We start from the raw sequence: 57671 nt of genomic DNA on the forward strand, positions 1-57671 counted from the left end.
GAAAGCACCGGTCTTGAAAACCGGCATACGTTAATAGCGTATCTAGGGTTCAAATCCCTATCTCTCCGCCACTTTTAAAAAAAAACCGCTGTTCTTACAGCGGTTTTTTTGTATCTGCTGTTTTTTAACCGCTGTTATCGAAACTTCTAATTGATTTTTCTCTAGCTCTTTCTCCAAGTTTTTGCGTACCTACTTTGGGTTTAGTTTACGCAGTAATACCTTCAATCGAAGACATTTCCATACGTCTCATTTGGGCTTCAAATAGAGCTTTCTTAAGTCTCAACGTGGGATGCTTAAACGCATTTTGATAGAGTTCCAGTCTAAATACTGCGGATGCACTTGGAGAAAAAATGAAGCTACTTTACTGGTTAGATGAATGGCAAGCTCTTACTCAACAAGAACAAGAGATGGCTTTACCTATCTCTGGCTACGATTTACTTGATGATGTGTTTGTAAAGTATGAACTCGTCGATCTTAACAAGCCATTGTTGTTTACATTTTCTCCTTCCGGTACTGATGTGCAGGTACAAGATTTAACTCCGGATTTTTCTCCTTGGGGCTACGAGCTCGGAATACAACAACAAGTAAACATTATTGCCTTTCAACATTTAGGACAAAGTAATTGGTTCCGTAGTCGGAATTTGATTTTCTTTCTGGAGCAGCTATCTGAGTTGCTTCATCCCTTCAAATGTCGTTTGGGTTATGGGCAAAGTCGAGGTGGCTTTGCAATTGGCGCGTTCGCTAACTTGCTGAAACTAGAACATCTTTTGTTGTTTTATCCTGTTAGCACTAAAAATAAAGCGTTAGTGCCTTGGGATGATCGGCCGAGTACTGAGCTTGCTCAGCAGTTTGCTTGGGAAAGCGGCTACCATGATCGAGATTTGGGCAATGCCAAAGGTTATATTATTTATGACCCATCCAATCGCATTGATCGTCTTCATGCTGAACGTTATCCAGAGCTTACCCATTTAAAAGTCGTCGGTATGGGACACGGCACTCAATCCACACAATTAGATAAATTAGAATTTTTTAATCTGGTGGCGCAGGAGTTTGTTCGCCATCAAACCTTAGATATTGACCAATTTAATAAGCAAATTCACGCTTTGTTTTAAAAGAGGACTGATATCAGAGTCCCCTGTAACCAGGGGGAGATGATCACACACTAAAAACTAGATTTTTAACACAATTGCTAGGCGCAATTTAGATGGAGGATTAATGAAGTTACTGTACTGGTTGGATGAATGGCTGGCTCTTTCTCGTGAAGAACAGCAAACCAGGCTACCGATGTCCGGGGAGGACTTACTTGATGATGTATTTGTTAAGTATGAGTTTGTCGACCGCAATAAACCGTTGTTGTTCACCTTTTCCCCTGCTGGTACGAATCTACAAGTACAGGACTTACACTCAGACTTTGCGCCTTGGGGTTATCGCTTAGCCCAGAAACAAAAAGTAAATATTATTTCATTTCAGCATCTTGGGAAAAGTAACTGGTTTCGTAGCCGTAATTTGATTTTCTTTCTAGAGCAACTGTCGACTTTACTTGAGCCCTTTGAATGTCGTTTAGGCTATGGACTTAGCCGCGGTGGTTTTGCTATTGGTGCCTTTTCTAATCTATTAAAGTTGGATCAAGTATTGATGTTTCACCCGGTCAGCACAAAAAACAAAGTTTTGGTGCCATGGGATGATAGGCCAAGTACTGAACTTGCCCAACAATTTGATTGGGAAGGAAAGTATCATGACCTTGACCTTGGCGATGCAAAAGGCTACATCATTTATGATCCAACTAATGAAATCGACCGCCTTCACGCCAAACGCTACCCAGAGCTCACTCACTTAAGAGTCTTCGGGATGGGACATGGTACCCACGCGACGTATTTGAATAAATTCGGTTTTTATAAGCAAGTGGCCGTAGACTTTATACGTTATCAGAAGATAGATATAGCGCAGTTTCGTCATCAGACCAAAACGCTGCGCTTAAAAGAAGATTACTATCAGTGCCTTAACAAGGCGAATGCGAGCTCACAGCATCGTTTAAACTTACTGAGTACCGCTCATAATGTACTAATTGAAGAAAAGAAAGAACATGTGAAGGAGCATCAAGCGCAAATCGATATTCAGCCACTTGTTGATATTGCACTTAAGCATGAGTATGACAACCCGCAAGATGCAGTACAGCTTTTGGAAGTCGCTCAGCAGTTGGTTCCGAACGATCCCGTTGTGGAGCACAAGTTGCAGCAACTGTCGTAACGTTGAGATGTAATGCGGACGATATTGGTCGAAATAGGTCAGTGGCTTTTGTCGCTGGCCTTTTTAATAGCTTATGGATTGATATTTCGATGAAATCTAATGAAGCAGTACAAAATAAAAAGCCCAAGCAAATGCTTGGGCTCCATAAATGTTAATGCGAGTTTTAAAACTCTTTTGGCGCAAAGCCTGTCATCACATCAAGGCGAAGTTCTTTACCAACTTTTGTTAATGGGTGAACGATTACTAAGCCGCGTACGCGTTTTTTCAGTTTGCCGATGTCCGCTTGTTCTGCTTTGGTGATTTCACGAGAGAAAGGCATATCAAGTAAGCTTTTACGTTCTTTGTTCAGCTCATAGTTTTGCTTGTGCTTTAACTGGTTAAGCTTTTTGGTCAGCTGTTCTACTTCATCCGTGAACTTTGTAATCATTTCGTGATCACCACGAGAACGTGCCGCATCAAGTTTACGTTGGCATGTATCTAAACGGTTGTGCAGCTTTTGAATATCAGTTTTTATGCTCATGGTAATTTGGCTCAAATTTTCAATAGTCGAGAAGTATAGCATAGCTGAGATCACACGCTCTACTATACTTCTCGATTGTCTGGCTTTAGTTAATCAGTTCATTGCCCGATACGTTACCAGAGAAAAAGGCTTCGACGTTATCAAGCGTCACAGAGGCAATATTATTAAGTGCTTCGTGAGTCAAGAATGCTTGGTGGCCAGTAAACAGCACGTTATGACAAGCCGATAAACGGCGGAAAACATCATCTACAATGACATCGTTAGATTTATCTTGGAAGAATAAGTCTTTTTCATTGTCATACACGTCTAGGCCAAGCGCACCAATCTTACCTTGTTTCAACGCTTCTATCGCCGCTAGTGAATCTAGCAACTCGCCTCGACTGGTGTTAATGATCATTACACCATCTTTCATTTGCGCGAAGGCTTTTTCGTTCAATAAGTGATAGTTTTCTTCACTCATTGGGCAATGGAGAGAGATAACATCCGCATTAGCGTAGATTTCTTCAAGTGAACAGTAACGGGCTCCCATTTCTAGCGCTAATGGGTTTTCGTAGGGGTCGTAGCAAAGCAGCTCCATGCCAAGCCCTTTGAAGATACGCATCGTCGCGATACCAATCTTACCCGTACCAATAACACCAACGGTTTTTCCGAAAAAGTTAAAGCCAACAAGACCTTCTAGCGAGAAGTTGGCGTCACGTGTCCTTTGATAGGCCTTGTGAAGACGGCGGTTTAGGCACATCATTAAACCAACCGTGTGCTCTGCCACTGCCTCTGGTGAGTAAGCAGGAACTCGAACCACTTGTAAACCTAGTTCTTTGGCTGCTTGTTGATCAACTTTATCAAATCCCGCGCAGCGCATAGCAATAAGCTTGGTCCCGCCCAGAGAAAGCTGTTTAAGGACTGGAGCTGAAAGATCATCATTAACGAACGCACATACAACATCACTGCCGTGCGCCATCTTGGCTGTTTTTTCGGTTAGTCGGAAGTCGTGATAGTGAAATTCAAAATCGCGGTTATTTTTAATTTTATTAAAAGAGGCTTCGTCGTAGGATTTTGCACTAAAAAAAGCAATGTTAATCATGGTTCCCTCTCAAAAAGTACGGACTTTATAAATAAATATGCTTATAAAGTAATGCAACTTAGCCGCAATGAATAGAGAAATCTTCTTTTTGACTTTGTTGTATCAAATAACGATAAGAAGTACGCCTTTCAGCGAGTGCTATCTTACGGTTCCGCATTAGATACTGTTTGCTTTACGAGCATTAACTGACTAGCATTATCGCTCTTTTCTTGTTCACTTTATTAGCTTAGGCGTTACGACAATGTCAGTAAAATGGTTCTCTATGTTCTTGTGTTGTGTGTTTGCTTCGGGCACTCACGCAGCTGTTGACCTCGTTAAAGTCGACAAGTCTAAGCGTCGAATGTATTTGATGGAACAAGGAGCAGTGCTAAAAGAATACCGAATTGCTTTAGGAGCGAACCCGCAAGGACATAAACAAGAAGAGGGAGACAATCGCACGCCGGAGGGCGAGTACACTCTAGATTATGTTATAGAGGACTCTGCTTTTTATCGTTCTGTGCATATCAGTTACCCTGATGCGATTGATACGTTGGAAGCGAGGCGCCGAGGTGTCTCCCCTGGAGGGAACATCAAAATTCATGGCTTAAAAAACGGTGAGAGTCAGTTGCCGATTTACATCCAAAGTTTTGATTGGACTAATGGGTGTATTGCGATTACCAACGAGGAAATGGACGAATTTATCCAGCTCGTCGAGATGGGGACACCAATTCAGATTGAGTGGTAATAAAAGGTCCCCTTTAATGTTCTGGCTCTTATAGGCTATGGCATAAAGCGCTGTGGATGATCACTAAAAATACCGTCTAACTGAGGCAGGTATTTCAGCTTATTTGGATTGTTCACCGTATAGCACATCACTTTGTAACCGGCTTGTTGGAGTTTGTTTATCTGGCGAGTACGAACCCAGTTAATGTTTAGGTTGCAGCTATAGGCACTAACTTCTTCCAAAAGGCGTTTATCTTTTCTCGTAAAGAATTCACTTAACACACCCAATCGGTAGCCACTGCAGTATTTGTGCATCGCTCTAATGACGTCATGACTAAAGCTCGATAGGAGTACATTCTCTTGCGGCATTGGACTTTTTGCTAACGCATTGGCGAGAGTCTGCGCCACTTCTTCCGCTGGATGGTTGTCTACTTTAACTTCGATATTCAAGTTAAGCTTATTCTCAGTAGCTAAAGTGAGCAGTTCATCTAGTGTCACGATCTTCTCGCCTGAAAAGTCTGTGCTAAACCAACTACCGAAATCTAATGCTTTTAACTCTTCCAGGGTGAGCTCATCAACACGGCCTTGTCCATTGCTGCATCGATTGACGGTATGATCATGGCAAACCACTAAAACATTATCTTTGGTAGGCTGTATATCCACTTCCACCCACTTCAACCCCAGGTCAATGGCTGCCTGAATGCTTATTTTTGTATTCTCAGGGTATGAACCTGCCACGCCACGGTGACCAATTAATAACGTTTCCATTCGCTTTATCTTTTGCTTTGCGGTTGCCAGATTGTACTCGTTTTTTCTATGAAGATATATCTAGGTGCATATTGTTAGGAACCTTTAGTAAAAGTGAACATTAAACTCTAATGGCACGTTGCTGCTTCTTGGACTGAGTCCTGTGGACTTAAAGCCTTAGAGTGTGTAGTTGTTTAATTAGTAAATGAGTAATAAAATGCGAACCATTTTTATTTGAATGGTGAGTGGTAATGTCACGAGTTTTGATAGTCGATGATGACGTTCCTTTGTGTGAGCTGTTAGAAGCGGTTTTGCAAGAGGAGGGCTACATCGTCTCTTCTGTGCATTGCGGTGAAAGTGCGCTGCAATATATGGAAAAAACGCCTGTAGATCTTGTATTGCTTGATGTCATGTTACCAAACCTTAACGGCATGCAAGTTGCTCGTAGGATCTGTCAGCGCTTCGCGACACCTATTCTAATGCTTACCGCTCTCAACGATGAAAACTCGATGCTTGATGGTTACCAAGCGGGGGCCGATCAGTATATCGGAAAGCCCTTTAATGTCGCTGAGCTTCTAATGCGCATCAAAGCGATTCTTCGTCGTGTTGGCTTGGAACGTCAACGTCAGACGATGTGTAGTACCGTTCAAACGATCAGCGACCAGCTTAATAGCTTACCCCTCACAAGTACGGAAGCTGAACTATTGAGCTACTTGGTAAAAAACCAAGGAGTCGTGATTTCAAAAGCAGAGCTTCAAACCGAAGTGTTAAAGAAAGAGCTGAGTCCTTTTGATCGCAACCTTGATATGCACATCAGTAACATACGTCGCAAGTTAGTTGAGGCGGGGCTTTCCAAGCAACATATCAAAACCTTCCGTGGCAAAGGTTACAGTTATTTAGAGGCTGTAAACCGTTAATGAAGCTCCGGTGTCCACCTTTTATTGCAAAACGTAAAGATAGCTTAGCGTTCAAGTTATTTAGTTGCATGACCGCAATTGTCATTAGTATTTTGGTCGTGCAATCCTTAGCGGAACAAGCTCTGGTGAAAGCCATGTTGAAAGTGCCCGATAGTGTGCGAGAAGAAATGCTAGACCTTGCACATCAAGCCAATGTATTGATTGAGCACGGAGACATGGACGAACTTGCTGACTGGGCAAATGCGCAAAACTTTTATTTATTTGTGTTGAATGAACATCAGCAACCAGTTACGCACCGTCTGATGCATCCGCACTTCGAGTTCAAACTTCAATTTAAGAGAAGCATTGATGATCAACTTGAGGGGAAAGTGAATCGCCCCATCATCAATATTCCTTTAGTTCATGGCAATACTTTAGTGATTCAATTGCCACATCGACTGCACCCTGCAAATGACTTCATTCTGTATTTCTCTATTCTCAAAGTCGTGATTGCAGTGGTTATTTTGGCGCTCTTTTCGCTGCTAATGGCACGTAACTTACAGCAACCATTGGATCGATTGAGAGAAGCAAGCAAAAAGCTATCTAATGGCGATTTTAATGTCAGTGTCGTGAAAGAGCTGAAGTCGAGCACGCGTGAGTTTAACGAGTTAGCGCAAGATTTCGATCACATGACGCAACAGATTCATTCTCTCGCTGAAAAGCAGCGACTGCTTATAAGAGATGTCTCTCACGAATTGAGAACGCCGTTAGCGAGGCAGAACTTGGTTCTGCATCTTTTGCGAAAGCGTGTTGGAGAAAGTGAGCAAAGCCTAGTGACAAGGCTAGAAGATGAAGCAAAAGAGCTAAACCATTTGATCAGCGATATATTGGAGTTCAGTCGCTTGGAAAATGCGCGCTTCGACAAAGCCACGAAACGCTGTGATTTAGAAGTTTTGCTCTCCCCGCAAGTAGAACGTTGCAAAATAGATTTGAAGTCAGAACAGACGTTGTCTTTCCGCTCAGAAGCTGTATGTGCTAAAGCCATTTGTGAAGAAACGCTGGTCATTCGTTGTTTGAACAATCTTATTGGTAATGCCATTAAATATTCAGGACCAGCATCTCAGATAGAAGTTTCTCTGGAAAATTATGTCAAAGAAGGGCAGCAGTTCACCATCATGTCAGTATCTGATGATGGGCCTGGTATTCCAGATAACAAGCTGGTCGATATTTTTGATCCGTTTACACGCTTAGATGCTTCTAGAGATAAAAAGCTTGGTGGCTACGGTTTAGGTCTTGCGATTGTCAAAGAATCCATGCGTATTATGGGTGGAGCAGTTACGGCGAAAAACCGTGAGCAAGGTGGTCTGAGGGTTACTTTAGTGTTCAAGCAATAAGTATGATTAAGTCGTAATTTTTGTGATTAACATCACGTTATCATGGCGCATCATCAGAGAGTACTTTACAAAAGTTTGCAAATGCAAAGAATGTAAATTTAATGCAAATGGTAATACTTATCACTTATATTCACCCGCGAAATAATTAAGAGGGAATCGCATTCAACAAGTATGTGACCCGAAAAATAATAATCGGAGTGAAAGGATATGTTTACTAAGAGCCATTTGGCGTTAGTGATCGGTGCAGTGTTAGCAACACCTGCAGTGGCGGAAGTTCAAACAGACGAACATGTAATTGTAGAAGGTCGAGAGTTCGGCTACAAGGCGGATACAAACAGTACAGCAATGCGCATGGAAATGACGCAGCTGGAAACGCCGGGACAAGTAGCGGTTATCGATGAAACGGTAATTGATGAGCAGCGTGCAAGTACACTTGGTGAAGTGCTACGTAACGATGCAAGTGTTAGCGCGGGTGGTACAAGCCGTAACCGCGAACGTTTCTCTCTACGTGGTTTTGAACTTAGCAGTTCAGACGGTTTTCTTCGTGATGGCCGTCAACACTGGTCACACTACCGTCAGCCAATTGAGCTTTTAGAGCGTGTTGAAGTGCTTAAAGGTCCATCAGGTCTGCTATACGGTAAATCTGAGCCGGGTGGCTTGGTAAACATGGTTTCGAAAAAACCAACAACTCAAACACAAGCAAGTTTGAGCCAAGATCTAGGTTCGAATGATCACTCACGCACTGTGCTTGATGTGAGCGGCGCGCTAAATGATGCAGAGACACTGCGAGCGCGCGCAATTTTTGCCAAAGAAAGCTACGGCTCTTGGCGCAGGTACGGTGATGGCACTGAGCCTAAAACAGATCGTACGGTAGCTGGCCTAGTGGTTGAGTACGATATCACAGACAACTTTATGGTATCGGCTCATTACGATCGCACGAAAGACGATGGTAGCGTGGACTCTGGCGCATACATTGTTGATGGCAAAGCGGTTCGCGGTGATAAGTACATTTGGGATGCGCAGTGGTCTGAAATTGATAACGAAGTAGAAAACTACGGTGTCGATATTAATGCGCAAGTCACGGATAACGTGAACGTAAAAGCAGGTTACAACCGCCAAGACTTTAAGCGTTTTGATGTAGAGTCTTACCCTAAGTTTGATCAGTATGAAGAGTTAAATACGATTAAGCATCGAGGCAACGATCGCTCCGATAATTGGGTATTTGATACTGCATATATAGATGTGACGACGGACTTTACTTTGTTCGGTACGGAAAACACGTTGTTAGTGGGCGCTAACTACTTAGATTACAGTTATGATCGCTTTATGGCATTTCATAATGAGGCGAGTATTGCGCCAGGAGAAACGGTGCCTAAGCCTAGCTATCGTAGTTCGAAGAAATCACCAACTGCTGAGTACGATACTTGGGGTATCTACGCGCAAAATATGATGACGATTAATGATTACTGGCAAGTGCTTGCAGGTGTTCGTTATGACGAAAAGCGTGATGATGAACTGACCGAAAACCAGGTTTCTCCAAAATTTGGTGTCATTTTCCACCCATCGACGAATGGCTCGGTTTACGTTCAGTATTCTGAAAGCTTCATGCCTCAAGGTGAAGTCAGCAACGGTAGTCGTACCTACATCAATGAAGGTGAGAAACTCGACGCTGAGCGTGGTATCTCTTATGAAATCGGTACGAAGTGGGAACTGTTTGATCAGCGTTTATTTGTATCTGGTGCTGTGTTTGATATCACGTTAGAGAACATCTCGCTGGATGTTGAAAGCGGCAAAGACGCGGGCGGCAATCTCCTACACAAGAAAACGCAAGGTGGTGAGCAAGTTCACAAAGGCGCTGAGTTAATGGCTCAAGGTTTTGTGACCCCAGAGTTGTCGCTAACCGCTTCTGCAATGTATTTGGATGCAGAGCTTAAGAAGGCAGAAAGATATGAAGGTAACCGCCCTGTAGACGTGCCAGAGTTCTCGGCAAGTCTATGGTCTAGCTACAAGGTTCAAGACAACACTAACTTAAACCTTGGTTTGATTTATGAAGGTGATCGCTACGGTGATGCACAGAACACCTTCAAGAAAGATGGCTACGCTCGCGTTGATATGGGCGTGTCATACAAACATAAGTACGATGAAAACTTGGATATTATTGCTCGATTCAATGTCGAGAATTTATTCGATACCGACTACTTCGCAGGTGGTGGTAGCACGAATGGCGAGCAAAAAGGTGCGAGTGGGGTTGTGGTTGGAGAAAGCCGCAACTACATGGCAACAATCCAGTTCAAGTACTGATAACAATTTGATTATTAAAGGGGAAGGGTAGTCTTCCCCTTTGGTCGTTTTTGGAACACAGAAATATAACTCGTATGAATCTAATGAAATCAAGTATCGCTCTGTTGATATCATCGGTTTTGATTCCCGCTCACGCGGCGAACTTAAACGATGCACAAGCTGTGCAGAGTAAAACAAACCAGTCGTCGGCGGTAAGCCAAAAACGTATTGATGCAAGCGCAGAAAAATCACTTACTCTAGAAGCTGAAATTGAGCAGCTGCAAGAGGAAGTCGGTAACTTGAAGATTTATCGCGATCATCTTGCAAGCCTTGTTGAAAGTCAAAATCAAGAAGTTGATAGCTTGAACGAGCAAATTGAGCAGATTGCTCAAACTCGTCAAGGTGTCGTGCCTTTGATGTATCACATGCTTGAGGGCTTAAAAGTGCTCGTCGCTAACGACAAGCCTATACGCAAAGCGCAACGTGAGGAGCGAATTGCAAAGCTGGATTCCATGATGACGCGTGCAGACGTTGCGGATGCAGAGAAGTTTCGTCGTATTTTAGAAGCGTACCAAATTGAAATGGATTACGGCACCAAGCTTGGCGTTTACCAAGGCAAGATTAACCTAGGTGACAATGAAGCTGTGGAGGCGGACATTCTCTATTTAGGGCGTTTGTCTTTGGTAGCGCGTAGCTTATCTGGTGACACATTTTGGAGCTGGTCACAGCAACAACAAGCATGGCAACAAGTGGGTTCTGAGCAAAAATCAGAGCTAGATAAAGCGTTCGCTATGGCGAATAAACAGATCGCGCCGAGTATGTTAACTCTGCCAGTGTCGTTAACCGCTGCGGAGGGCAAATAAATGATGAAAAAATGGTTATCGGTTGCACTAATCTCGACAGCCGCATTAATGCCTCATACAACTGTTGCTAGTGATGCGTTGTTACAAAAGGCGCAGCAAGAAAATCGTCAACAGCAATCGCACAATGTCACGCGTGAATCAGGTTTTAAGCAAACAGAGCAAGAGCTACAGGCTATAAAGAATAAATTGGCCGCAGAGCGAGCTGCTCTTCAAGCAGAAGCGGATTCATTAAGTGTTACTTTCGGTGAAAACGAAGCGGAACTGGCGCAGCTAGAAGAAAAGCTACGTCTAGAAACCGGGAGCTTAGGTGAGCTATTTGGCGTCGTTCGCCAGAACGCAAAAGAGCTAGAGTCAGAGCTCAAGAGCTCAGTAACGGGTGTAGATGCAAACTCATATCAGAAAGATATCGATGCTATTGTTGCGGCTAAATCACTGCCAACGTTGACCCAACTTCAGGCGATGTGGCGCAGCATGGAAGAACAAATCAAAGCAAGCGGTGAAATGGCAAACGTCTCTTTCACACTGCTAAATGGCGAAGGTCGTGAACAAACGGTTAATGGTGTTCGTCTTGGTTCTATGGCGCTGCTGGATGAGACTGGCTACGTTAAGTGGAATGGTCAACGCGGAGACGCGGTAAACTATCTTCGTCAGCCTGAGAACGGTCCAACAGCGAATACTATTTCCTCTGGTGACATTGATGCACTTGTCATTGATCCATCACGTGGCATTCTTCTTGAACAGCTTGCAAACTCACCGACTTTGGCTGATCGCCTAAATGCGGGTGGCGTTGTCGGTAAAATAATCCTTGGTTTATTGGCTATCGGCCTATTGATTGCGCTCGTACGTGGTGCATCACTGATGATTTCGCGCCAGAAAATCATGAAGCAACTGAAAACCCCAGCGCAGCCAGGAAACAACCCTTTGGGTCGCGTGCTTGCGGTATACCAGAAAGACAAGCATCGCAGCGTAGAAGCGTTAGAACTACGTCTTTTGGAAGCTGTTGTTGATGAGCAAACCCACCTAGAAAAAGGGTTGTCGATGCTTAAGCTTCTTGCTGCTCTAGCTCCTATGCTTGGCCTACTAGGCACGGTAACGGGTATGATCGAAACCTTCCAAGTCATCACTCAATTTGGTAATGGTGATCCGAAAGTAATGGCGGGTGGTATTTCAATGGCACTTGTGACTACCGTACTTGGCCTTGTTTCAGCCATGCCTTTGCTATTAGCGCACAACGTATTGAGCTCTCAAGCAGAAAATATTCGCAGTATCTTAGAAAAACAAGGCATCGGTTTAGTTGCAGAACAAGCTGAGCGTGATATGCCGAGTAACAAAAGTCACTCTAACACCTTAGCGGAGAACGCAGCGTAATGGAGCAGATCCTACTCAGCACATTGGGTTTGATCAGTGAGGATTGGGCCACAACATTGATGAGCTTTATGCAGCAAGGTGGTCAAATCCTATGGTGGCTGGCCGCCGTCGTGGCGGTGTGCTGGCTGTTGGTTATGGAGCGAGTTATTTATCTCACAACGGTTTTCCCTGGGGTAAAAAAACAGCTTTGTGAGCAGTGGCAAGCAAGATCAGAGCACCACTCTTGGTACGCGCATCAAATCCGTGAAGGATGGATTGCAAAAGCGCAAATCGAACTGCGCCAAAACCTATCGACTATTAAGCTACTTGTGGCGGTTTGCCCAATGCTAGGGTTGTTAGGGACGGTGACAGGCATGATTACGGTGTTTGACGTAATGGCATCGCAAGGCAGCAGCAATCCGAAATTGATGGCTTCTGGTATCTCACTTGCTACGCTGCCAACCATGGCAGGTATGGTAGCAGCGCTTGCGGGCATGTTTATTCATGCTCGCCTTAGCAAAGTGTGTGAACGAAAAGCTATCCAGTTAGAACAATCTTTAAGGAGTCAAAAGTGAGACTCGGACGCAGACCTAACCAACAAGATGAAGCTCAAGTCGATTTAACCTCGATGCTTGATATCGTCTTCATCATGTTGATCTTCTTCATTGTGACCAGTTCGTTTGTACGTGAATCCGGTGTAGAAGTGAATCGCCCTCAGGCTTCTAATGTAGTAAGTCAAAAAGACGCGGGCATTTTTATCGCAGTAACGGCAGCGAATGATGTGTACATCGACAAACGAGTGGTTGATATTGAGCGTGTTGAGGCCTCTATTGAGCATCTGTTACTTGATCAGCCTGATGCCTCGTTAGTTATCCAAGCTGACGAGCATGCTTACAATGGCACTGTCGTGAAAGTGATGGACGCTGCAAAGGCAGCAGGTGTGAAAAACATTGCTTTGGCGGCGGAGAAACCTTAATGGGCAGGCTGTTACTTGCACTACCAGCATCACTGTTAATTTCTGTGAGCTTGTTTAGCTTTATGGCGTGGATGGTTGATAAAGGCAACCAGCGTGCACCAGAAGCTTCAGAAGCCGTTCGTTTTGATATGGTGATGGTAGAGAATGAAGCAGACGTGCAGCGTCGTCAACGTTCAGTGCCGGAGCAACCAGAACCACCTCAAGCGCCGGAGCCAATGGATCTGTCTCAAGCTGACACTCAAATGGAACCAATGAGTCAGATGACGCCAGTCAGTGCTTTAGGTTTAAACACAGCCCTTGAAGGCATCGCGATTAGCGCCCCAAACTTGAAGGGAACAATGGGCAACCAGCAAGCACTGCCGTTGTATCGTGTTGATCCTCGCTATCCAAGTAAGGCGCTGAAACGTAGAGTGGAAGGTTATGTCATTATGCGTTTCACGATCGATGCAACTGGACGACCAAAAGATATTGAAGTGATCGAGGCTGAGCCCGAGCGCATGTTTGAAAGGGAAGCAATCCGTGCGCTTAAAAAATGGAAGTATCAGCCAAAAGTTGAGGATGGTGTGTCAATTGAGCAGTTCGGACAAACCGCTAAAGTGGAGTTCAAGTTAGCCAAATGATGAAAAAATTCTTAATCGGTACGGTATTAAGCCTGAGTGCACTCTCAACCATTGCCAGTGAGTTAAGCCAATACACCGCAGCGAGAGTTCAACGAGCACACAACTTGGCTCAGGAGGAGAAACTAAAAGAAGCGATTTCATCTCTTGAAGCTATGGAGCTTTCTCGTGGATATGACCAAGCTTATGTCGCTCGAATGTTGGGTATTTTTTACTGGCAGAACGAGCAAACTCAAGCGGCGATTAAGCAACTTGAGTTGGCAGTCAATAGTGGTTTGCTACAAGATGAGCAAGCATGGCAAACCCGAAAAATGTTGGCTGATATACTGCTGAACGAGCAACGTTTTTCTAAGGCTTTACCTCATTACTATGCCTTGAGCAAAAACATTCCTAAAGGTCAAAAAGCGCATGAACTATGGCTGCGTATTTCCCAATCTCATTATCAACTGAGTCAGTGGCAAAAAGTGCTTTCAGCAATGGCTCGTTATGAGAAGTTTGGTCAGCCAGACAAGCTTGGCGCGTTGTCGATAAAGCTTTCTGCTGAGCTAGAACTGAAAAAGTGGAAGCCGGCAATCTCGACCATCAAACGCTTAATCGTGATTGAACCTGAACGAATTGAATGGTGGCGTCAGCTTGTTGCTCTATACCTACGGGTTGATGACAACAAACGTGCCCTAGACTCTTTGGCGTTGGCAAAACTGAAAGGGTTACAACTTAGCCAAGATGACTTAAAGCTGCTGGCACAATTGTACGCGAAACGAGGTATTCCTGAGAGAGCTGCGTTGGTGATGAACGAGCTAGAGGATGTAAACTCGAATAGTAAGCTAAAAGCCCAGCAAGCAACGTATTGGCAAATGGCAAAAGAGTGGGAAGAGTCTATTGATAGCTGGCGTATTGCAGCTCAGCTAGATAGGCAGTATTACTGGAACTATTCTCAACTGTTGGTGCAAGAAGGCCATTATAAAGATGCCATTGCCGCGCTCGATAAGGTCAGAGGTCGTAAAGCGGATGTTGCACTTATCAAAACTCGCGCTTACTACAAACTTAAGCGGTTTGACGATGCGCTCGCTAATGCCAAAAGAGCGAATGAGATTAAGCCATCGAATCAGGCAAAAAGTTGGGTTAAGTATCTATCTCAGCTACGCAAAGTAGAATCGACGCAGGACTCATAGCGAACATTTTTATTAAATACCCGAGCTCAGTCTCGGGTATTTTTTTTGTCTAAAGTCATAAAGGCTATTTACTGCATGAGTTTTTCATAAAAGGCTAACGCATCAAATGGTCGGGAGAAAAAGGGGCTTTTCTCTATATATTCTTGATGTACTTTGCTCAGTGTTTCAAACTTTTCTATAGATGTAGGTTCGATATGAAAAGTAAGGCTTTCAGTCGATTCTACAAGCTTTAATGTTGAGGTTCTTGAAGCGTTATTTTTTGCTATTAATAAGTAATATGCTAGTTCTTGTTTCTCTTTTAAGACACAAGCTTCAAAAGCTTTTTCGCTTAAAAACGGCAGAACAGGAGTTAATGCTTCTATATGGTTCTTTGAATACTCTAGGGTTTTTTTGTCAGGCGTATTCTGTTTTGCCATAGACTCACACTGCTTTATCTTAGCACCATAATTATCAATAGATTGGCTTACATTTTTAAATAAACTGTCTTCAAATTTTGCATTTGCTAAAGCGACACTTGAGAAAAATGATAAGAGTATTATTACAGCGTTCTTGTTCATATTTTACATCCATCTGAGATCGCTTTCCAAAATCTATATTGCTTGCTATCGTGTACATGATCAAGTGCTTGGAAAGTGGCGATTTTTTCGATTTCTCTCAGCTTGATCTGATCTAAGGCACTATATGATTTGAAGTAATACTCCCAATTAGCTTGTGATATACTCCAAGCAGTTTGGCTTGCATCAGAAGAAATTCCTCTTCCTAATCCAATGCTAACATTTTTAGCGGTTTCCCATCCTGGTTTGGCGGGAATAGCAGTAATTGCTTTAGATAGGCCACTACTCGCTGTCCCCTTCAGGGAGTTTCCTCCAAAAATACTCCAAAGGTTACCCAAGCTAATAAATACTTTGGCCGATCTCTCTAATTCATGTAATTCATTTATTCTATCGATAGCTTTCAAACTCTTTTCATCAAATACAATACCGATGATCGCAGGACATTTATTCATGTTTTACACCGAAAGTAATTAGGTTAAAAAGAACATAGTAACCTACGTTTATATGAGATCTATGTCATTTTTGCGAATTGAGGAAGTGGTTTAACTTTTAGTTATTTTAATTGAGATGATTATTATCTAAAAGGTAGGCAACCTGTAACTCGCATTGGCCCAAATAGCTAAAACATGCGCAAGCCAAGCTGAATTGAAAAAGTAAACAATGTAAATTAAATGCCAATACGAATGATTATCACCTAAATTATGCCCCACATTTATTGGTGATGATTGTTTCTATGTTGCTTAAAAGCAAAGGTGTTCAAACTTGGGCTCGCCGCCTACATATCTATATTTCGATGGCTCTTCTCTTAGTTACGCTGTTTTTTGCAGTAACTGGTATTACCCTCAATCGCCCCGAATTGTTTGAACGCAGTGAACCTATCATTCAACAACATACTCTGACGGTTCCGCACTCAGTTCTATTCTCACATTCAGATACCTTTCAACCTAATCGTGAAGAACTGGTGGCTTTCTTGACTAAAGAAACCGAGCTTCGCGGCACTCCCTCCGCACTAGATGTGTATACCGAAGTTGAGCAAGGTGAGTTGTTACTCGGAGAGCTGTCTATGGATTTTAAAGGCCCAGGTTATAACGCTACGGTCTTTATTGATATGACTACTGGTGCGGCAGATGTTGAAACGACGCACTACGGTATTGTTGCGCTGCTGAACGATCTACATAAAGGGCGCAACAGTGGTGGGATTTGGAAGTGGTTTATCGACGTCACTGCGCTTTTGATGGTGTTTTTTGTTCTTACAGGCGTGTGCTTGTTACTGCCTAAGAAGAAGACGCTCAGAACGTCTATGCAATGGATGAGCTTTGGTACGTTACTGTCGCTCGTAATTTATTTTGTTGCTGTTCCATAACAGCTTTTTTAGAGAACACTTATGTTGAACACAGGAAGATTTTTCCGCCGTAATCACTTTTGTAAAGCCGCTTTGATCGCGGCTTTTGCTCCTTTCTCTCTTTCCGCGGCGCCTCTACCAGATAACGCGAAGGTCGACTTCGAACTCGAACTTCCAAAGATAGATACCTCAATGTATGCACGCCCTTATGTGGCGGTTTGGGTTGAAAACGATCAGCGTAAACCGGTTAAAACCATTCAGTTATGGGTAGGGAAAGACGAATGGTTAAAAGATCTACGCAGCTGGTGGAGAAAAGCGGGTCGTTATGATCGTGAACTTGTTGATGCGGTGACTTCTGCAACACGTCCTGCTGGTCAATACCGCTTTGTCTGGGATGGAACCAATGACGCAGGGGAGCGTTTGGAACAAGGAAATTACACGTTGTACGTCGAAGTCGTTCGTGAACACGGTGGGCGAAACTACTTACGTCAAAAAATAACGCTAGCGGACAGTGACGTGCGCTATGAGCTTAAACCAACACAAGAGACGGGTGTCATCACCGTCAATTATCAAGTTAAGTGATTAAAGGACACAACAATGAAAACCAAAATGAAAGCAGTGGCATTGGCGAGTGTAATGGCAATGGGATTGGCTGTAACCACCACCGCGCAAGCACATCCACGTTGGGTTCTGCCCTCTCACTTTACGGTTTCTAAAGAAGGCGGTGACTGGCTGACATTTGATGTTACTGCCTCTCACGGAACGTTTGTTTTTGATAAGCCTGCGGGTAGTGATCAGGCATTTGTGGTGATGCCGGATGGCCGCTCTGAGCGTCCTAACTTTGTTGTTCGTGGCAAGCGTCGCTCTATGTTTGATTTCTTTTTTACAGAAGAAGGCACGCACAAAGTTGCGATTAATAATCAGCCGAGCTACTACACACAATACAAAGCGGGCCGTCGTGATACGGTGAAATGGGCGCGAGCAAGCAAAGCTGAGCGTGGTGATGTGCTTCCCGAGCAAGCGCGTGATGTGGTTACTCAACTAAGTTACACCCGAGCAGAAAGCTACATTACGGTTGGTATGCCAACGGACAAAGCGTTGGAGATTGAAGGCAAAATGCTGGAGATGAAACCGATCACGCATCCATCGGACATCATTGAAGGTGAGCCTGTGACGTTCCAGTTTTTCTTTAACGGAGAGCCACAAGAGGGCGTTACTGCTGAGATTACACGTGAAGGTACTATGTACCGAAACCATCAAGAACAAATCGATGTGGTGAGCGATAAAGATGGCAAAGTGATCTTCACGCCAGAAGTCGCCGGGCGCTACTTAATGAAAGCGAACTACAAAGGTGAATTGAAAGATAATCCATTGGCGGATAAAGCGAGTGCCAATGTTCACCTTACGTTTGAAACTCAACTTAACTAATCGAATTAGGCTCAGCAATTGCTGGGCCATTTTGGAATTATCATGAATAACACTTCTCTTCTAAAAGCGGTTTTGCTTTTTTCTGGATTTGCGTCCTTTCACGCTGCTGCACATTTTCCTCTGATGAGCTGTCACTTGGCGCAAGATAAAGTGATTTGTGAAGCGGGCTACTCGGATGGATCGACAGCGGTCGACTACGATGTCGAAATGTACGATTACGACGACAATCTGATCGCCAAAGAAAAAACAGATAAGCGTTCCATCGCAGAATTTACTCACCCTGAAACAGATTTCTATTTGGTATTTGATGCCGGACATGAAAGCCCGGTGGAAGTGGATATCGTTGAGCTGAAAGAGAAATGAGTGTACAGAAAGTTCGCCCTGATGATGGTAACCGAGAAGGAAAGTGGGTCGCACTGACAATCGCAGCAATTCTCAGTTCAGCAGCCATACTTATGCCCTACCATCAGGTCGCGACTGAAAAGCCAGACATGCAGTCTCATCAAGTGTTAATCACGGATTTACATCAAAATGAGTTGGGGTTGATCGCTGAGCTTAAGCTCGCTCATGAAGAGATTCGTGATTTGCAGTTAGATACCGGAACTTGGCCTGAGATCTCTGATATGGAGGTGCTTTGGATTGCTCCGTTCGTGAAAGACCAAAACTGGAAGCGTAAAGGTTCTCATCAGTGGCAACGAATTGATGACGGTGTCTACATTGGCGTGAAGACCAGTGCCCAAGGCTCTGCTTCCATGCTGTTGGATAGCCGCAGTTCTCAAGCTGATATTTGGTTTAATGATTCTAGCCGTTCGTTAAATGTGGAGGGACTAAGCGATCTAGCTAAACGCCACGATTTCGGGTGGAAACAAATCATTCTGTCAGACTCTTCTTCCCACTCTCACGCCCATTAAGACAACATAATTGATAAGTACTATGATCAAACGCTCTCTTTTACGTCGTATTCTTACAGCCACCGCGTTATTGACGGTGTCTTCTACTGGCTTTGCTGCCGATAAACTCAGTATTGGTATTACGCTTCAACCTTATTACAGCTATGTTAAAGCCGTTGTTGGTGAGAAGGCGGACATCGTTCCTTTGGTTGATGCTGGTTTTAATCCTCACAACTATTTGCCACAACCTAATGATCTTAAGCGCTTAAATGAAATGGACGTAATAGTGATCAATGGTATTGGTCATGACGATTTTGCACTGAAAGTGATCAAGGCTTCTCAGCGTGATGATCTCGTGGTTATCGAAGCGAACAAAGAAGTGCCTTTATTGCCTGCTATGGGGCAGTCTGTTGGTCAAGGAGCAGTGAACCCTCACACCTTTGTCGGTTTATCAACAACCATTCAAAAGGTTTACACCATCGCGAGTGAGCTAAGCCAATTGGACCCAGACAATGCTACGTTCTATCGCCAAAATGCTCGTAACTACGCGAAAACATTTCGCCTGATGAAGCGTGATGCAATGTTGTCTCTTGGTGAGTTGGACACGGCTGGTATGAAGGTGGCGACAACCCACAATGCTTACGGATATATCCTTCAGGAGTTTGGTGTTGACGTTGCCGCTGTCATTGAGCCTGCTCATGGTGTAGAACCAAGTGCAAGTCAGCTACAGGAAACGATAGAGAAAATTCGTGAATCGGGCATTGATGTTCTGTTTTATGAGCTCAATATGCCGAATCGCTTTGTTGATACCATCGAAGAGGCGACTGGGGTGCAGCTTTATCGCTTTTCTCACATGACTCACGGTGAGTATGAGGCCGATAAAGTCGAGGTTGAGATGCGAGATAATGTGGAAACACTAATCGAAGCCATGAAATTTGTGGCGAGTAAGCGAGCAGGGGAAAAGGCGTAATGACTGGACCTTCCATTTCCTTAAGTAACGTGGGCCTAAAATACGCCGACAATATCATTTTGCAGAACATCAGCGTCGAATTCGAGAACGCGAAATGTCACGTGATTATGGGACCGAACGGCGGTGGTAAAACCTCTTTGCTTCGTTCGGTACTTGGACTCACGCCATTTTCGGGAAACATAGCGCTCAATTGGCCAGAACCATCAGCTGCATCGGGGAAGATAGGGTATGTGCCACAAAAAGCGATGTTTGAAGCAAGCCTCCCGTTAACCGTGATGGATTTTGTACTGCTTAACCAAACTCGTATCCCTCTATTTTGGCGACGTAAAACGAAACAAACTCAACATGCCCTGGCCCAGCTGGATCGCGTGGGTATGGCAACGCGTAGCGACCGTCGTATGGGGCAACTCTCTGGCGGTGAGCAACAGCGTGTTTTGTTTGCGCAAGCTTTACTGGATGAGCCCAATTTATTGGTTTTAGACGAACCTACAACTGGCATGGATGAGCAAGGTGTTCGATATCTTGAAGGTTTGATTCATGAAGTTGTTGGAGAAGGCAAAACGGTGGTGGCAGTACATCATGACGTGACCGCCGTGCGCCGTTTAGATGCGCAGGTCCATGTCGTAAATCGTCAAATTGTGGCGTCAGGTCACCATTCAGATGTGCTAAGCCCTGATCGTATAGAAACATTATTCAAGCACTACACAGCAAAAGTGGAGGCTGCATAATGGATTGGTTGCGAGAGTTAGCGGTTAGCGGCGTTGAAGCTGGATGGTTAAGCGATAGCTTTTCTTATGCCTTCATGGTAAACGCAATTGTGGCAGCGCTGATATTAGGACCATTACTTGGTGGTCTTGGTACATTAGTCATCGCCAAGCGACTGGCTTTTTTCTCTGAAGCGGTTGGGCATGCTGCGCTTACCGGAATCGCGATTGGTGTGTTGCTCGGTGAGCCGCCAGAGAATCCGATCATCGGATTGTTTAGCTTTTGTATGATTTTTGCGCTGTTGCTTCACTTTGTTCGTAATCGTACGAATGTACCTTACGACACACTGGTTGGGGTTTTTCTTGCATTAGCGTTAGCGGTTGGTGCTGCGCTGTTAATGTACGTTGCTCGTAAGATCAACATTCACATGTTGGAGAACGTGTTGTTTGGCTCGATCTTGACTGTGACGGACAACGATATCCTTATTTTAGCGATCAGTTGTTTGATCATATTACTGCTTCTTATTCCAACGTTTAACCGCATTTTGCTAACTTGTATCAGCCCGGATATTGCACGTGTACGCGGCTTTAATACCAGCTTTTATGATTACTTATTTGTCATGATGATCACCTTGGTCACCATCGCCGCGGTAAAGATTATTGGCGCGGTATTGGTTGGTGCATTGCTACTGATTCCTGGTGCAACGGCTAGGTTATTGACTAAACGCATGGGCAGTTTTGTTCTCCTTTCTTCTTTATTGGCAACCATTGCGTGTTTAATAGGAACCATACTGCCGATGGAGCTTGAGCTACCAGTGCCATCAGGCGCATCCATCATCATTGTTTCTGCGGCATTTTTCCTAACAGCAACGGTTTACCGAATTATCCAAAAAGCGTAACCCTTTTTATAAAGTAATGAACATGAAGATAAAAAAATTAGCGATAACTTTTGGTTTGGTTATAGCGACAACACTTCCATCGTTGGCAAGCGCCAAAGACATTTTAACCAGCACTCCCGTCACGTACATGTTGTCTGAGCAACTCATGAAAGGTACAGGGATAGAGACTCAGTATCTGCCTCCAAAGCGTTACGGCGTTGAGCGTCTTGAGAACTGGTTCGCAAATAAAGGTACAGAGCAAGTTAAGCAAGCGGGTCAAGCCGCGACGGTTGCTATTACTCTTGGTGCGATTTGGAAACAAGACCCGACTTATGTTTACGCTCGACAGGGCAACATTCACTTGATTGAAATCGATGCATCGCAGGCCATTTCTCCTAGAGCTCAAGGAGTTGCAGTTCTGACATTGGAAAACGGGTCAACATCGAAGTACGCATGGCTGAACCCTACAAACTTAATCCGAATGGCGGGCATTGTTGGAGAGGATCTACAACGTGTATATCCTGAACACCAAAAGGCGATTCAAACGAATCAACAGGCTCTTATGCTCAATGTGCGTGAACTGATCAACCAACAACAGGCAGAGATCTTCGATAAAGGCATCGATTCAGTGGTACTGATGAGTGAGTCATTAGAGGACTTTGCCTCTGGCAACCAATTGTTTGTGGTTGGGCGCGAATTTAAGCCGGAACTTGAGTGGACAGAAGAAGACAAATTATCTTTAAAAGCTCAGTTTGAACAAGATAAAACGCTATGGTTAGTGACGGATAAACGACCGTCGAAAACCTTGACATCGCTTATTAAACCGAGCCGCATACTGCAAATTGATGTTATTGACCGCTGGGGCAGTAACGGTATCAAAACTGAGAAGCCACTCGCACGTTGGGAGATGTGACACGTAAAAAGCCACAGATTTTATGATGGGGAGTGAAAAGTTCCCTATTTTTTTGTGATTAAGCTCAAAATGTGAGCATTGATACCACTGGTTGCATAAGAAAGTGTTTGTTTCATTTCTATTTCATTACTACTTTGTTATGTGTTCGTTGCGATTGATTCGGATTTAATCTGTTTCTAAGCGAACCGGTACAAACAACTATACGGATGTTAACAATGAAAATGAAAACTCTAGCCGTTGCAGTGGCGGCACTAGCATGTGGTTCACAGGCCTTCGCAGCAGAAGTTTACAACAGCGATGGTACATCTTTATCGATCGGCGGTCACGTTTCAGTTGGCGTGGGTGAGTATTTCGAAGAAGAAGTAAAAGTTCACCAAGTGTCTCCACGTATCAATGTTGCGGGCAAGAAAGACATTGGCAACGGTATCACTATCGACGCTAAAGGCGAATGGGCACTTAACTACCTAAATGGTGGTAGCCAGTCGTTTTCAACTCGTTTGGGCTACATCGGCGCGACCCACCAGCAGTTTGGCCGTTTAGTGGGAGGTACACAGTGGTCTCCGTACTACGATGTCGCTGGCGTTGCGGATCTACCAATCGCGTTCGCGAACGACTTTTTGTACGACAATCACAACAATCTAGGTACTGGTCGTGCTGAAAAAATGATCAGCTACCGTAAAAGCTTTGAGTTTGGCGAAGGTTTTGCTTTCAACCTAGGTCTTGGTTGGCAAGGTGAAAATGATGATAGAGGCCTATCATTACAACAAAACCCTAACACAGGTCTTCCAGAATACGTTTCTAAAGGCAGCAAGTATGACCAACGTGGTCAAATCGCACTGAGCGGCTCTGTTGCGGGCTTTGGTCTAGGCTACGTATACAGCGGCGGTGATGTTGAGAATTCTGGTCTAGGTACTAAAACTGCTGAATCACACCTTGTTTCTGTAAATTACGGTGAGTATGGCTCTGGTCTGTACGCAGCTGTTGTATACGGCATGAACGAATACTTCTACGAGATGCGTGAAGAAACTACTCAGATTGAGGGCCTACTAGCGTACGGAGTCAACAATTGGACGTTCAGCGTTAACTACGAAGGTGTAGAAGACGACAAAGACAACAAGACAGTTTCAAGCGAAACTGCGCTACAAGCAGAGTACGCAGTAACTCCTGCATTTGTTACTTTCGCTGGTTACCAGTTTGACCTAGGTAACGACTACAACAATGAAGAGAACGACTACTGGACTCTAGGTGCTCGTTACTACTTCTAATAAATAGGCCAGTTTCTACTGCCTAAACACATTTATTGTGTTAACGCCTACTCGTTGTGAGTAGGCGTTTTTCTTTCTGCTATCCTTTGGCTATAAGAGACGCTAGTCATTCTGTGCTTAGGTAACCCCACTCTTTGTTTAGAGAGTGCGTCTATAAAAAATGCCCGCAACTTGCGGGCATTTTTGTTGTTAGAAGAGATGCAGTTCTATTAATACGCTTATTTTTTATCGAGTAAATCGAGGAAGAAGGCATACTCTAGCGCATCTTCTTTTAAGCGCTTAAATCGACCAGATGCGCCGCCGTGTCCGGCTTCCATATCGGTTTTGAACAACAAGACGTTATCGTCTGTCTTCATTTCACGAAGTTTGGCGACCCACTTCATTGGTTCAAAGTACTGTACTTGAGAGTCGTGCAAGCCAGTCGTTACCAACATGTTCGGGTAGTTTTGCGCCTTGATGTTGTCGTAAGGCGAGTAACTCAACATATAGTCATAGTATGTTTTGTTATTTGGGTTACCCCATTCATCATACTCATTGGTGGTCAATGGAATCGATTCATCGAGCATGGTGGTTACCACGTCCACAAACGGAACATGTGCACCGATACCGCGGTACAGTTCTGGTGCTTGGTTGATGATAGCCCCCATTAAGAGACCTCCTGCAGAGCCACCAACAGCGAAGACTTTATCTTTCGCGCCGTAGCCTTGTTCAACCAAACCTTTAGTCACATCAATAAAGTCGTTGAATGTGTTTTGCTTGGTTAGTTTTTTACCGTCTTCATACCAAGGGCGGCCAAGCATTTCAGATCCACGAATATGAGCAATGGTGTAAACAAAGCCGCGATCCAATAGACTCAAACGTGTCGAGCGGAAAGTTGGCTCAATGGTTGCGCCATAAGACCCATAACCATATTGGTAGAGTGGATTCGTACCATCTTTCTTAAATAAGTCTTTACGATACACCAAAGAAACGGGTACTTCTTTACCGTCACGGGCTGTGACCATGATGCGTTCTGATTGGTAATTGTCAGGATTAAAATCACCAAGTACAGGTGTTTGCTTCATGATTTCTGACCCGCCCGTTGTTAGATCGAAATCGTAGTAGGTTCCTGGAGTGGTTAAACTGCTGTAATAAATACGAACTTTCTCGTTATCCAGCTCTAGGTTACCTGTCAAATAGGCAGCAAACGCATCGTCATTAAATGTGAGGGGGAATTCTTTTCCTGTTGAAAGCTGACGTACAGTGACGCTTGCTAGGCCGTTAGAGCGCTGCTCATAGACGATGTGATCATCGAATAACTCGAAGTCGACAAGTTGAGTGTTGTCGTCTGCGGCAATCACATCTTGCCATTTAGAGCGGTCATGTATGTCATTTTGATGAACTTTCATCAAACGGAAGTTGACGGCTTGATAGTTAGTATAAATGTAGTACCAATCGCCTAGCTTAGAAATACTGTATTCAATGCCATCTTCGCGAGGATAGAACGGTTTCGCCTTTGCTTTAGGGTTGTTCGCATCAATGATAGAGACCCCACTGGTTTCTGTACTCGAATGCCAGATATAAATATCTTCGCCATCTTTGCTTTTGCTTAGTGAGGTGTAATAGGCGCTGTCGGTTTCCTCAAAAATCAGCTCATCGTTGCTTTGTGGTGTGCCCAATACATGACGATAAACTTGGTAGCCCAATAAGGTCTGAGGATCTTTTTTGATGTAGTAAAAGGCGTTGTTATCGTTCTGCCATGCGACAGCGCTTGAGGCCCCTTCGATTTCATCTTGTAGGTAATTGCCTGTTGTCAGGTCTTTGATCTTAAGGGTGTACACGCGGCGGCTTAATGTGTCTTCGCCATACGCCAATAAGTTTTCATTCGGACTAACGTATAGGCCGCCGATACTGAAAAATTCATGTTCTTTTGCTAGTTCATTGACATCTAAAATGATTTGTTTGTCTTTGCCTGCAAAGTCTTTAGCTCGCAAATGGACTTCGTACTCGTTATCTCCGGTCACTTCACTGGAGTAGAAGTAGTTGCCTTTACGAACCGGTACTGAGTTGTCGTCTTTTGCGATACGCCCTTTAATTTCTTCAAATAGCGTATCTTGAAATGTTTCAGTGTGCTTTAGAACGGTTTCTGCGTACTGATTTTCTTTCTCTAGGTGCTGTAAAATTTCAGGGTCTTTACGTTCGTCGTCACGCATCCAGTAGTAGTTATCAACGCGGGTATCGCCATGAATAGTCATCGCGTGAGGGACTTTTTTCGCAACCGGAGCTTGAGTTTGTTGAGCAACGATCTGTGTTTGGGAGTATTGAGTCATGCTGGGGATTCCTTGATTGCTGCATCCGGCGACAAGCGCGACCGAGACGGCCAACGTAGTTAAAGTGAAACGCATCTGATTTTATCCTTATTGTACACCCAAGTGGCCTCATCCTGAGGGCTGGGCTTTCATTTTGTTAGTGGTTTTCAGTTGTCCATTCTTTGTTATGGGGTATGCCGAAAAAGTGAGAATCCTCAATATTTTCGAGTTGGCTACTCAATTTGAAGGAAGCTGAAAACACATTGTGTAAGCAGCTGTTATTTTTAACAAATATCAATTCGAAAGTTAAATCATTCTCATCGGGAAATCGATATAGTGTGATATGAAAAAAGGGACACACTTGTTGAGTGTGTCCCTTTGGATTTTGAAAGTAAGCTGATAATGATCAGATAACTTGCGGTACTTCGTTTGAGTGATTGTGTGCTCGATTCACCCACATTAACCCAAGCATTGCAATTACCGACATTGCCATCATCATAATGCCCAAAGGCATCTGGTTATGCGCTGGAAATAGTGACGCGAGCAAAGTTGCGACACCTGCCCCCAAGTTTTGCATGCCACCCAATGTCGCGCCTGCTGTTCCTGCATGGTATGGGAATGGCGCAATCGCTCCAGTTGTTGCTGCTGGGAAGAGAATACCCGCACCCAAAAAGTACACGGTTGCGCCTCCAACTAGCGTTAACGCCGTGGTCAAACCAAACAAGCCTGGGATGAGCACAATAGCAGAGCCCACAAAAATAGAGACCAAGCCTACGTTTAAAGCACGACGCTCAGAGCGACGTCTTGCGATGTAGCTAGATAAGCCCGCACCCACCAAGTAACCTGGGATCGGCAATATAAACAGCAAACTTACCGTTGTTGCAGGTAATTCTAATACCCCACCTAACAACACCCCAGCCGCCGCTTCGAATACACCTACACCAGCGAATGTTGCAACCAGGCAAATCAAAAAGCCTTGAAAGCGACGGTCAGACAAAACGTGTTTGTAGCTTTTGGCTACTGGTTCGAATTTGCGTTTCTCTTTTGGTAGCGTCTCCATCATGCTTGTCATCATGGTGATCACAACCGCGATAGCAAATAGCGCTAAGAACAAGTAGCTCGACCGCCATCCGAAAGCTTCTGTTAGGTAACCGCCTAATACTGGTGCCATTAATGGTGAGAAAATCACACACATGCTAATTAAGCTGTTTGCTCTGTGTAGATCAGAGCCTTCAAAGCAATCGCGAGTCAGAGTGCGTGACATCGCACCGCCGCAGCCAATACCTAAGCCTTGGATAAAGCTACCAATCAAGAACCATTCAAATTGATGTGCAAATAATGCCACCAGTGTACCCGCGATGTAGATAAGCAGCCCGACGATGATGATCGGTTTGCGTCCCAAGCGGTCCGATAGTGTGCCATACGCAAATTGCGACAAGCCATATGGGATTAGGTAACAAGCCATCACAGCTTGAAGTGATGACGCAGATACCAAAAACTCGCCCGCCATATGACCGATTGAAGGCACGTACATTGTCTGGGTCATTTGACCCACGGCAGTCAATATAGCGATTAAAAAGGTAAGTTTCGCTAATGGAAACGAAGCAGACATTTGCGTATCTCTCCAAAAAATTTAAGACGTAAAAACCCTTAGCACTCTTTTACAGAGTGCCAACTGAATTCTTGTGTTGCGGGGGGGATTTGCGCGAGATAATAGTGCTTGCTTGTATAATTAGCAATCGAAAAGTGTGAAGTTGAGCAAGATAAAAATCTATGATTTCAATTAGAAAAACTAATCCGATTTTGTTTTCAAAAAGCGGTGCATTTCTTTGTCTAATTACGTTAAATTTTTTACTTTTCGTGAATAGAATGAGCCTTATAGGTAACTGGTTTTAATGGTTAAAGTGCAAAAATAAAGCGTCTGATCGGTTGAGGTGAGTTCAAGATGAAACGAGTGAATAAAAGGTAGAGGAAAGCATCAGAAAGAAAAGGGAGCCGAAGCTCCCTTAGAAATGATTATGTCTATTCGCGCTCAGATGCGTATGCGTAAAGCATTTCTAGTGCGATGGTTGCTCCCGCTAGTGCGGTAACATCACTGTGGTCGTATGGAGGCGATACTTCGACAACATCCATACCCACGATATTCATGCCGGCTAAACCACGAATAATTTTCAGCGCTTTGTCTGAGTTCAAGCCACCACAAACTGGTGTACCAGTTCCCGGTGCGAAGGCCGGGTCTAAGCAGTCGATGTCAAAAGTGACATATACTGGCTTGTCTGCGACGGTGCGACGAATTTCTTCTAGGATCTCGCTCACCGACATGTCATTCGCTTGCATCGCATTAATCACATTGAAGCCGTGATCTTGCTGTTTGTACTCCGTACGAATGCCGATTTGTATTGAGTTCTTCGCTGAGATCAAACCTTCTTTCGGCGCATGGTAGAACATCGTACCGTGGTCGTATGAACTGCCATTTGCATAGGTGTCCGTATGAGCATCAAAGTGAATCAACGCCATTTGGCCATGATGCTTCGCATAGGCACGCAGGATAGGTAGCGTAATGAAGTGGTCACCGCCCAATCCCAACATGGTTTTACCACTTTTTAGAATTTCACTGGTTGCCGCTTCAAGGCGGTAAGTAAAATCTTCCGCATCACCGCAATCGAACACGAGATCACCTGCGTCGATCACTTTCAGTTTATCCAATACGTTGAAGCTCCACGGGAACTTCTTACCTTCCCATGCCAAGTTGACTGAGGCACGGCGAATTGCATCTGGACCCATACGCGCACCTGGACGCCCAGATGTTGCCATGTCCAGAGGGACTCCCAACACCACAACGTCTGCGTCTGCCGATACCGGGTTACGAATGTACGGCAGACGTAAAAACGACATAGAGTTGGAGTAAAGCGAATAATCAGTTTTAGTAAACAAATCATTCATATCAGAAGTCCTCTAAATAGGTGTATCCTGCTAGACCTTGTTCTAGTTCTGCTAGGATTTGTGTTTGTTCATTGGCTTCAACTCGCTGTGAAACCAATTGTTTATAATTGTCACGAATCGCATCCACGTCGATATGAACGTAGCGCATCATGTCTTCTACACTATCACCTTCGTTGATGTAACTGATCTCAAATTGACCGTGTTCATCAACATTGACTACAGCACTGTGGGTATCACCAAATAGGTTGTGCATGTCACCAAGGATTTCTTGGTATGCGCCTACTAGAAAAAAGCCCATTAGGTACGGTTTGTCTTTGCTCCAAGCTGGTACAGGTAGCGTGCTCTCGATGCCTTGACCATCAACGTAGTGATCGATCGCGCCATCAGAGTCACATGTGATGTCCAACATCACTGCACGACGCTCTTCCGCCTCGCCCAGACCAGAAAGTGGCAGAACAGGGAACACCTGATCAATACCCCAAGCATCTGGTAGAGATTGGAAGAGAGAGAAGTTCACGAAGAACTTATCCGCAAGACGTTCGCTCAACTCGTCCAGAATCGGACGGTGGAAGCGATTCTTAGTGCTCATCTTTCGGCTTAATTCGAAGTAAATGCGTAGTGACAATTGTTCTGCCCACGCACGTTGTTCCAAGTTAAGCACGCCTGTAGCAAATTGAGAGTGCACTTCTGCCAAATCACTTTGGGTATCATTGTAAATCTCAATTAACGCACGAGCGTCTGTACCATCTTGTAAGTTTTCCCAGTTTCGCCACATGTTTTGTAGCAAAAGCGGAGCGTCATCATCAAGCTCATGTACTTCTTCCGGTAGGTACGATTCGGTACCAATTACGTTAGAAATCAATACAGCGTGGTGCGCTGTTAGCGAGCGACCCGATTCCGAAATGATCACTGGCATTGGTTGTTCGTATTGCAGACACACATCGCCCACTGTGTTGACGATATTACGTGCGTATTCTGCAAGTCCGTAGTTCATCGAATTCGATGATTGGCTGCGTGTGCCGTCATAATCCACTGCCAAGCCGCCGCCCACATCGAAGTACTCGATGTTTGCACCGAGTGCGCGTAGTTCGCAGTAGAAACGTGCAGACTCGTTCACACCATTGCGTACATCACGGATGTTTGCCATCTGTGAACCAAGGTGGAAGTGAACCAGTTGCATCGCGTCTAGGTTGCCTTCGCGTTTAAGACGTTCAATAACGCTAAGCACTTGCGATGCTGATAAACCAAACTTCGATTTTTCACCGCCACTTGCTTGCCATTTCCCTGCGCCTTGAGAGGCGAGGCGAATGCGTAAACCAAGGCGCGGTTTTACGCCCAAACTTTTCGCTTCTTCTAGTACCAGATCCAGCTCAGAAAGCTTCTCTAGTACGATGAATACCTTGTGACCCAGCTTTTCACCGATCAGTGCAAGACGCACATACTCACGGTCTTTGTAGCCATTACACACGATCACGGAGCTACCTTGTTGAGCCAATGCAAGTACCGCCAACAATTCTGGCTTGCTACCCGCTTCAAGACCAAGCTGCTTGGTTTCTAGTTGAGCTTGGCTCGCTAGAATTTCATCCACCACTTCACGTTGTTGGTTTACTTTAATTGGGTACACCAACAAGTATTTGTTTGGATATTGGTATTCTTCAATTGCTTGGTTGAATGCGTGGCAAATACCATGCACACGTTGGTGCACGATTTGCGGGAAGCGTACTAATACAGGCAGATTTAACTGCTTCGCTTCTAGCTCATTTACAATAGCGCTGAAAGGGATTTGATGTGCACGATCACTACGTGGTGATACATATACTTCGCCTTGGTCATCAATGCCGTAGAAACCTTGGCTCCAGTAGTGAACGTTGTAGTCCGCGCGGATGCGGTCTAATTTAGTTGCTTTTTCCAACTCGATTCTCACAAAAATGTACTTAACTCCTTAATTAATTAGAAGGAAAAGTACAAAAAAGCAAATCATGAGGTATTTACCTCATACCCTGACACGAACTCCGTGTGCGCGCATTAACGGATAAAAGGGCCCTTGAGTCTAATGATTAAAATCTATCATCTCGATTATGATTTGTTGTCGTCGCTACGTGTGAATATTTGTTTACCGAAGCGTCCATTCTGCTGTTATAGTTGGTCTGACCAGTAAGGATTCGGTCATGAAGCATCTCACTAAAATAAGGACATATTTTGCAGCTGCACAGAATTCAGGGGTACATTCAGACCATGTATCTCGCCGAATATCCCGATAAATTATTGTTGCTTGATGGTGCCAGTCGAGCAGACATTCCTCATCTTAAAGACTTTATTGAACATCAACTCCATCGTCCTTTTTCTGACCTAAAGTTGGTTGTTGTGACCCACATGCATCCAGACCATGCTGGTGGTGCGCACAAACTACGTGATTTAACAGGATGTAAGCTATTGGCCGCAAAGCGAGAGAGCCAGTGGTATAGCGGTGTAGACGGTTGGCTAATGCATTTGACCGATTTAATGTTAGCACGCTGGATGGCGAATCGGATGCGTAAACCAAAGCAAAACCTTTGGTATTCCCGCAAGTTAAATCCAGATATTGAACTTATTGATGGAGAGTTTATTCCTGGATTTGATGATTGGCAGGTGCTAGAAACGCTTGGGCATACCGACCGAGATCTGTCGGTTTATCATTCTGAACAAGATGTGCTGTATGTGGCGGATTTAATGGTGCAGGTGAAAAAGCATCTGATTGCGCCGTTTCCCATATTTCATCCGAATCAATATCGGCAATCATTAAAGCGTGTGTTTGAGATGAATCCGCAATGTTTGCTTTTGGCACATGGGGGAGAGGTGACTTTGGATGAAAAAGCGTATCAGCACATTTTGAATACAGCGCCGACTAAGCCAATGACGCACTGGCGAGTGACAAAAGTTAAAGCGAAGGGATTGTTGTTTGCGTTATTTCGTAGGAAATAGGCGAAGATAAAGCCAGACGAGTGATGCTCAACAAAAACGTTCGATCACTCATCTGAAGCTACGGGGTTAAGATGCCAATAAGTGAGATTGGCTAGGATCAACGAGCACTTTGTCTGCCATGCCCTGACGACCTAACAACATCATGTAAGTCATTTTTTCACGGTTAGTCAACGTAATGTCGATTGGCCATTGTTGGTCGCCCATACGCAGCATCGTTGTGATCACGCAGCGGTGCTCAAAAGTACCGTTAGAAGATTTAACCTTACGGTTTGCTTTTAGTTTCGCTGTGCAGCGAACCACTTGTTCTAAATGGTATACATCTGGGTGCAGATCGAATGCAACATAAGACTGACCATCTTTTTCAAAGCAATCAATATTGTCTACATGTAATGAAGAGGTTTGAGCGCCTGTATCAATACGCGCTTCAAGGTGAGTAATCCCTAACTCTGGCAAGCAAATAGCTTCGGCATTCCCAATGATCATTTTCTGATTCATAGTGTCATCCTAGCGACGAGTAACAAGAGAGCCGGTTTTTGGCTCTCTTGTGCGTTAAACAAAAATCAACCTTTACCGCGAGTACGGTTTGAATTTGGCTTAGCGTTTTTCTCGATAAAATCGAAGATCATACCTGCAATGTTTTTACCCGTTGCTAGTTCGATGCCCTCTAGACCAGGGGAAGAATTCACTTCCATTACCACTGGGCCATTTTTAGATTGAAGGATATCCACACCACAAAGGTTCAAGCCCATCACTTTCGCTGCATTTACAGCGGTCGCACGCTCTTCTTTGCTCAAACGCACGAGTTGTGCAGAGCCGCCACGGTGAAGGTTAGAACGGAACTCGCCTTCTTTTGCTTGGCGCTTCATTGCGGCGATTACTTTATTTCCGACAACAAAACAACGGATGTCCGCGCCTTTTGCTTCTTCGATAAATTCTTGCACCATGATGTTAGCTTTCAAACCCATGAAAGCTTCAATCACGCTTTCTGCCGCTTTATTTGTTTCAGCAAGTACAACACCAATGCCTTGAGTGCCTTCTAGCAATTTAATCACTAGAGGTGCGCCACCAACGTTTTTGATCACGTCCTGAATGTTGTCAGGATGGTGAGCAAAGCCAGTGCGTGGCAAACCGATGCCTTTACGTGATAGCAGTTGCAATGAGCGCAACTTGTCACGGGAGCGGCTGATCGCGACAGATTCGTTGACACAAAATGTACCCATCATTTCAAACTGACGTACAACAGCAGTGCCGTAAAACGTAATAGATGCCCCAATACGTGGAATAACAGCATCGTATTGCGGTAATTCTTCACCCTTGTAGCGGATCTTAGGGTTGTTGCTCGTAATGTCCATATAACAGTGAAGCGTGTCGATCACATCGATTTGATGCCCACGTTCTTCACCCGCCTGTTTTAGGCGCATGGTTGAATATAAATTCTCATTACGAGAGAGAATAGCAATACGCATGGCAATTCCTTAGTAAGTCAGTACCAAATTAAAATATAAGTATAGAGCATAGAATGCAGTAGGCAGGTGATCATGTTATGACATAACCTACTTACTTCAACGATTTAGAATTGTGGTTGAACAACCACGTCGTCAGAGGTGCGCACCTTAGGGCGTTTTTTTGTGAGATGAAAACGAAAAAGCATCGTCGACACGACAAAAATATTTTATCGAACGCTCACGCCTTGCGGTATGAGACTGTCAAGGGTGAGATAAATAAAATTGAGCAAAAATTTCATCGCTTTGTCACGAATTATCGCTTAAAAAAGCGGCCAATTTGACCGCTGTTTTTAGCTGTTTTGATAGTGACTTAAAAAAAGTTCCGCCGTTTGGGTAGCTAACAGCCTAGATTCTTCATTCGACAAAGAGGGGCGAATTCCCATTAACTGCGGCCAGAATGCACTGCCTTTAAGTAAGTTGTGCAATTGAGTGCTTGCTATATGTACATCATCAATTTGCAAAGCGCCACTGTTCGATTTCTCCGTAAGCCAGCGGTACAGGGCGGTTTCCTGTTTCGACATTTGTTCTGCTTGTTCTTTGAGATCTTCTGGCTTAAATAAGAAGTGCCCAAATGCCACTTTTGCCAGCTCAATATAGTTTGGTTCCGTCACCACAATGATCTCGCTGTAGAGTAATTCAATCAATTGATCTTTGAGTGGCAGAGTGGCCAAGCGTTTAATATCGCTTTCCATCATTGACGAACGCCAAAGCTCAGTCAGCAACTCCGTCACGATCGCTTCCTTAGAAGGGAAGTGATTATAGACCGTGCGCTTAGAGACTTGTGCGATTGCAGAGAGCTTATCCATGCTGGTGTTTTGCACCCCAAACTCTTGGAACGCTTGCCTTGCCGCGCACAAGATGGCTTCTCTTTTGGTTTCACTACGACTTTTTCTTTTTACATTCATAAGCTTGCTAAGTTAAGAAGATCGTTTCTTGATCTATTTTACACTAAGTAGTTTACTTTTAATAATTAGAATGTAAACTGCACCGTGTAGTTTACTTCTGTTCGGGTTAACTTTTTATGAAAAAAACTTTGCTAGCCACAGTAGGAGCGTTCGCGATGGGTACATCAATGATTTCTTGTTCTAATGTTGATACTGAAAAAGCGCCAACATACCCGGACAAATTTGCAAATACAGAGTTGGAATACAAAAGCGGTTTGGGCGACATGTTCGAAATCATGAAAGCGTATTTTACGACTGAGCGCCTTAACCCAACACCAACGATTGAAATTCCAGTGCATGCGATCACAGCGCAGCAGCTGTTAGAAGAGCAAGATGACGTCATCTATCGTCTGGGTCACTCAAGCGTATTAATGAAGCTCGATGGAAAATTGGTGATGACCGACCCTGTATTCAGTGATCGCGCGTCTCCTGTGAAATGGGCTGGGCCAAAACGTTTTCACAAAACTCCCATCACGATAGAAGATTTGCCAACTATCGATGTGGTGGTGATCAGTCATGACCATTACGATCACCTAGATAAAGCTTCTATTAAAGTGCTAGGCGACAAGGTGGGCACTTTCTTGGTGCCGTTAAAAGTGGGGCAATTACTGGTTAACTGGGGTGTGCCGAAGGAGAAAGTGATCGAGCTAGATTGGTGGGAGTCACATTCTGTCGACGGCATTGAATATACATTGACTCCGACTCAGCATTTCTCCGGTCGAGGTTTGACAGACCGCGATACGACGCTGTGGGGCAGTTGGGTTATCAATGCACAACAACACAAAGTGTTCTTCAGTGGTGACTCTGGTTACTTCAATGGCTTTAAAGAGATTGGCGAAAAGTACGGTCCGTTTGACTTCACCATGATTGAAACAGGTGCGTACAATGAACTCTGGTCAGACATTCACATGTTCCCAGAGCAAAGCGTTCAAGCACACATCGATGTGCAGGGCAAAGTGATGATGCCGATCCATAACAGCACGTTTGATTTATCGATGCACGATTGGAATGAACCGATGCAACGCGCGTTAGATATTAGTGAAGAGCGCGGTGTAACGTTAGTTAGCCCTGAGATTGGTCAACGCTTGGCGATTGCGGAGCCTCAGCCTGCGAAGGCATGGTGGCAATAATGGCTGAGCTAAACAGCCAAACATCAGAATAGTTAAGTCACTTATTAGTAGTTACTTGGTCAGGGATAAGGATAAAGGTGCGATGAAAGCAAAGTGGACGTTGTTACTTACATTAAGCATTCTGCCTACCTTTGCACTAGCAGGGGTAGAGCAAGATATCTCGACGTTGATAAAACGAGTTGAGCAATCCTCTTGCACCTTTATCCGCAACGGCAAGGCGTACACTAATCAAGAAGCGGCAGAACACATGCGCAATAAATGGGATTACGCCAAAGATGACGTTGATTCCGTGGATGTGTTTATAAAAGAGGTCGCGTCAAAGAGCTGGTTATCTGGCAAACCATATTGGGTGGATTGCCAAGACAAACGCATTACCAGCGAAGAGTGGCTAACATCATTGATGCGTACCACCGATCACATCCAATAACACTTCTTTGATGGTCTGATAGCGCAGAGGTAGAGCACGACTGCGCTTACGAACTAGAAATAGCTCTTCACATACAGTGTTTTTCAATTGAGCAATGTGTAACGTGTCTTTTAGCGGAAAATTGTCGACCGCACTTTGAGGCAGCACGGTGAAGCCAAGTCCTTTGCTGACAGGTAGCAAAATTTGGCTCAATTGATTTACGTAGCCGGATAATGGTAAATCGCTCATCTTAATTTCTTGGAGCTGTGGTTCTTCACACTGGTCAAAAAACAGCGTCATGTAATGCTCGGCATCAGGGTGGCTAATGACACCACAGTCATGCAAGAGTTGTGGCGTTATCTGCTTATTTTGATAATGCTTTGGCAGAACCAAGCACAACCTCTCTTTACCAATTCGCTCACTGTGAAACAGACCTTTGTTGGGAACATCAGTCACGATACCAATATCGATGTGCCCTTGCGTTATGGCGTTGAGAATAGATTGATTTGGCGCGGCTTCTAAATGTAACGATAAGCTCGGGTGCTGTTTTTGCTTCTCCAAAATGGGCCCATACAACATTAACGCCATTGCACCAGAACAAGCCAGTTTACAGTGGCCTGAAAACGCATCATCAAAACTGAGCTCTTCGAGCAGCTTCTTCTCTCTATCTTCTAACTCGAGCGCATATGCGTAGACAATCCTGCCTTGTTCGGTTAATTCGAAGCTTTTGTTTTCGCGCTTGATCAAGGCATGCTGACAACTTTGCTCTAATTTTTTGATGTGTTGGCTGACGCCAGGCTGAGTCATAAAAAGTTTTTCTGCCGTTTGCGTAAAATGACCGACTTCAATCAATGTCTTAAATGTATGTAACCAAACAGGATTAAGCATAGTGTGTGATTTTCTGAGAGCTTTGTTGGGAGACGTAAAGAAAATGATAGCACGGTGTTTTATGAAAACAGAGAAGACTTAAACGATAAAGATGAATCTTTATCAATACATTACAGACAAAATAAAACCCCGCCTGGTTTCCCAGACGGGGCTTATTCTTTTTCGCAGCAATCCAGCTACTAATAGGTGCTCCCTGCATCTATCCTTGATTGTGGCTAAGTCCTTTAACCGAGTTCCTTGTTCATCGCCTTCCTAGCGGTGTCCATTCTTGCCTATCATCCTGACGGGCGAACTCTATCCTAGAGCTTAACTACATCCTTGCTGACAACTCATCCTAAGCTATCAAATCTTCATCCTGAAGATACCCAATCCTTTAGGCTTTTTTCCTGTTCCCGCCAACATCCTGTCGACAAATTGAGTATTGATGTTTTGCTGATTTGACTCAATTAACTTTTCTAAATTATTTTTACTTATTATTTTAAGTGAATTTAAATATTACTGTTAAATCATATGTTTAATGTTTTTTCTGGCATTGCTCTTAGACGTGGTTAATCTATTTGCTTACAACTCTTGTAAGAGATATCGCACAAGTTTGGTGGTGAATGTATTAATGAGCGCTTTTTGTTCCGAGTTCTGTGGATTGAACTGGATCACAATGCGTTAAAAGGGAGACGATAAAGATGAAAGTGAATTGATCTTGAGTAGAGATTTGTTTGAAAAGAAATAAAAAATCTTGCGGTTTTTATAAACAGTATGGTAAATCTGAAATGCCCACCTTGTTAATCCTTATTAAGATTCAATGACAGTATAAGTAGGGAACTTGGTTGCCATTTTTCTGTCATATCTGGTGAGTAAGTTAACTGTGTCAGATAGATAATATGCCGTTTGCCAGTAAAAACAGGCTGCAAGAAATCGGTAATTATCATTATGTTGTGAAATTGGTCACGGTTAAATGATTGATTCCCTTATAGATTGAAGGGGATACGACCTTAGACAATAAGCTCCATGAGGAGCGTTACTTATATAAGATGAGGGACTTTACTATGAAAAAGACTAGAAGAGCTCAGCTACATCGTGTGCGTATTCAATACTGGAAAGACACGAAAGACGCACCAGCTAAAAAATCATAGTTAATTATACCTAAAGGCACGAGCTGGCTGTGGAACGCAGTTTCCCGTTGATTGCCAGCTCAAAAACGCCACAATCACTCCGCGCAACTTCCCAAGCACCCTAATTTACTATCACATTCTTCAAAAAATAAAAAAGCCAGTCTTAAGACCAGCTTTCTCTACCATTTATTGAGCTCTGCGTATTACAGGTTGCCCTTTAGTTACAGGTAGTTGGCGTCAACTAGTTCGCCCGCTTGCGCGCTTTTCACTTCTGGGCGTGCTTCTAACCATTTGATAACTTGCGCTTTCTGTTCTTCAGTCGCACTGCCGTAACGGTCAGTAGAACATAGGAAGCCTTCAAACAGTTCTAGACCACCGCCACCGAAGCAAAGACCAAGCTCGTCAATGTAGTCGATAAAGTCATCAACGAATGCATCGTAACGGTCGAAGTCGTTAATGTCTGTTTCACAGCTGATCTCGAAACCTAGGATTGCGAACTCACCTAAGAACAGCTTTTTACGGATACGACGGCTCTTGTTATCGATCTTGTCTAATTTCATGATTATCTCTCGTAGATGATTTGATTTCGTACACCTTATACCTTCTATCACACTTTAGCCCAAGTAAAATCAGAATGAAGCGATACAGTTGGTGATTATGTGACCAGAATTTAATTGCTTCGTTAGCTGTGTTGGTTGGTTTGCAGTATTGTTGAAACACAAGTTTCATATGTTTTAAGCACTTTTGTCATTTTTCTTATCCAAACTTCTTGCCGTTCAACTAATCACTTATTTATTAATTAAACTATAAGATCGGGAAAGTAAAAATGAGCAAGGAAACCTTTGACGCGACGCGTTATAACCAAAGTGAAAACAAACCATTTGAAGAAGTATTAGAAGCGAGCCTATCTCGACGCAGCATTCTGAAAGGTGGTTTAGGTATCAGTGCGATGACAGCGTTTGGTGCTTTCGGATTGGCTGGTTGTAACTCGTCTGACTCAGGGAGTACAGTAAGCAGTGGTTCGGGCGCATCTAAAGCCGTTCTTAACTTTGAATCTATCCCTGGCTCACTCACTGACGCAGTTTCAATTCCACAAGGCTACACCGCACAAGTACTAGTACCTTGGGGAACACCACTTAATGCACAAGGCAGCGCATGGCAAAATGATGGTACCAACACCAGTACCGATCAGTTAAATGCGCTAGGCATGCACCATGACGGCATGCATTTTTTCCCATTGAACGATAGCACTACAGATGGCTTGCTATGTATTAACCACGAGTACATCGACACATCAGCACTGCATCCAAACGGTCCTACAGTTGAAAATGGCGTACGTACCATTGTAGATGAAGTGCGTAAAGAGATTAACGCGCACGGTGTGTCAGTGGTTCGCATTCAACTGGAAGACAACATGTGGAAGTTGGTTGATACCGATCCACTAAACCGTCGTTATACTGGTGCGACAGTCATGGATTTGTCTGGCCCGGTGGCCCACACATCTTTAACTGTCACTCGTTTCTCGCCAGATGGCAGCCAAGCGCGTGGTACGTTAAACAACTGTGGCAATGGCTACACGCCGTGGGGCACGTACTTAACGTGTGAAGAGAACTGGCCAGGTTACTTTGTTAATGCCGGGACTCGTACAGAAGAGCAAGATCGCATTGGTGTCGATGATCAAAGTACACGCTACTTGTGGGAGACATTAGCAGGAAATGCAGAAGAGCGTCTTGATGAGTTCTCTCGCTTTAATGTGGCTCCAACAGGAGCAAGTGCGATGGATGATTACCGCAATGAAGCCAATGGTCACGGTTACATTGTCGAGATTGACCCTTACACGCAAAACTCACGTGCGAAGAAACGTACTGCGCTAGGTCGTTTCCGTCACGAGGGCTGTACTTTCGGTAAGCTTGAAGAAGGCAAACCAGTGGTATTTTATTCTGGTCACGATTCTCGCTTTGAATACCTATACAAATTTGAATCTGCGGCAGCGTGGGATCCAGCAGATGCTAACCCTGATAACCGCTTGGCGATGGGTGACAAGTACATGGACGAAGGCACACTGTATGTGGCGCGCTTCAATGAAGACAGCACAGGTACTTGGTTACCATTAACGCTTGATAGCGTAACAACCGCTGGTGGTACGTTAGCGGATCACTTTAACTCACTGGCTGAAATTATCATCAATACTGCTGGCGCGGCGGATTTAGTTGGGGCAACACCAATGGATCGACCTGAGTGGTGTACGGTTGATCCATTCACGGGTTCAGTATATTTAACATTGACGAACAATACGCGCCGTACAGATGAAACCAACCCTGCGAATCCACGTTTGAATAACAAGTTTGGTCATGTTATTCGTTGGGATGAAGGTGCTTCAGCAACTGACTTTACTTGGGATATCTTTGTCTTCGGTTCGCCAGCAAATGGTGATGCAGATACCAGCCGTTCTGGCTTGAATGAGCTAAACCAGTTTGCGAGCCCAGACGGATTAGCGTTTGATGGCCGTGGTATTTTGTGGATTCAGACTGATAACGGCGCAGATGAAGTCACGTCTTACACCAATGATCAAATGTTGGCTGTTGTTCCATCTAAGCTAACAGATGAGAATGGTGATCAAGCTGTGATTGGTGCGGATAATCAAGCTGAATTGAAACGCTTCTTTGTCGGACCAAATGGTTGTGAAGTAACAGGCTTTACCATCAGCCCTGATTACAAATCATTGTTTGTGAATATTCAGCACCCAGGCAACTGGCCATACAGTGAAGATGCAGCCGAAGAAACGCCTGCTGGTGTTTCTGTGCGCCCACGAGCGGCGACAGTGGTTATTCGCCGTGAAGACGGTGGAGAGATTGCAGTTTAAACACCTTAAAATTCAAGCCCTGCAATTGCAGGGCTTGATGGTTTGGGCGAATGCCTAGTTGCACTTTATACCTAGACAACAGGCTTAGCTTTTCAATGAACCGCCTGAAGTACGAATCACGTCTTGATACCAGAAAAAGCTTTTCTTGCGTTTACGTTCTAGCGTTCCTTGCCCATCATCATGACGATCGACATAGATAAAGCCGTAACGTTTGCTCATCTCAGCGGTTGAGTTTGCGACCAAATCGATTGGCCCCCAGCTGGTAAAGCCCATCAGCTCAACGCCATCCAGAATCGCTTCGTGTGCTTGAACAAGATGGTCGTTCAAGTAAGCGATGCGGTAATCATCTTGAATCTCACCGTTTTCATCGATTTCATCACGTGCACCTAAGCCGTTTTCTACGACAAACAGTGGTTTTTGGTAGCGATCGTGAAGGAAGTTCAGCAGAATGCGCAGGCCTTTTGGATCGATCAACCAACCCCACTGGCTCTTTTCAAGGTATGGGTTTGGTACGCTATCGACAATGTTACCCACTTCCTTCTGTTTCGGATCCGCACTTGCACAGCCACTTGCGTAGTAGCTGAATGAGATGAAATCGACACTTGCCGATGCAATTTCTTCTAAGTCGCCTGCTTCCATCTGAATTTCGATGCCGTTTTCACGGAAGTAACGCTTCATGTAGCCAGGGTACTGACCACGTGTTTGTACATCACCGAAGAACAACCACTTGTTGTTTTCATGCATTGCTGCCAGCACGTCATCAGGGTTACAGGTGTATGGGTAGTTGATTGCGCCAAGCAGCATGTTACCAACTTTGCCGTTAGGTACGATTTGCTGACACAGTTTTACCGCTTTTGCGTTTGCGACTAGCTGGTGGTGAATCGCTTGGTAAATCTCTTGTTCATTGGCGTCTTCTTGCAAACCAACACCAGTAAATGGTGCGTGTAGAGACATGTTGATTTCGTTGAACGTTAACCACAGCTTCACTTTGTCTTTGTAGCGTTCCAGCACTGTGCGAGCATAACGTTCGAAGAATTCGATGACGCGACGATCGCCCCAACCGCCATAGTTTTCAACCAGTGCGTAAGGCATTTCGTAGTGAGATAAGGTCACGAAAGGTTGGATGTTGTGCTCGGCAAGTTCGTCAAAAATTTTATCGTAGAACGCCAAACCTTCTTCGTTAGGTTCTAGTTCGTCCCCGTTCGGGAAGATGCGGCTCCATGCCAAAGAGAGACGCAGACAGTTAAAGCCCATCTCTTTAAATAGCGCAATGTCTTCTGGGTAGCGATTGTAGAAGTCGATCGCCACGTCTTTGATACCCGGTGTACGTTCTTCACGGGTTTGATGCGGACTCAAAATACCGTTTGGCAGCATGTCTGATGTCGATAACCCTTTACCCCCAAGGTTGTACGCCCCTTCTACTTGGTTTGCAGCAATGGCACCACCCCAAAGAAAATGTTCAGGAAACTTAATCATGTTTCTCACTCTTTATATTTAGGAAATGTTTGTGGATTTATTGCTTGAGAATAGTGTAGGAGACACCTCGATACTTGTATCGAGATCGTATTTTTCTCAAACAGCGGGGATGCTTAGTTCTAATGATGATTTTGTAATCAATATCAACCTAGGCTGATTTGAACAATAGAGTGAAAGTCAGCCCATTTTGTTCATTCTTATGCACGGTAATTTGTCCGTTCATATCACGCATATTGTTGGCCGTAATCGCTAAACCCAGCCCCAATCCTTCACCAATTTTCTTTGAGGTTTGGAAGGGTTCGAACATGGATTCAAGCATCTCATTCGACACGCCACAGCCATTGTCACTGACGATCAGTTCGACCTGATTAACAGTTGGATTGACGATCAAGTTGAGCTGCGGGTTGGTGGTGTTGTTCATTGCGTCTAGCGCATTCGAGACAAGATTACCGAGTACCTGAAGCAGTCGTTGTTCTTCACCCATGACGTTAGGTAAGTCATGAGGAACTCGAACACGTACATCCACTTTGTCTAATTGGGTTTGATAAACGCGTAAGGTCTCTTCGAGTGCAGAGGTGAGAGAAATTGCCTGTAAGCTTTCTGGTTTGTTGTAGGCGAACGTCTTTAACTGACTGGTCATGCTTGCCATACGATCAATCAGCTTCTGTACCAAAACATTGTTGGCTTTCATCATCTCGGTTTCGCCACGTTCCGCTAGCAGCTCGTTTGTAGTGAGCAGGGTTCGCAAACCTGTTAGTGGCTGATTGAGCTCATGAGTGATCGCGCTCGACATGCGACCCAAAGCGGCCATTTTGCTCGATTCAATCAACTGGCTTTGTGCTTCTTTTAGCGCTTGAGTTCGCTCTTCTACTCGCTGTGCCAGTTCTTGGTTGACCTGTTGCAGTGACTGTTCGGCTTTTTTCCGCTTGCTGATGTCGATGATCGTTGCAAGGAAATACTGCTCGCCATGCCAAGGGAAACTGGTTAGCGAGAACAGGACAGGGAAGACGCTTCCGTCACTGCGTCTGGCAATGGTTTCGACCGTGCTGATCTCTGCGAGCTCTTTATGTTTAGGTAAGTCTTTCAGTAGCTTAAGTGTGGTGGAATTGGGATTGCCTGCATCGAATAACTCCCAAGCAAAAGCGTGTCGATTGACGCTTTCTGGTAAACAGAACAAACGCTTCGCCATTGGGTTGAGATCGAACAGTTGACCTTGTTCATCAATCAATAGCAAACCAACGTGGGTCTTATTGATCATCTGTTTCAAGCGGCGTTGGGACTCTTCCAACAGGGCTTGAATTCGTTGTTGGTTGATGTGCTTTTGGCGACGTTGTAGACCAATGATGACGAGTAATACAACCAATAAGAGCAACACAGCGACGCTCCAACCAATCACGTTGATGGTTTGTTGAATCGGCTTAGAAGGGGTGAGGTAGCTTACGTACCAATTCAAATCATCCAATTTAACGGTGTGCGCAAAATAGCGTTGCTGGTTGAGCGTCCACACACTGATATTGGTGTTGTCGTATAAGCGTTGCGTTTCTAACTGAACGGTGTTGCTCGGTTCGTTAAACCAGTCAGCGTTATAAAGCGCGCTACTCGATAGGAAAAAGCGTTGTTGACGATTCTGCAACGTGATGATGTCTTGGCTAGTAATGGTCTGTTCGGTCAACAAGCTAAGGTTGATTTGCACCACCACAATGCCAGCGATATCCAGACCATCGTAGATAGGGGCTGCAAGATAATACAATGGGCTCGAACCTTTGGTTTTGTTCACCAAGGAAACACCGCCGCCTTGGTTGTGAATTTGTTCCACAATGGCTTTTCGGTCAGACAGGCTAAAGCGCTCTTCGATTAAACTCGAGACCAATACTTCGCCAGAGTTAGACAGGATTAGCCAACCTTCCGTATTGGCGGCTTTATCTAGCTGAGTCAGTTGGGTTTGCAATGGCTCGTAATAAGTCAGATTCCCTTTCACAAACGCGATGGTTTCTGGGTTATTGGTTACGAGGTAAGGTAAGTGGTAGAAGCGTTTGAGTGCACGGCGAACTTCACCAATATAGTCGAGTAGTTTTTGTTGAGCTTCGGTTTGAGTTTGTACACTCAACCACTGACGGGCAACCTCTCTGCTGGCGCTATAGCAAGACAACATCAGCACTGCCGCAATTGCGACCACAAGCCATGTTTTGCCATTCCTTTTGCGCTGCATACCGACTCCATTCAGCTAGTGCGTTCTCACCAACAGTCATTAAAGAGTGCGCCTAACTGGTTGGATGTTAAAGACTTGTAAGCAAGAAGTGAGATCTAGCTCCTTTTCTCCTCAGTGGTTTTTGCTACCGTTAATAAAGATCGATTTCTTTCCCACCCCACAAAGCAGGCAGTAACTCATGGCTTTTGACGACATCCCTAAAATTGCACTTATCGAAGACGATGACATTGTTCGTCAGGCTACCAGCCAATGGCTGCAACTGGCGGGGTTCGATGTGACCTCATTCAGTTTAGGCGAAGAGGGCAAAGCGGCCATTCTGAGCCAAGAATTTGATGCGATTGTCAGTGACGTTCGCCTGCCAGACACCGATGGTTTGTCGATACTAGAAAGCCTGATTGCCAATCACGTCCCAACGCCAGTTATCTTGATCACCGGACATGGTGACGTCGATATGGCAGTAGGGGCGTTACAAAACGGTGCGTTCGATTTTATTGAGAAACCTTTCCAACCTGAGCGTTTATCCCAACGAGTAACCGAAGCGGTCGAGAGCTATCGCGCACAAACGTCTACTCAAGATCGCCAAGAGTACCTATCTAGCGTTAGCGGCTTAGAAGAGGTGTTGATTGGGCGAAGCCGAGTGATGCAACAGCTTAGAGAACAAGTAGCCAAGTTAGCACGCATTGATACTAACGTGATCATTTACGGCGAAACAGGTTGTGGTAAAGAGCTGGTGGCGACCAGTTTGCATAATGAAAGCCAACGCAGATCCTATCATTTTGTGCCAATCAACTGTGGCGCTATTCCTGAGAACCTGTTTGAAAGTGAGCTGTTTGGGCATGAAGCAGGGGCATTTACCGGAGCGGGTAAAAAGCGCATTGGTAAGTTGGAATACGCGGATAAAGGCACTTTATTCTTTGATGAAATCGAGAGTATGCCGCTGTCCATGCAGGTGAAAGTGTTGCGTTCATTACAGGAACATACGGTAGAGCGCGTTGGGGGCAACCAACAGATCTCAGTTGATTTGAGAGTGATCGCCGCCGCGAAAGAAGATCTCAATGATCATGACGAGTTTCGTCAGGATTTGTACTATCGTCTTAATGTGGCGCAGATCTATTTGCCACCGCTACGTGAGCGAGAAGAAGATGCGTTGATCTTGTTCGAACACTTTGCTCTGAAAAGTAATCCTGAGAGTCGTCTGCTGAGTGAAGCCGATAGAAAGGCCATTCTTGCTTACTCTTGGCCCGGTAACGTACGTGAGCTTAGGAATGTAGCGATGCGTTTTGCATTGGATGAAACCGTCTCCGTGATGGAAATTCTCTCCAGTCGACCATCCTCAACAACCGAAGAGACGCATGCGGGCGTGCCGTTGGCGATTCAGCTACATAACTTTGAACGTAAGGTGCTACATGATTCTTTAGTCAGGCATCATGGACGCATCAATGAGGTGATGCAGGAGTTGGATTTACCACGTCGAACCCTTAACCAAAAGATGCAGAAGTTTGGTTTGAATCGCTCCGACTATACTTAGTGCGATTTCTAGCTAATTCGAAATTACTGGCATAACAAACACGTTATGCGCTTTTGGCTGGAGCTGGGACAAACTTATAATTTAGGTCTTTACCTTCTCCAAACAAGGTAACGAGGTTCCTTCCAGTATGTTTAGAGCTATATAGCGCTTCGTCTGCTTCAGCAAGCGCCTCTTGAAGTGATTGCCCCTCAGATAACTGACTGATACCAAAGCTCATGGTCACTTCAGTTTTAAATGATTGCAAAGCGGTTTCAGTTTCGACCGCAAGGCGAATTTGCTCTGCGACAATTTTGGCTTGCTGTGCTTTTTCGAGCAAAACAATCATGAACTCGTCACCACCAAATCGCACAATGCAGGCGGACTCAGGAAGATGCTTTTTAAAAATAGTGGAGATCGTTGCCATGACGGAGTCGCCAACCGTGTGACCATAGTGATCATTAATCGCTTTGAACTTGTCGACATCAGTCATAATAATGCTGATTGCTTGGCTTTTTTTATGTGCTTTACTAACCAAGTTTGGAACGATTTCTTCCATGGCTCGACGATTATATAGCCCTGTGAGTGCATCTAAATGAGAGAGATCATTAATGGATTGCACCAAGCGTCCGTTAATTAACCACAGCATACTAAAGCTCAAAGCAGCGATCAGGCAGATGCTAAATAAGAACGTCAGCTGATGGATAAGGCCTGCGACCATAAAGCTTGGTAACTCACCTGAAAAAGTACTCCAAAGCGCCCTAAATCCCATAAAAAAACTAAATCCAAAGAAAGAGTAAGCCATTGCTTTAACAGGGAGCTTTAAGTCCTTTTGGGTACCTTTAAGCATGGCGACACCACTAAAGAAGGTGACGATACAAATATACATGCTCAGATAAATAATGCGGCTTTTGATAGAAGGGTCATGGAAGGTGAAATAGTAAAATGAACCACTGAAAACAGGTGTTAACAAGGTAAGATAGTGAGCCAATTTTAAAGGGTATTGACGAAAAATGCTTACGCTATATAGCGTAAGCAAGAAGCCGACTAATATGAGAGTGTTGGCTATGACGATGGTCAGCCAGTCTGGCGCAGAGCCTCTAAAGCCAAGTAAAAAAGGGCCTAAACCAATAAACAGTAGTGATATCGAGAAGGTTTTTAAGCCTTTGACTCTACCCTGAGTGTATTGATAACAAAGCAGACTAATAGAGTAAATGCAAGAGAACAGAATAACGATAAAGTTCAGTGTTCTGATGTCTAGATACTGATTATCCATAGGCGACCCATATCAATCTTTCATTCAGGCAACTCCTTTGCCTGATATCAATAAGCGAGCTACATAGTAACGCACTTATTGAGCGATGTCTTATGTTAAACGGCTATTCATTCACCAGCTCGAATTGTTCGGTTTGGTTGGTTTTCGTCGTAAACAGCAGACCAACAATCATCATAAATACGCTAGGCACAATCCAGCTAGCAAAGTCATTGTACAGAGGCATGTAATTACCCATCCACTCATCAGTGGAACTTGGCATGTAACCTAGGATGTGCAGCGCATCAACACAACCAAGCGTTAGAGCAGTGAATGCGGTTGCTACCACCATGATTTGCGACATCTTGTTGCGCACTGGTGCCATGATCATCAACGCAATCGCGACTGGGTGAAGCGCCACAACCGCTGGCAATGTGATAGCCAATAGTTGCTCTAGACCTACGTTGGCGATCAAACCAGCCAATACCATGGTCGTGATAACGCAGCCTTTGTAGTTCACTTTGCTGAAAGTGTTGTCGTAGAACTCACTGCCTGCGGTGGTTACGCCGATAGCAGTAGTCAAACACGCCAATACCATCACGGCACCTAGTAGTAGTGAACCAAACGCGCCGAAGTGGCTGAAGGTGAATGCCGTTAAAATGTCGCCACCATTGCTGAACTCAGAACCCAAGTATGAGCTTGTCGAGCCAATGTAAGCCAATGAGATGTAAACAAACGCCATGGCAACCGCGTACATCAAAGCTGCGATTAGCGTGTATTTTGCGGTGGCTTTCGGGCAATCCACACCCATGCTGCGAATCGCGCGGAAGATAATCCAACCAAAACCGATAGAACCTAATGCATCCATGGTCATGTAACCTTGGGTTAAGCCTTCAGCAAATGCACCAGATAGGTATGGTCCCGTTGCGGCAGTTAGCTCACCTGCAGGAGAAACCAAAGCCGTCACAGACATGATGATCAAGATTGCCATCAAGGCAGGCGTTAAGATCTTGCCTAGGTTGTCGACCAATTTACCCGGATATAGGGCAAATAGAATGGTGATAGCACAGAAGGCAATAGTGAAAGGCACCAAAGCTGCATCACCAAACATTGGCGCAAAGCTAAATTGGTAAGCCACGGTAATTGCACGTGGGATCACGAACGCAGGGCCAATCACGGTAAACACCATCACCCAAAAACTGGTCGCCAAAGGTTTAGGTAGGGCAGCGGTTAATTTGTCTGAACCGTTTACGATAGCCACCATCACCAGTGCCATCGCAGGCAGACCTACACCCGTCAAGAGGAAGCCAGACATCCCGCTCAGAAAGTTTTCACCTGCTTGGTAACCCAAAAATGGAGGGAAGATCAGGTTACCCGCGCCTAAGTACATGGCGAAAGTCATGAAGCCCAAAGCGGCGATATTGCGTGCGCTTAACATTGTTATTCCTCTTATGTTTCGCTTGGAAGAAACTGAAAGGAATGGGAGGAGTATGTGGTGTTCCCGTCAGCTTCTTCTCAAGCTGACAGAAAGTTTAGATATAGCCTGTCAGCTCTGAATCAGTTTCAGAGAGAGCAGGAGGATCGCAGCAGCAACGCCAGATGGGCGTTTTAAAGCGAATTGTAATTGCGCAGTTGCTGACATGGGTGATCCTTAAAGACGAAAAAATACCAAGGAATACGTTTGCCTTGGCGTGTTGTTACACTAACGAACATAGGGCCATTGGCACAACCCCGAAGTAGAAAATAAGTTGATACGGTCAATGTTTATTTCTGAACTGGTGGATCGAGCTGCTTTTTAAATTAAAAATTAGAATAAATGACTTTTCATTTTTGTAACATGGCTTTCTTTGCTGTATTTTTGTGCTATTTGTAGTCGTTTAGGCTATAAACCTCAGCTGATAAATTGAGCAGTTTAGAATGATGCGCTTTTTCTTCTTATTGTTAAGACGCTCATTAGTTGCAATTCAATCCAAAATTGCATCGGCAAAATATTGCTTATTAGTGAATCGTGCATTTATTTTGTCTTGATCACATTTTATTAACCTTTTGCGATCTAGGCGTGCAACCTTCTCCTCTTCAATGAGCAAGATCTTGCTCATTACTTTGCTATCAAATCAGCATGATTTTGCTCATTTTTGATGTCTTTCAGCTCTTAGTTCAATAAATACAAAGGGTTAAAAGTTGGCATTTCAATTGCTCTAGGGAATGTGTTGTTAATAAAGGTTTAACATGATGTAAATCCCCAATCGTGAAACGACTACACGGAGAGTAATAATGAAAATGAATAAGCTGGTAAAAGCTTTGGCTGTCGCTGTGACTTCTTTTGGTATTGCTGCTAACGCTGCGGCAGAAGATCGTAGCTATATTCTTGCAACGGCATCGACAGGTGGTACTTACTACCCTGTGGGCGTAGCGTTGGCGACGTTAAGCAAAGTGAAGTTGGCACCAAAGCACCACTTCTCCCTTTCTGCAATCAGCTCTGCGGGCTCTGGTGAAAACGTTAAACTGCTGAATGAAAACGAAGCACAGTTCGCGATTCTACAAGGTCTTTACGGTGCGTGGGCTTGGTCTGGTGAAGGTCCTTATGAGAAGAGCGGTCGCCAAGAACAACTGCGCTCAGTCTCTATGCTTTGGCAAAACGTTGAGCACTTTATTGTTCGCTCTGACCTAGCAAAAACGGGCACAGTGACTGATCTGAACAACCTAGATGGCAAGAAGTTCTCTATCGGTAAGAAGAACTCAGGTACTGAGAACTCTGGTCGCCAAATCATGAAAGGTCTGAAGGTCGACCCTGATAAATTCAATCTTGCTTACATGGGTTACGGCGGCAGTGCGAGCGCACTTCAAAACGGCACCATTGACGGCATGAACACGCCTGCGGGTGTACCTGTTGGTGCGGTCACTCAAGCTTTTGCTGCGTTGGGTAAAGACATTTCGATTCTTTCGTTTACTGACGAACAAATCAAAGAGGCGAACGGCAATTACAACCTATGGACGAAGTACGAGATCCCAGCGAACACGTACCCGGGTCTAGATAAGCCGATCACCACCATTGCACAGCCTAACTTCTTGGCAGTTCGTGAAGATATCTCGGAAGAAGACGTTTACCAGCTAACCAAAGCGATCTACGAGAACCTGCCTTTCCTACAAGGCATCCACAAAGCAACAAAAGCAATGGCGATTGAGAAAGCGATCGCTGGCTTGCCAGTGCCTCTTCACCCAGGTGCGGTGCGTTACTACAAAGAAATGGGCATCGAAATCCCATCAGACCTAATGGTGAAATAACGCCAACTTCGCCCCGAGTTTCGGCTCGGGGCATTTTATCCCTACCGATTTCTAAGATGGAAAAAGCCGCCAGAGCTTGGAGTATGAGATGAGCGACTCAATAGAAAAGGAATTGCAGAAGTTTGAGCTGCCCACGCGCACTGATTTTCCGTGGGTAACCACCACAATCACAGTGTTTGGCGTGGTGTTGTCTGCTTTGCACATTTGGTTTAATACCTTATCGACGTTACCAGAGTTATGGATTTCCGCGACCCACTTTGCTGGCTTTGCGGTGATTTGTGCGCTTTGGTATCCGGCTCATATCTCTCTCAAGCAGAGTAAGATTGCACTCGGCATCGATGTGTTGATTGCCATGGGCGCGGTCGCGTGTTTGCTCTACATTCCCTATGCCGAAGATGCGCTATATGAACGCGGTGTGAAGTTCGTGACCAGCGATTGGGTCTTCGCCATCATGGCAATTTTGATTGTTATCGAACTGATTCGACGCACCATGGGCTGGTTTATTCCAGTGTTGATTGTGGTGTGTTTAAGCTACGTTGTGCTTTGGGGTAAGTGGGCGACAGGTATTTTCCACTTCCCGGGTTTGAGCATGGAAACCTTGCTCTACCGCAGCTTCTATTCTTCTGAGGGCATGTTTGGCTCTATCTCACGCATCAGTTGGACTTTCGTATTCATGTTCATTCTGTTCGGTGCGTTTCTTGTTCGCTCTGGTGTCGGTGATTACATCATCAATGTGGCACGTGCTGCGGCTGGCAAAATCATTGGTGGTCCCGGTTTTATCGCAGTGATTGGCTCGGGATTGATGGGCTCAGTATCTGGATCTAGTGTGGCAAATACGGTTTCAACTGGTGTTATCAGTATTCCTTTAATGCAAAAAGCAGGTTTCCCTTCGCGCTTCGCGGCGGGCGTTGAAGCTGCGGCGTCGACAGGTGGTCAGCTGATGCCACCAGTGATGGGCGCGGGCGCTTTCATCATGGCGTCTTACACGCAAATTCCTTATGTCGATATCATCGCGGTTTCTTTCATTCCTGCTCTTATCTATTTCTTGTCCGTGGCGTTCTTTGTGCGTATTGAAGCCAAACGCAGCGGCGTTCAAAAAATCACGACAAGTGATGAATCTCTATTAAAAGTGCTGATCAGCGGTTGGCACAACCTTATCCCACTGGCGGTATTGGTCACTTTGTTGGTTCAAGGTTTTACACCGACTTACGCTGCAGGTTTGTCAATCATTTCTGTGGTGGTGGCTTCTTGGTTCTCGAAAGATCATAAGATGGGACCAAAAGCGATCATCGAAGCGCTATCGCAAGGTGCAAAGAACATGGCGACAACCGCCGTATTGCTGGTGGGTATCGGTTTGGTGATCAACGTGATCAGTACAACTGGCATCGGCAACACCTTCTCACTGATGATCGACGGTTGGGCGAATGGCGACTTGTTCATCATGATCGTTCTGATTGCGCTCGCTTCTCTTGTTTTAGGTATGGGTTTACCTGTGACAGCGGCGTATATTGTATTGGGTACTCTGTCTGCCCCTGCGCTTTACAAGTTAATTGCCGAAAACCAATTGCTTGAATTGATGGTGTCAGGTCAATTGCCTGAACAAGCAAAAGCCATCTTCATGTTGGCGGCGCCAGAAAAGCTGGAACTGCTTAATGCACCAATGGCGTTGGAAACTGCGAAAGAAATGGTGGCGCTAGTACCTGCGGACTTTATGGAAACCCTACTAGAGCAAAGTTTGGGTATGGAAGCGGTAGGCTTGGCGTTGCTGGCTGCTCACCTCATCATCTTCTGGTTATCGCAAGACAGCAACGTTACGCCTCCAGTGTGTTTGACCGCATTTGCAGCAGCGACCATCGCTAAAACACCGCCAATGCGCACTGGTTTGATGGCATGGAAAATTGCCAAAGGTTTGTATCTTGTACCGCTGTTGATTGCTTATACAGGCTTAGTCAGTTGGGATGTGACGTCAGTGATTACCGTGGGCTTCTTTGCCATCATCGGTACCTATGCATTGATTGGTGCGATTGAAGGCTACTTGGAAGGTCCTCTAAACATTCTGACGCGTCTCTTGTTGGTAGTGGTAGGTACATTGCTAGTTTGGCACGACATCCCAATGTTGGTTCGTGTGGCAAGCTGCGCGGTATTTGTCGCGGTGTTCATTTACAGTGGTCGCAAGTTCAAATTGCAACAATCTCAACTATCGGTTTTATAAGAGGTCGTATGAAATCAGTCTATGACTACATCATTGTTGGTGGCGGTATCGTTGGTGTGTCGACAGCATGGCAACTACAGCAACGTCATCCAGACAAATCCATTTTATTGGTTGAGAAAGAGTCCGGTTTTGCCAAGCACCAAACCGGACACAATAGCGGCGTGATTCATGCTGGGGTGTACTACGCTCCGGGCAGCTTAAAAGCGGATTTTTGTAAGCGTGGGGTAGAGCGAACCATTTCGTTCTGTGCTGAGCACGATATTCCGGTGGAGAACTGTGGCAAGTTATTGGTTGCGACCAATGAGCAAGAAGTCGAACGCATGAATGCCCTCTATGAGCGCTGCCATGTCAACGGCATCGACGTAAAGCTACTCGATGAAGTTCAACTCAAACTGGCTGAGCCAAACATCACTGGCTTGGGTGCGATTTATGTCAAAACCACTAGCATTGTTGATTATCGTTTGGTCACTGAGCAGATGGCGGAAGAGTTCAAAAAGCTCGGCGGTCAAATCAGCCTGAGAACCAAAGTGGTGGCTGCCGAAGAGAAGGATGAAGAAGTCCAACTGACCTGCATTTCAGACGGTCAAACGATGCAGCTTAATACCAAGTTCTTGGTTACTTGCAGTGGCTTGATGGCGGATCGCATGACTAAGATGATGTCTATTCCGACCGATTTCCAAATCATCCCTTATCGTGGTGAATACTACCGCTTAGATAGCAAACACGACCGAGTGGTGAATCATCTTATTTATCCAATTCCAGACCCTGATTTGCCATTCTTGGGCGTCCACCTGACTCGCATGATTGATGGCAGTGTGACTGTTGGTCCAAATGCGGTTCAAGGCTGGAAGCGGGAAGGGTACGACAAGGTTAACTTCAGCTTGCAAGATACCATGCAAATGCTCAGTTTCTCCGGTTTCTGGAAGGTGACACAAAAGCATCTAAAAACCGGACTGGATGAGTTTAAGAACTCGTGGTGGAAGCCGGGCTACCTCAAGTTGGTCAACAAATATTGCCCTAGCATCAAGGTAGAAGATCTCAAACCATATCCTGCGGGTATTCGCGCACAAGCGGTGTTATCCGACGGAACCTTGGTTCATGACTTTTTGTTTGCCGAGAGCGCCAGAAGCCTACACGTTTGCAACGCACCCTCTCCCGCAGCGACATCTGCAATGCCGATTGGAGAGTACATTTGCGATAAAGTGAATGAGAAGATAGAGGCGAAAACCGAGACGGTTTAACAGTAAAAAGCCAAACCAAAAGTACACCAGAGATGACTCTATTTGTTGAGTAATTAGTGTCGGGTGTGCCGGAAGTTTGGCTTTTACTTTGGTGATTGGATAATTTCCTTCTTATGATATTTGGATTTATTAGGAGAGGGATGGATGAAATTAGGTTTAGCCAATTACAACGTAGGTGTTGTTAAGCATGATCCTGCATGTCGACAGGATTTTGCACGCAGCCGATCTGAACTGGCGTTAGTGACGGAGATGATGTCAACTCAAATCGAGCATATTGGCAGTACTGCCATTTTGGATATGCCTGCCAAACCTATTATCGATATGGTACTAGGTATTGCGCACTTTCCTCATGTTTCTCTAAAACTTTCTTTGATGGAACAAGCTGAAATTACCATCGAAAAATATACGGATGCTAAGGCAAACTTCGTACGTAAAGTCATAGATGAGTTGAAGACAAAATGAAGAAACGGCTTGGATTCATTTTACTTTGTAGTGCATTTCATTCTTTTGCGTATCAACTGCATGAGCGCGACGAGAGCTATGTATTAATTGGTCATGAGCTCAGTGCTGGCTATATCGTTTATGTACCAGGCTCTATGGAAGCAGAAATTACCAATGTGTTTAAATTTGATTGTGAAGGCAGTCGTGTTGAAGCTGTGAAAATTGGTAGCGAGATTAATAACGCTGCGACATATGGCGAGCATCTCCAATACTATTTCTTTCTCGTGAGAGATCATCAGTTTCACGTTCCTCTAAGAATTATTGAATCTTTTAAAACGGTTGATAAAAAGTCAAAAGAGGTTCTATCAGAACATTTACCTTTCACAAAAAATGATGACCTTGGGTTAGCTTGTGATTTAGTTAGGCCTCAGGTTGAAAGCTATTACTTTTCCCAAGCTTTTGAAGCGATACCTAAACATACCAACAATAAAGGCGACTGAATCAGTCGACTTTATTGTGTCGGCTGTAGAGTCGTAGTGTCTATTGCTATTTAGGGCAGAGTTCGCCTTTCTTTGCGTGTCTTTCGATCATGTAATCGCCTCGGGCACTGTGCAATACAATTGCATTCCAGACTTGACCATCTTGCAACTCGAACTCAAACGCATAATGGGTGCCGCCGACCATTTTCGTTCTCACCTCATGAATTGCTTTCAATTTATCATCGGCATTCATTTGATAAAGCACCATGTTGAGTGAGCGTCTGGCGTCAGGAGTTGCTTCAGCAAGTTGCCAATGACCCTGCTCGTTTGTTGCGGAGCAAATAGACCGCATTTTACTTTTCATGGCGGATGACATCTGCTTGTCTACGGCCAATGCATTTGGTGAAAACAGTGGAACCGTCAAAGGAATCAAAGTTACCAGAAACCGCTTTAAGGTCATAAAAACACTCCGTTGTTTTACTCTTGCTTGAGTATAGACCTCAATGGCTTCAGATGTGGTGCAGTCGACTCTGGGCCTACAATATCGCAGTTCGTATCAACGAACTGATGATAAACAAGGCGACCACGCTTGCCAGCCAAATGCCAATGAACCACAAAATGGGCTTTAGTTTCATCAGTGATATCCTTCTCCACGTTTCATCTTGCCGCGGAACACCCAGTACGAATAAGCCGTGTAGGCTATGATCAGAGGAAGTAATACCACCGCACCGGCAAGTAAAAATGCCAAACTCTTATCTGGCGCAGCGACGTCTTGATAAGTGAGTGCGAATGGGACCAAGTAAGGGAATGTACTGACACCGAAACCCATCGCGGACACAAGAAACAGGCCGATCGCAAGAACGTAGGCTCGGACGGCTTTGTGGTCGAGTAAGGCTTTGAATAGCTGCCAAATAAGTGCCGCTGCAATAATTGGTAAAATGAAAAACAGTAGCGAGTTTGGTAATGAGAACCAACGTTCAAATACGATATTTTGGCTCAATGGCAGCCACAAACTGGCGATGAATATACAGGCTACCATCGCTAGTCCCCATCGTCGCGCGGCCACGTAATAGCGCCCCATCAGCTCTTTTGGAAGCTTGATTAATAACCAGCATGAACCGAGCAGAATATAAGCACAAACAAGCGCCAGGCCACAAAATACGCTAAATGGTGAAAGCCAATCAAACCATCCACCTGCGTATGCTCGTTCACTAACCTCTATACCTTGGAGCAGGGTTCCGAGCATAATGCCTTGCATCAATGCCGCGGTGAGTGAACCAATGAAAAAAGCGCTATCCCATAAAAACTTTCCGCGTTGTGTTCGGAAGCGATACTCAAAAGAAACCCCACGCAGAATTAACCCGAGCAGCATTAAAATCAGGGGAGCATAGAGTGCTGGCATAATGACCGCGTAGGCGAGGGGGAACACGGCAAAAAGCCCACCTCCGCCAAGAACTAGCCAAGTTTCATTCCCATCCCAAACAGGAGCGATGCTGTTCATCATCATGTCGCGCTCTTCATCGTCATTAGCGCTGAGGAATAGGATACCAATACCGAGATCAAAGCCATCTAACGCGACATAAATCAGAACGGCGAGCCCAATCAAAGCGTACCAAATTAATGCGTAATCCATGAGTAAGCTCCTAGGTTAGATGGTTAGAATGTGTGATGGCATCGGTTTTCGTGCCATCAGGAAGTCGGCTATCTAGACCTTCTTCATATCGAGTTGGAGACTTGCGCATCAAACGTAGGAGATAGAAGAAGCCAGCTCCAAAAACCACAAAGTAAACCACGATGAACGCCGTCAGGGAGACGCTCACCGCGGCGGCATCAATAGGCGATGCCGAATTGGCTGTGGTTAAAAGACCGTATACGGTGTAAGGCTGTCGACCGACTTCGGTAGTTATCCAGCCTGCTAAAACTGCAATGAACCCCGCTGGGGCAAACAGCACACAAATACGTTGAAGTGCCCTCGAATCAAAAAGTTTGCGACGTTTTCTTAGCCAAAGGCTCCACAAACCAATAACAAGCATGCCAAAACCAAGTGCGACCATGACTCGGAAAGACCAGAAAACGATAGATACAGGAGGGTGTTCCTCCTCTGGAAAAGCATCTAATCCCTTCACTTCACCGTTGAGGTCATGAGTTAAAATCAAACTACCGAGTTTGGGGATTTCCAGTGCGTATTCCATACGTTTTTCTTCATCGTTAGGGATACCGAAGAGGAGCAATGGCGCGCCTTGGTGAGACTCATAGTGCCCTTCCATCGCGGCGACTTTGGCGGGTTGATGTTCAAGGGTGTTTAATCCATGCATGTCTCCAGCAACGATTTGAATTGGTGTCACGATAGCAGCCATCCACATTGCCATCGAGAACATAATTCTGGCTAGAGGGTTATGGTTTGCTTTTAGCAAGTGATAAGCGGCAACGCCGGCTACAACAAAAGCAGTAGTAAGGTAAGCGGCGAGCAACATATGAACGAGCCGGTAAGGGAAGGAAGGGTTGAAGACAATCGCCCACCAGTCTTCTGGGATAAACTGTCCGGCTTCGTTGATACTATAGCCCGCTGGTGTTTGCATCCAACTATTAACCGAAAGTATCCAAAACGCAGACAAAAACGTCCCGAATGCAACAATACAAGTCGCGGCGAAGTGAAGCTTCTTACCCACCTTATCCATACCGAAAAGCATCACGCCTAGAAACCCCGCTTCGAGGAAAAACGCAGTAAAAACTTCATAACCCATTAGTG

Annotated in this window: 53 protein-coding genes (1 of these 53 running past the window's edge); 32 read left to right on the forward strand and 21 right to left on the reverse strand. The window is 44.8% G+C overall.

What is annotated here, in order from left to right:
* The first annotated feature begins 350 nt into the window (after positions 1-350).
* Together R7127_RS17865 and R7127_RS17870 are read left to right on the forward strand one after the other, a co-directional pair.
* Positions 351-1112: a hypothetical protein gene (locus R7127_RS17865; RefSeq protein WP_005374276.1), complete on the forward strand. Its 762-nt coding sequence runs from the start codon at positions 351-353 to the stop codon at positions 1110-1112.
* A gap of 103 nt (positions 1113-1215) precedes the next feature.
* On the forward strand, positions 1216-2247 hold the full coding sequence (locus tag R7127_RS17870; RefSeq protein ID WP_005374275.1) for a hypothetical protein: 1032 nt from the start codon (positions 1216-1218) through the stop codon (positions 2245-2247).
* A 163-nt stretch (positions 2248-2410) separates the two neighbouring features.
* Here R7127_RS17870 and R7127_RS17875 read toward each other — a convergent pair whose 3' ends face one another.
* Entirely contained in the window at positions 2411-2767 is a 357-nt protein-coding gene (locus tag R7127_RS17875; RefSeq protein ID WP_005374274.1) for a YibL family ribosome-associated protein, read from the reverse strand.
* 85 nt (positions 2768-2852) lie between these two features.
* On the reverse strand, positions 2853-3848 hold the full coding sequence (locus R7127_RS17880; RefSeq protein WP_033906222.1) for a 2-hydroxyacid dehydrogenase: 996 nt from the start codon (positions 3846-3848) through the stop codon (positions 2853-2855).
* 241 nt (positions 3849-4089) lie between these two features.
* Between R7127_RS17880 and R7127_RS17885 the strand changes: the two genes are divergently transcribed.
* A complete protein-coding gene (locus R7127_RS17885) occupies positions 4090-4572 on the forward strand; it encodes a L,D-transpeptidase family protein (protein WP_054574480.1) in 483 nt (160 codons plus the stop codon).
* 35 nt (positions 4573-4607) lie between these two features.
* On the opposite strand, the gene R7127_RS17890 is transcribed toward R7127_RS17885, so the two are convergent.
* Complete coding sequence (locus R7127_RS17890) at positions 4608-5318, reverse strand: glycerophosphodiester phosphodiesterase family protein (protein ID WP_005386019.1); 711 nt, start codon at positions 5316-5318, stop codon at positions 4608-4610.
* A gap of 230 nt (positions 5319-5548) precedes the next feature.
* Between R7127_RS17890 and R7127_RS17895 the strand changes: the two genes are divergently transcribed.
* The 9 genes from R7127_RS17895 to R7127_RS17935 all read left to right on the forward strand — a co-directional run bounded on the left by R7127_RS17895 (position 5549) and on the right by R7127_RS17935 (position 14842).
* The gene (locus R7127_RS17895) at positions 5549-6214 is read left to right on the forward strand and encodes a response regulator transcription factor (RefSeq protein WP_005386018.1); all 666 of its coding nucleotides are present in this window, start codon (positions 5549-5551) and stop codon (positions 6212-6214) included.
* Positions 6214-7587, forward strand: a complete 1374-nt coding sequence (locus tag R7127_RS17900) for a sensor histidine kinase (RefSeq protein ID WP_033906224.1) — start codon at positions 6214-6216, stop codon at positions 7585-7587. The genes R7127_RS17895 and R7127_RS17900 overlap by 1 nt, the downstream gene beginning before the upstream one ends.
* Before the next feature lie 207 nt (positions 7588-7794).
* Complete coding sequence (locus R7127_RS17905) at positions 7795-9888, forward strand: TonB-dependent siderophore receptor (RefSeq protein ID WP_033906225.1); 2094 nt, start codon at positions 7795-7797, stop codon at positions 9886-9888.
* Between the two features lie 74 nt (positions 9889-9962).
* The gene (locus R7127_RS17910; protein WP_005374260.1) at positions 9963-10730 is read left to right on the forward strand and encodes a DUF3450 domain-containing protein; all 768 of its coding nucleotides are present in this window, start codon (positions 9963-9965) and stop codon (positions 10728-10730) included.
* Positions 10731-12098, forward strand: a complete 1368-nt coding sequence (locus tag R7127_RS17915; RefSeq protein WP_054574484.1) for a MotA/TolQ/ExbB proton channel family protein — start codon at positions 10731-10733, stop codon at positions 12096-12098.
* Entirely contained in the window at positions 12098-12652 is a 555-nt protein-coding gene (locus R7127_RS17920) for a MotA/TolQ/ExbB proton channel family protein (RefSeq protein WP_017635540.1), read from the forward strand. Before R7127_RS17915 ends, R7127_RS17920 begins: the two co-directional genes overlap by 1 nt.
* Complete coding sequence (locus R7127_RS17925) at positions 12649-13053, forward strand: ExbD/TolR family protein (RefSeq protein WP_005374257.1); 405 nt, start codon at positions 12649-12651, stop codon at positions 13051-13053. Before R7127_RS17920 ends, R7127_RS17925 begins: the two co-directional genes overlap by 4 nt.
* The gene (locus R7127_RS17930) at positions 13053-13673 is read left to right on the forward strand and encodes an energy transducer TonB (RefSeq protein ID WP_005374256.1); all 621 of its coding nucleotides are present in this window, start codon (positions 13053-13055) and stop codon (positions 13671-13673) included. Before R7127_RS17925 ends, R7127_RS17930 begins: the two co-directional genes overlap by 1 nt.
* Positions 13670-14842, forward strand: a complete 1173-nt coding sequence (locus R7127_RS17935) for a tetratricopeptide repeat protein (protein WP_033906228.1) — start codon at positions 13670-13672, stop codon at positions 14840-14842. Before R7127_RS17930 ends, R7127_RS17935 begins: the two co-directional genes overlap by 4 nt.
* 68 nt (positions 14843-14910) lie before the next feature.
* Here R7127_RS17935 and R7127_RS17940 read toward each other — a convergent pair whose 3' ends face one another.
* Together R7127_RS17940 and R7127_RS17945 are read right to left on the reverse strand one after the other, a co-directional pair.
* Positions 14911-15399, reverse strand: a complete 489-nt coding sequence (locus R7127_RS17940; protein WP_064354474.1) for a hypothetical protein — start codon at positions 15397-15399, stop codon at positions 14911-14913.
* The gene (locus tag R7127_RS17945) at positions 15396-15848 is read right to left on the reverse strand and encodes a hypothetical protein (RefSeq protein WP_033906230.1); all 453 of its coding nucleotides are present in this window, start codon (positions 15846-15848) and stop codon (positions 15396-15398) included. The genes R7127_RS17940 and R7127_RS17945 overlap by 4 nt, the downstream gene beginning before the upstream one ends.
* A gap of 281 nt (positions 15849-16129) precedes the next feature.
* On the opposite strand from R7127_RS17945, the gene R7127_RS17950 reads away from it, so the two are divergent.
* The 10 genes from R7127_RS17950 (at position 16130) to R7127_RS17995 (ending at position 23786) form a co-directional block, all read left to right on the forward strand.
* The gene (locus R7127_RS17950; RefSeq protein WP_021035904.1) at positions 16130-16759 is read left to right on the forward strand and encodes a PepSY-associated TM helix domain-containing protein; all 630 of its coding nucleotides are present in this window, start codon (positions 16130-16132) and stop codon (positions 16757-16759) included.
* Positions 16760-16780: 21 nt separating this feature from the next.
* Positions 16781-17320: a DUF2271 domain-containing protein gene (locus tag R7127_RS17955; RefSeq protein ID WP_033906231.1), complete on the forward strand. Its 540-nt coding sequence runs from the start codon at positions 16781-16783 to the stop codon at positions 17318-17320.
* Positions 17321-17335: 15 nt separating this feature from the next.
* A complete protein-coding gene (locus R7127_RS17960) occupies positions 17336-18166 on the forward strand; it encodes a DUF4198 domain-containing protein (protein WP_025768070.1) in 831 nt (276 codons plus the stop codon).
* A 42-nt stretch (positions 18167-18208) separates the two neighbouring features.
* Positions 18209-18529, forward strand: coding sequence for a hypothetical protein (locus R7127_RS17965; protein WP_005374251.1), 321 nt, complete (start codon positions 18209-18211; stop codon positions 18527-18529).
* Positions 18526-19077 carry a DUF6162 family protein gene (locus R7127_RS17970; RefSeq protein WP_033906233.1) on the forward strand — a complete coding sequence of 184 codons (552 nt, stop codon included), beginning with the start codon at positions 18526-18528 and terminating at the stop codon, positions 19075-19077. Before R7127_RS17965 ends, R7127_RS17970 begins: the two co-directional genes overlap by 4 nt.
* Positions 19078-19099: 22 nt before the next feature.
* A complete protein-coding gene (locus R7127_RS17975) occupies positions 19100-20026 on the forward strand; it encodes a metal ABC transporter solute-binding protein, Zn/Mn family (protein WP_033906234.1) in 927 nt (308 codons plus the stop codon).
* Positions 20026-20754, forward strand: coding sequence for a metal ABC transporter ATP-binding protein (locus tag R7127_RS17980; protein WP_033906235.1), 729 nt, complete (start codon positions 20026-20028; stop codon positions 20752-20754). The genes R7127_RS17975 and R7127_RS17980 overlap by 1 nt, the downstream gene beginning before the upstream one ends.
* A complete protein-coding gene (locus tag R7127_RS17985) occupies positions 20754-21629 on the forward strand; it encodes a metal ABC transporter permease (protein WP_005374244.1) in 876 nt (291 codons plus the stop codon). Before R7127_RS17980 ends, R7127_RS17985 begins: the two co-directional genes overlap by 1 nt.
* A gap of 22 nt (positions 21630-21651) precedes the next feature.
* Positions 21652-22521 (forward strand): metal ABC transporter solute-binding protein, Zn/Mn family, encoded by an 870-nt coding sequence (locus tag R7127_RS17990; protein WP_005374240.1) that lies wholly within the window; start codon positions 21652-21654, stop codon positions 22519-22521.
* Positions 22522-22736: 215 nt separating this feature from the next.
* The gene (locus R7127_RS17995; RefSeq protein ID WP_005374238.1) at positions 22737-23786 is read left to right on the forward strand and encodes a porin; all 1050 of its coding nucleotides are present in this window, start codon (positions 22737-22739) and stop codon (positions 23784-23786) included.
* A gap of 218 nt (positions 23787-24004) precedes the next feature.
* Here the strand turns inward: R7127_RS17995 and R7127_RS18000 are convergent, their stop codons facing one another.
* The 4 genes from R7127_RS18000 to speA all read right to left on the reverse strand — a co-directional run bounded on the left by R7127_RS18000 (position 24005) and on the right by speA (position 30929).
* Entirely contained in the window at positions 24005-26170 is a 2166-nt protein-coding gene (locus R7127_RS18000; protein ID WP_262584266.1) for a S9 family peptidase, read from the reverse strand.
* A 310-nt stretch (positions 26171-26480) separates the two neighbouring features.
* Positions 26481-27686: a multidrug efflux MFS transporter EmrD gene (gene emrD / locus R7127_RS18005; RefSeq protein WP_138939801.1), complete on the reverse strand. Its 1206-nt coding sequence runs from the start codon at positions 27684-27686 to the stop codon at positions 26481-26483.
* A gap of 410 nt (positions 27687-28096) precedes the next feature.
* Entirely contained in the window at positions 28097-29017 is a 921-nt protein-coding gene (speB, locus tag R7127_RS18010) for an agmatinase (RefSeq protein ID WP_238967341.1), read from the reverse strand.
* Between the two features lies 1 nt (position 29018).
* Complete coding sequence (gene speA / locus R7127_RS18015) at positions 29019-30929, reverse strand: arginine decarboxylase (RefSeq protein ID WP_047102851.1); 1911 nt, start codon at positions 30927-30929, stop codon at positions 29019-29021.
* Positions 30930-31252: 323 nt separating this feature from the next.
* On the opposite strand from speA, the gene R7127_RS18020 reads away from it, so the two are divergent.
* On the forward strand, positions 31253-31978 hold the full coding sequence (locus tag R7127_RS18020) for an MBL fold metallo-hydrolase (protein ID WP_005384195.1): 726 nt from the start codon (positions 31253-31255) through the stop codon (positions 31976-31978).
* A 66-nt stretch (positions 31979-32044) separates the two neighbouring features.
* Here the strand turns inward: R7127_RS18020 and R7127_RS18025 are convergent, their stop codons facing one another.
* The 3 genes from R7127_RS18025 to R7127_RS18035 all read right to left on the reverse strand — a co-directional run bounded on the left by R7127_RS18025 (position 32045) and on the right by R7127_RS18035 (position 34388).
* Positions 32045-32473, reverse strand: a complete 429-nt coding sequence (locus R7127_RS18025) for an ATP-dependent zinc protease (RefSeq protein WP_005384193.1) — start codon at positions 32471-32473, stop codon at positions 32045-32047.
* A 65-nt stretch (positions 32474-32538) separates the two neighbouring features.
* Positions 32539-33444: a 30S ribosomal protein S6--L-glutamate ligase gene (gene rimK / locus R7127_RS18030; protein WP_005374224.1), complete on the reverse strand. Its 906-nt coding sequence runs from the start codon at positions 33442-33444 to the stop codon at positions 32539-32541.
* A gap of 329 nt (positions 33445-33773) precedes the next feature.
* The gene (locus R7127_RS18035) at positions 33774-34388 is read right to left on the reverse strand and encodes a TetR/AcrR family transcriptional regulator (protein ID WP_025768062.1); all 615 of its coding nucleotides are present in this window, start codon (positions 34386-34388) and stop codon (positions 33774-33776) included.
* Positions 34389-34543: 155 nt separating this feature from the next.
* Between R7127_RS18035 and R7127_RS18040 the strand changes: the two genes are divergently transcribed.
* The gene (locus tag R7127_RS18040; protein WP_064369504.1) at positions 34544-35557 is read left to right on the forward strand and encodes an MBL fold metallo-hydrolase; all 1014 of its coding nucleotides are present in this window, start codon (positions 34544-34546) and stop codon (positions 35555-35557) included.
* Between the two features lie 82 nt (positions 35558-35639).
* Complete coding sequence (locus tag R7127_RS18045; RefSeq protein ID WP_025768060.1) at positions 35640-35984, forward strand: DUF5329 family protein; 345 nt, start codon at positions 35640-35642, stop codon at positions 35982-35984.
* Here R7127_RS18045 and R7127_RS18050 read toward each other — a convergent pair.
* Positions 35952-36851, reverse strand: coding sequence for a LysR family transcriptional regulator (locus R7127_RS18050; RefSeq protein WP_064369503.1), 900 nt, complete (start codon positions 36849-36851; stop codon positions 35952-35954). The two genes, R7127_RS18045 and R7127_RS18050, sit on opposite strands and share 33 nt — an antisense overlap.
* A 1330-nt stretch (positions 36852-38181) precedes the next feature.
* Positions 38182-38520, reverse strand: a complete 339-nt coding sequence (locus tag R7127_RS18055) for a YggL family protein (protein WP_005374208.1) — start codon at positions 38518-38520, stop codon at positions 38182-38184.
* 266 nt (positions 38521-38786) lie between these two features.
* Between R7127_RS18055 and R7127_RS18060 the strand changes: the two genes are divergently transcribed.
* The gene (locus R7127_RS18060) at positions 38787-40823 is read left to right on the forward strand and encodes a PhoX family phosphatase (RefSeq protein WP_318148475.1); all 2037 of its coding nucleotides are present in this window, start codon (positions 38787-38789) and stop codon (positions 40821-40823) included.
* 84 nt (positions 40824-40907) lie between these two features.
* Here R7127_RS18060 and R7127_RS18065 read toward each other — a convergent pair whose 3' ends face one another.
* A complete protein-coding gene (locus R7127_RS18065; protein ID WP_064369502.1) occupies positions 40908-42299 on the reverse strand; it encodes a glycoside hydrolase family 1 protein in 1392 nt (463 codons plus the stop codon).
* A 148-nt stretch (positions 42300-42447) separates the two neighbouring features.
* Positions 42448-44508: a sensor histidine kinase gene (locus R7127_RS18070; protein WP_064369501.1), complete on the reverse strand. Its 2061-nt coding sequence runs from the start codon at positions 44506-44508 to the stop codon at positions 42448-42450.
* Between the two features lie 178 nt (positions 44509-44686).
* Between R7127_RS18070 and R7127_RS18075 the strand changes: the two genes are divergently transcribed.
* Positions 44687-46036, forward strand: coding sequence for a sigma-54-dependent transcriptional regulator (locus R7127_RS18075; RefSeq protein ID WP_053349389.1), 1350 nt, complete (start codon positions 44687-44689; stop codon positions 46034-46036).
* Positions 46037-46079: 43 nt separating this feature from the next.
* On the opposite strand, the gene R7127_RS18080 is transcribed toward R7127_RS18075, so the two are convergent.
* Complete coding sequence (locus R7127_RS18080; protein WP_318141997.1) at positions 46080-47288, reverse strand: GGDEF domain-containing protein; 1209 nt, start codon at positions 47286-47288, stop codon at positions 46080-46082.
* A gap of 103 nt (positions 47289-47391) precedes the next feature.
* Entirely contained in the window at positions 47392-48702 is a 1311-nt protein-coding gene (gene brnQ, locus R7127_RS18085; RefSeq protein WP_318148476.1) for a branched-chain amino acid transport system II carrier protein, read from the reverse strand.
* Positions 48703-49538: 836 nt separating this feature from the next.
* Between brnQ and R7127_RS18090 the strand changes: the two genes are divergently transcribed.
* The 5 genes from R7127_RS18090 to R7127_RS18110 all read left to right on the forward strand — a co-directional run bounded on the left by R7127_RS18090 (position 49539) and on the right by R7127_RS18110 (position 54943).
* Positions 49539-50549 (forward strand): TAXI family TRAP transporter solute-binding subunit, encoded by a 1011-nt coding sequence (locus tag R7127_RS18090; RefSeq protein WP_053307129.1) that lies wholly within the window; start codon positions 49539-49541, stop codon positions 50547-50549.
* An 88-nt stretch (positions 50550-50637) separates the two neighbouring features.
* A complete protein-coding gene (locus tag R7127_RS18095) occupies positions 50638-52761 on the forward strand; it encodes a TRAP transporter permease (RefSeq protein WP_009705104.1) in 2124 nt (707 codons plus the stop codon).
* Positions 52762-52769: 8 nt separating this feature from the next.
* The gene (gene lhgO, locus R7127_RS18100) at positions 52770-54002 is read left to right on the forward strand and encodes an L-2-hydroxyglutarate oxidase (RefSeq protein WP_169628636.1); all 1233 of its coding nucleotides are present in this window, start codon (positions 52770-52772) and stop codon (positions 54000-54002) included.
* A 144-nt stretch (positions 54003-54146) separates the two neighbouring features.
* Positions 54147-54464: a GrpB family protein gene (locus R7127_RS18105; protein ID WP_033906247.1), complete on the forward strand. Its 318-nt coding sequence runs from the start codon at positions 54147-54149 to the stop codon at positions 54462-54464.
* Entirely contained in the window at positions 54461-54943 is a 483-nt protein-coding gene (locus R7127_RS18110; RefSeq protein WP_033906248.1) for a hypothetical protein, read from the forward strand. Before R7127_RS18105 ends, R7127_RS18110 begins: the two co-directional genes overlap by 4 nt.
* A 46-nt stretch (positions 54944-54989) precedes the next feature.
* On the opposite strand, the gene R7127_RS18115 is transcribed toward R7127_RS18110, so the two are convergent.
* The 3 genes from R7127_RS18115 to R7127_RS18125 all read right to left on the reverse strand — a co-directional run.
* Entirely contained in the window at positions 54990-55382 is a 393-nt protein-coding gene (locus R7127_RS18115; RefSeq protein ID WP_033906249.1) for a hypothetical protein, read from the reverse strand.
* Between the two features lie 174 nt (positions 55383-55556).
* Positions 55557-56555 (reverse strand): cytochrome d ubiquinol oxidase subunit II, encoded by a 999-nt coding sequence (gene cydB, locus R7127_RS18120; protein WP_033906250.1) that lies wholly within the window; start codon positions 56553-56555, stop codon positions 55557-55559.
* 10 nt (positions 56556-56565) lie between these two features.
* Positions 56566-57671 carry the 3' portion of a cytochrome ubiquinol oxidase subunit I gene (locus R7127_RS18125; RefSeq protein WP_033906251.1) on the reverse strand. Its footprint extends 283 nt past the window's final position, so 1106 of the gene's 1389 nt are visible here — the last part of the coding sequence; its start codon lies beyond the right edge, outside the window — the gene reads right to left on this strand; it ends in the stop codon at positions 56566-56568.

This window comes from Vibrio sp. 1159, assembly GCF_033340395.1.
GTDB lineage: Bacteria > Pseudomonadota > Gammaproteobacteria > Enterobacterales > Vibrionaceae > Vibrio > Vibrio alginolyticus.

Coding starts and splice junctions, on each gene's coding strand:
- R7127_RS17950 (WP_021035904.1), top strand. CDS start 16,130: ATGTTGCTTAAAAGCAAAGGTGTTCAAACTTGGGCTCGCCGCCTACAT.
- R7127_RS17985 (WP_005374244.1), top strand. CDS start 20,754: ATGGATTGGTTGCGAGAGTTAGCGGTTAGCGGCGTTGAAGCTGGATGG.
- R7127_RS18110 (WP_033906248.1), top strand. CDS start 54,461: ATGAAGAAACGGCTTGGATTCATTTTACTTTGTAGTGCATTTCATTCT.
- R7127_RS17915 (WP_054574484.1), top strand. CDS start 10,731: ATGATGAAAAAATGGTTATCGGTTGCACTAATCTCGACAGCCGCATTA.
- R7127_RS18090 (WP_053307129.1), top strand. CDS start 49,539: ATGAAAATGAATAAGCTGGTAAAAGCTTTGGCTGTCGCTGTGACTTCT.
- R7127_RS17890 (WP_005386019.1), bottom strand. CDS start 5,318: ATGGAAACGTTATTAATTGGTCACCGTGGCGTGGCAGGTTCATACCCT.
- R7127_RS17995 (WP_005374238.1), top strand. CDS start 22,737: ATGAAAATGAAAACTCTAGCCGTTGCAGTGGCGGCACTAGCATGTGGT.
- R7127_RS18065 (WP_064369502.1), bottom strand. CDS start 42,299: ATGATTAAGTTTCCTGAACATTTTCTTTGGGGTGGTGCCATTGCTGCA.
- R7127_RS18060 (WP_318148475.1), top strand. CDS start 38,787: ATGAGCAAGGAAACCTTTGACGCGACGCGTTATAACCAAAGTGAAAAC.
- R7127_RS17970 (WP_033906233.1), top strand. CDS start 18,526: ATGAGTGTACAGAAAGTTCGCCCTGATGATGGTAACCGAGAAGGAAAG.
- cydB (WP_033906250.1), bottom strand. CDS start 56,555: ATGGATTACGCATTAATTTGGTACGCTTTGATTGGGCTCGCCGTTCTG.
- R7127_RS18020 (WP_005384195.1), top strand. CDS start 31,253: ATGTATCTCGCCGAATATCCCGATAAATTATTGTTGCTTGATGGTGCC.
- R7127_RS17910 (WP_005374260.1), top strand. CDS start 9,963: ATGAATCTAATGAAATCAAGTATCGCTCTGTTGATATCATCGGTTTTG.
- rimK (WP_005374224.1), bottom strand. CDS start 33,444: ATGCGTATTGCTATTCTCTCTCGTAATGAGAATTTATATTCAACCATG.
- R7127_RS17940 (WP_064354474.1), bottom strand. CDS start 15,399: ATGAACAAGAACGCTGTAATAATACTCTTATCATTTTTCTCAAGTGTC.
- R7127_RS18050 (WP_064369503.1), bottom strand. CDS start 36,851: ATGCTTAATCCTGTTTGGTTACATACATTTAAGACATTGATTGAAGTC.
- R7127_RS18105 (WP_033906247.1), top strand. CDS start 54,147: ATGAAATTAGGTTTAGCCAATTACAACGTAGGTGTTGTTAAGCATGAT.
- R7127_RS17885 (WP_054574480.1), top strand. CDS start 4,090: ATGTCAGTAAAATGGTTCTCTATGTTCTTGTGTTGTGTGTTTGCTTCG.
- R7127_RS18080 (WP_318141997.1), bottom strand. CDS start 47,288: ATGGATAATCAGTATCTAGACATCAGAACACTGAACTTTATCGTTATT.
- R7127_RS17895 (WP_005386018.1), top strand. CDS start 5,549: ATGTCACGAGTTTTGATAGTCGATGATGACGTTCCTTTGTGTGAGCTG.
- R7127_RS18040 (WP_064369504.1), top strand. CDS start 34,544: ATGGGTACATCAATGATTTCTTGTTCTAATGTTGATACTGAAAAAGCG.
- lhgO (WP_169628636.1), top strand. CDS start 52,770: ATGAAATCAGTCTATGACTACATCATTGTTGGTGGCGGTATCGTTGGT.
- emrD (WP_138939801.1), bottom strand. CDS start 27,686: ATGTCTGCTTCGTTTCCATTAGCGAAACTTACCTTTTTAATCGCTATA.
- R7127_RS18070 (WP_064369501.1), bottom strand. CDS start 44,508: ATGCAGCGCAAAAGGAATGGCAAAACATGGCTTGTGGTCGCAATTGCG.
- R7127_RS18115 (WP_033906249.1), bottom strand. CDS start 55,382: ATGACCTTAAAGCGGTTTCTGGTAACTTTGATTCCTTTGACGGTTCCA.
- R7127_RS18095 (WP_009705104.1), top strand. CDS start 50,638: ATGAGCGACTCAATAGAAAAGGAATTGCAGAAGTTTGAGCTGCCCACG.
- R7127_RS17945 (WP_033906230.1), bottom strand. CDS start 15,848: ATGAATAAATGTCCTGCGATCATCGGTATTGTATTTGATGAAAAGAGT.
- speB (WP_238967341.1), bottom strand. CDS start 29,017: ATGAATGATTTGTTTACTAAAACTGATTATTCGCTTTACTCCAACTCT.
- R7127_RS18000 (WP_262584266.1), bottom strand. CDS start 26,170: ATGCGTTTCACTTTAACTACGTTGGCCGTCTCGGTCGCGCTTGTCGCC.
- R7127_RS17955 (WP_033906231.1), top strand. CDS start 16,781: ATGTTGAACACAGGAAGATTTTTCCGCCGTAATCACTTTTGTAAAGCC.
- R7127_RS17880 (WP_033906222.1), bottom strand. CDS start 3,848: ATGATTAACATTGCTTTTTTTAGTGCAAAATCCTACGACGAAGCCTCT.
- R7127_RS18075 (WP_053349389.1), top strand. CDS start 44,687: ATGGCTTTTGACGACATCCCTAAAATTGCACTTATCGAAGACGATGAC.
- R7127_RS17935 (WP_033906228.1), top strand. CDS start 13,670: ATGATGAAAAAATTCTTAATCGGTACGGTATTAAGCCTGAGTGCACTC.
- R7127_RS18055 (WP_005374208.1), bottom strand. CDS start 38,520: ATGAAATTAGACAAGATCGATAACAAGAGCCGTCGTATCCGTAAAAAG.
- R7127_RS18035 (WP_025768062.1), bottom strand. CDS start 34,388: ATGAATGTAAAAAGAAAAAGTCGTAGTGAAACCAAAAGAGAAGCCATC.
- R7127_RS17965 (WP_005374251.1), top strand. CDS start 18,209: ATGAATAACACTTCTCTTCTAAAAGCGGTTTTGCTTTTTTCTGGATTT.
- R7127_RS17920 (WP_017635540.1), top strand. CDS start 12,098: ATGGAGCAGATCCTACTCAGCACATTGGGTTTGATCAGTGAGGATTGG.
- R7127_RS17875 (WP_005374274.1), bottom strand. CDS start 2,767: ATGAGCATAAAAACTGATATTCAAAAGCTGCACAACCGTTTAGATACA.
- R7127_RS17905 (WP_033906225.1), top strand. CDS start 7,795: ATGTTTACTAAGAGCCATTTGGCGTTAGTGATCGGTGCAGTGTTAGCA.
- R7127_RS17930 (WP_005374256.1), top strand. CDS start 13,053: ATGGGCAGGCTGTTACTTGCACTACCAGCATCACTGTTAATTTCTGTG.
- R7127_RS17900 (WP_033906224.1), top strand. CDS start 6,214: ATGAAGCTCCGGTGTCCACCTTTTATTGCAAAACGTAAAGATAGCTTA.
- R7127_RS17865 (WP_005374276.1), top strand. CDS start 351: ATGAAGCTACTTTACTGGTTAGATGAATGGCAAGCTCTTACTCAACAA.
- R7127_RS17980 (WP_033906235.1), top strand. CDS start 20,026: ATGACTGGACCTTCCATTTCCTTAAGTAACGTGGGCCTAAAATACGCC.
- brnQ (WP_318148476.1), bottom strand. CDS start 48,702: ATGTTAAGCGCACGCAATATCGCCGCTTTGGGCTTCATGACTTTCGCC.
- R7127_RS17990 (WP_005374240.1), top strand. CDS start 21,652: ATGAAGATAAAAAAATTAGCGATAACTTTTGGTTTGGTTATAGCGACA.
- R7127_RS17870 (WP_005374275.1), top strand. CDS start 1,216: ATGAAGTTACTGTACTGGTTGGATGAATGGCTGGCTCTTTCTCGTGAA.
- R7127_RS17960 (WP_025768070.1), top strand. CDS start 17,336: ATGAAAACCAAAATGAAAGCAGTGGCATTGGCGAGTGTAATGGCAATG.
- R7127_RS18025 (WP_005384193.1), bottom strand. CDS start 32,473: ATGAATCAGAAAATGATCATTGGGAATGCCGAAGCTATTTGCTTGCCA.
- R7127_RS18045 (WP_025768060.1), top strand. CDS start 35,640: ATGAAAGCAAAGTGGACGTTGTTACTTACATTAAGCATTCTGCCTACC.
- R7127_RS17975 (WP_033906234.1), top strand. CDS start 19,100: ATGATCAAACGCTCTCTTTTACGTCGTATTCTTACAGCCACCGCGTTA.